Annotated in this window: 47 protein-coding genes, 4 pseudogenes and 1 riboswitch; of the genes and pseudogenes, 20 read left to right on the forward strand and 31 right to left on the reverse strand. The window is 34.0% G+C overall.

The genetic code is table 11. The annotated features are described in order from the left end of the window. Positions 1-207: 207 nt before the first annotated feature. From AC1RRU_RS09250 to cidR, 4 genes are all read right to left on the reverse strand, one after another. On the reverse strand, positions 208-1947 hold the full coding sequence (locus AC1RRU_RS09250; RefSeq protein WP_011274844.1) for a pyruvate oxidase: 1740 nt from the start codon (positions 1945-1947) through the stop codon (positions 208-210). A gap of 52 nt (positions 1948-1999) precedes the next feature. Beyond that, positions 2000-2686, reverse strand: coding sequence for an LrgB family protein (locus tag AC1RRU_RS09255; RefSeq protein WP_016931245.1), 687 nt, complete (start codon positions 2684-2686; stop codon positions 2000-2002). Position 2687: 1 nt separating this feature from the next. Beyond that, on the reverse strand, positions 2688-3074 hold the full coding sequence (locus AC1RRU_RS09260; protein ID WP_029376681.1) for a CidA/LrgA family protein: 387 nt from the start codon (positions 3072-3074) through the stop codon (positions 2688-2690). A 297-nt stretch (positions 3075-3371) separates the two neighbouring features. Then, positions 3372-4256, reverse strand: coding sequence for a cidABC operon transcriptional activator CidR (cidR, locus tag AC1RRU_RS09265; RefSeq protein WP_016931243.1), 885 nt, complete (start codon positions 4254-4256; stop codon positions 3372-3374). Between the two features lie 192 nt (positions 4257-4448). On the opposite strand from cidR, the gene AC1RRU_RS09270 reads away from it, so the two are divergent. After that, entirely contained in the window at positions 4449-4664 is a 216-nt protein-coding gene (locus AC1RRU_RS09270) for a sterile alpha motif-like domain-containing protein (RefSeq protein WP_011274838.1), read from the forward strand. Between the two features lie 309 nt (positions 4665-4973). Continuing rightward, on the forward strand, positions 4974-5408 hold the full coding sequence (locus AC1RRU_RS09275) for a CHAP domain-containing protein (RefSeq protein WP_011274837.1): 435 nt from the start codon (positions 4974-4976) through the stop codon (positions 5406-5408). 101 nt (positions 5409-5509) lie between these two features. Here the strand turns inward: AC1RRU_RS09275 and AC1RRU_RS09280 are convergent, their stop codons facing one another. Together AC1RRU_RS09280 and AC1RRU_RS09285 are read right to left on the reverse strand one after the other, a co-directional pair. Then, positions 5510-6787: a hydroxymethylglutaryl-CoA reductase, degradative gene (locus tag AC1RRU_RS09280; RefSeq protein WP_016931241.1), complete on the reverse strand. Its 1278-nt coding sequence runs from the start codon at positions 6785-6787 to the stop codon at positions 5510-5512. Positions 6788-6791: 4 nt separating this feature from the next. Further along, entirely contained in the window at positions 6792-7943 is a 1152-nt protein-coding gene (locus AC1RRU_RS09285) for a thiolase family protein (protein ID WP_011274835.1), read from the reverse strand. Positions 7944-8237: 294 nt separating this feature from the next. Here AC1RRU_RS09285 and AC1RRU_RS09290 point away from each other — a divergent pair, with 294 nt between their 5' ends. Further along, a complete protein-coding gene (locus AC1RRU_RS09290) occupies positions 8238-9404 on the forward strand; it encodes a hydroxymethylglutaryl-CoA synthase (RefSeq protein WP_011274833.1) in 1167 nt (388 codons plus the stop codon). Positions 9405-9492: 88 nt separating this feature from the next. On the opposite strand, the gene AC1RRU_RS09295 is transcribed toward AC1RRU_RS09290, so the two are convergent. Beyond that, complete coding sequence (locus tag AC1RRU_RS09295) at positions 9493-10014, reverse strand: methylated-DNA--[protein]-cysteine S-methyltransferase (RefSeq protein ID WP_016931240.1); 522 nt, start codon at positions 10012-10014, stop codon at positions 9493-9495. A gap of 90 nt (positions 10015-10104) precedes the next feature. Here AC1RRU_RS09295 and AC1RRU_RS09300 point away from each other — a divergent pair, with 90 nt between their 5' ends. Further along, on the forward strand, positions 10105-10422 hold the full coding sequence (locus tag AC1RRU_RS09300) for a YrhK family protein (protein ID WP_011274831.1): 318 nt from the start codon (positions 10105-10107) through the stop codon (positions 10420-10422). 56 nt (positions 10423-10478) lie between these two features. On the opposite strand, the gene AC1RRU_RS09305 is transcribed toward AC1RRU_RS09300, so the two are convergent. Together AC1RRU_RS09305 and AC1RRU_RS09310 are read right to left on the reverse strand one after the other, a co-directional pair. Continuing rightward, positions 10479-11429: a CorA metal ion transporter family protein gene (locus AC1RRU_RS09305; protein WP_037536135.1), complete on the reverse strand. Its 951-nt coding sequence runs from the start codon at positions 11427-11429 to the stop codon at positions 10479-10481. Positions 11430-11604: 175 nt separating this feature from the next. Next, a complete protein-coding gene (locus AC1RRU_RS09310) occupies positions 11605-12075 on the reverse strand; it encodes a hypothetical protein (protein WP_011274829.1) in 471 nt (156 codons plus the stop codon). Between the two features lie 311 nt (positions 12076-12386). Between AC1RRU_RS09310 and AC1RRU_RS09315 the strand changes: the two are divergent. Further along, a pseudogene (locus AC1RRU_RS09315) lies at positions 12387-12934 on the forward strand (TetR/AcrR family transcriptional regulator). Positions 12935-13046: 112 nt separating this feature from the next. Next, positions 13047-13493: a VOC family protein gene (locus AC1RRU_RS09320; protein WP_011274827.1), complete on the forward strand. Its 447-nt coding sequence runs from the start codon at positions 13047-13049 to the stop codon at positions 13491-13493. A 439-nt stretch (positions 13494-13932) separates the two neighbouring features. Here the strand turns inward: AC1RRU_RS09320 and pruA are convergent, their stop codons facing one another. From pruA to AC1RRU_RS09335, 3 genes are all read right to left on the reverse strand, one after another. Continuing rightward, entirely contained in the window at positions 13933-15477 is a 1545-nt protein-coding gene (pruA, locus tag AC1RRU_RS09325; RefSeq protein WP_011274825.1) for an L-glutamate gamma-semialdehyde dehydrogenase, read from the reverse strand. A 253-nt stretch (positions 15478-15730) separates the two neighbouring features. After that, positions 15731-16309, reverse strand: a complete 579-nt coding sequence (locus tag AC1RRU_RS09330; RefSeq protein ID WP_011274824.1) for a sugar O-acetyltransferase — start codon at positions 16307-16309, stop codon at positions 15731-15733. Between the two features lie 144 nt (positions 16310-16453). Beyond that, positions 16454-17323, reverse strand: a complete 870-nt coding sequence (locus AC1RRU_RS09335; RefSeq protein ID WP_016931238.1) for an SDR family oxidoreductase — start codon at positions 17321-17323, stop codon at positions 16454-16456. A gap of 233 nt (positions 17324-17556) precedes the next feature. Here AC1RRU_RS09335 and cwrA point away from each other — a divergent pair, with 233 nt between their 5' ends. The 3 genes from cwrA (at position 17557) to copZ (ending at position 20651) form a co-directional block, all read left to right on the forward strand. Beyond that, on the forward strand, positions 17557-17763 hold the full coding sequence (cwrA, locus tag AC1RRU_RS09340) for a cell wall inhibition responsive protein CwrA (protein ID WP_011274822.1): 207 nt from the start codon (positions 17557-17559) through the stop codon (positions 17761-17763). A 205-nt stretch (positions 17764-17968) separates the two neighbouring features. After that, positions 17969-20356 carry a heavy metal translocating P-type ATPase gene (locus AC1RRU_RS09345; protein WP_493196577.1) on the forward strand — a complete coding sequence of 796 codons (2388 nt, stop codon included), beginning with the start codon at positions 17969-17971 and terminating at the stop codon, positions 20354-20356. Between the two features lie 88 nt (positions 20357-20444). After that, a complete protein-coding gene (copZ, locus tag AC1RRU_RS09350; RefSeq protein WP_029376679.1) occupies positions 20445-20651 on the forward strand; it encodes a copper chaperone CopZ in 207 nt (68 codons plus the stop codon). Between the two features lie 170 nt (positions 20652-20821). Here the strand turns inward: copZ and AC1RRU_RS09355 are convergent, their stop codons facing one another. The 11 genes from AC1RRU_RS09355 to AC1RRU_RS09405 form a co-directional block, all read right to left on the reverse strand. After that, positions 20822-21820, reverse strand: a complete 999-nt coding sequence (locus AC1RRU_RS09355; RefSeq protein ID WP_011274818.1) for a D-lactate dehydrogenase — start codon at positions 21818-21820, stop codon at positions 20822-20824. 32 nt (positions 21821-21852) lie between these two features. Further along, positions 21853-23013: an aminotransferase class I/II-fold pyridoxal phosphate-dependent enzyme gene (locus AC1RRU_RS09360; RefSeq protein ID WP_011274817.1), complete on the reverse strand. Its 1161-nt coding sequence runs from the start codon at positions 23011-23013 to the stop codon at positions 21853-21855. A 79-nt stretch (positions 23014-23092) separates the two neighbouring features. After that, positions 23093-23200: riboswitch (SAM riboswitch) on the reverse strand. Positions 23201-23279: 79 nt separating this feature from the next. Then, on the reverse strand, positions 23280-24788 hold the full coding sequence (locus tag AC1RRU_RS09365) for a phytoene desaturase family protein (protein ID WP_080004924.1): 1509 nt from the start codon (positions 24786-24788) through the stop codon (positions 23280-23282). Positions 24789-24795: 7 nt separating this feature from the next. Beyond that, the gene (locus AC1RRU_RS09370; protein WP_011274815.1) at positions 24796-25653 is read right to left on the reverse strand and encodes a phytoene/squalene synthase family protein; all 858 of its coding nucleotides are present in this window, start codon (positions 25651-25653) and stop codon (positions 24796-24798) included. A gap of 20 nt (positions 25654-25673) precedes the next feature. Beyond that, complete coding sequence (locus AC1RRU_RS09375; protein WP_016931234.1) at positions 25674-26801, reverse strand: glycosyltransferase family 2 protein; 1128 nt, start codon at positions 26799-26801, stop codon at positions 25674-25676. A 13-nt stretch (positions 26802-26814) separates the two neighbouring features. Continuing rightward, the gene (locus tag AC1RRU_RS09380; protein ID WP_033080095.1) at positions 26815-28323 is read right to left on the reverse strand and encodes a phytoene desaturase family protein; all 1509 of its coding nucleotides are present in this window, start codon (positions 28321-28323) and stop codon (positions 26815-26817) included. Continuing rightward, entirely contained in the window at positions 28296-28811 is a 516-nt protein-coding gene (locus AC1RRU_RS09385; protein WP_493196578.1) for a glycosyl-4,4'-diaponeurosporenoate acyltransferase CrtO family protein, read from the reverse strand. The genes AC1RRU_RS09380 and AC1RRU_RS09385 overlap by 28 nt, the downstream gene beginning before the upstream one ends. Before the next feature lie 166 nt (positions 28812-28977). After that, positions 28978-29694, reverse strand: a complete 717-nt coding sequence (locus tag AC1RRU_RS09390) for a transglycosylase IsaA (protein ID WP_011274811.1) — start codon at positions 29692-29694, stop codon at positions 28978-28980. Between the two features lie 452 nt (positions 29695-30146). Next, the gene (locus AC1RRU_RS09395; RefSeq protein WP_011274810.1) at positions 30147-31571 is read right to left on the reverse strand and encodes a polyphosphate--AMP phosphotransferase; all 1425 of its coding nucleotides are present in this window, start codon (positions 31569-31571) and stop codon (positions 30147-30149) included. Between the two features lie 155 nt (positions 31572-31726). Then, complete coding sequence (locus AC1RRU_RS09400) at positions 31727-32785, reverse strand: PTS sugar transporter subunit IIC (RefSeq protein WP_016931231.1); 1059 nt, start codon at positions 32783-32785, stop codon at positions 31727-31729. A gap of 301 nt (positions 32786-33086) precedes the next feature. Further along, positions 33087-33626 carry a M23 family metallopeptidase gene (locus AC1RRU_RS09405; protein WP_370444500.1) on the reverse strand — a complete coding sequence of 180 codons (540 nt, stop codon included), beginning with the start codon at positions 33624-33626 and terminating at the stop codon, positions 33087-33089. Positions 33627-33938: 312 nt separating this feature from the next. On the opposite strand from AC1RRU_RS09405, the gene AC1RRU_RS09410 reads away from it, so the two are divergent. From AC1RRU_RS09410 to AC1RRU_RS09420, 3 genes are all read left to right on the forward strand, one after another. Continuing rightward, entirely contained in the window at positions 33939-34529 is a 591-nt protein-coding gene (locus AC1RRU_RS09410; RefSeq protein WP_172592544.1) for a TetR family transcriptional regulator, read from the forward strand. A gap of 207 nt (positions 34530-34736) precedes the next feature. After that, positions 34737-35681, forward strand: coding sequence for an LLM class oxidoreductase (locus tag AC1RRU_RS09415; protein WP_011274806.1), 945 nt, complete (start codon positions 34737-34739; stop codon positions 35679-35681). A gap of 12 nt (positions 35682-35693) precedes the next feature. Then, on the forward strand, positions 35694-35930 hold the full coding sequence (locus AC1RRU_RS09420) for a DUF896 domain-containing protein (protein ID WP_011274805.1): 237 nt from the start codon (positions 35694-35696) through the stop codon (positions 35928-35930). Between the two features lie 55 nt (positions 35931-35985). Here AC1RRU_RS09420 and AC1RRU_RS09425 read toward each other — a convergent pair whose 3' ends face one another. The 3 genes and pseudogenes from AC1RRU_RS09425 to AC1RRU_RS09435 form a co-directional block, all read right to left on the reverse strand. After that, on the reverse strand, positions 35986-36363 hold the full coding sequence (locus AC1RRU_RS09425) for a VOC family protein (protein WP_011274802.1): 378 nt from the start codon (positions 36361-36363) through the stop codon (positions 35986-35988). 27 nt (positions 36364-36390) lie between these two features. After that, positions 36391-37209, reverse strand: coding sequence for an NmrA/HSCARG family protein (locus AC1RRU_RS09430; protein ID WP_053035156.1), 819 nt, complete (start codon positions 37207-37209; stop codon positions 36391-36393). Positions 37210-37221: 12 nt separating this feature from the next. Next, positions 37222-37455: pseudogene (locus tag AC1RRU_RS09435) on the reverse strand (DUF2316 family protein); the annotation flags it as partial. Between AC1RRU_RS09435 and AC1RRU_RS09440 the strand changes: the two are divergent. From AC1RRU_RS09440 to AC1RRU_RS09465, 6 genes and pseudogenes are all read left to right on the forward strand, one after another. Further along, positions 37451-37669 (forward strand): annotated as a pseudogene (locus AC1RRU_RS09440) (SDR family NAD(P)-dependent oxidoreductase); the annotation flags it as partial. The pseudogenes AC1RRU_RS09435 and AC1RRU_RS09440 sit on opposite strands and share 5 nt — an antisense overlap. A gap of 36 nt (positions 37670-37705) precedes the next feature. Beyond that, positions 37706-38710 (forward strand): annotated as a pseudogene (locus AC1RRU_RS09445) (amidohydrolase family protein). A 73-nt stretch (positions 38711-38783) separates the two neighbouring features. Then, a complete protein-coding gene (locus AC1RRU_RS09450; RefSeq protein WP_053021575.1) occupies positions 38784-39620 on the forward strand; it encodes an alpha/beta fold hydrolase in 837 nt (278 codons plus the stop codon). A 20-nt stretch (positions 39621-39640) separates the two neighbouring features. Then, positions 39641-39856, forward strand: a complete 216-nt coding sequence (locus AC1RRU_RS09455; RefSeq protein ID WP_070855409.1) for a hypothetical protein — start codon at positions 39641-39643, stop codon at positions 39854-39856. Positions 39857-40024: 168 nt separating this feature from the next. Beyond that, on the forward strand, positions 40025-40387 hold the full coding sequence (locus AC1RRU_RS09460; RefSeq protein WP_230197443.1) for a hypothetical protein: 363 nt from the start codon (positions 40025-40027) through the stop codon (positions 40385-40387). Positions 40388-40390: 3 nt separating this feature from the next. Further along, entirely contained in the window at positions 40391-41338 is a 948-nt protein-coding gene (locus tag AC1RRU_RS09465) for an amidohydrolase family protein (protein WP_070855407.1), read from the forward strand. Between the two features lie 52 nt (positions 41339-41390). On the opposite strand, the gene AC1RRU_RS09470 is transcribed toward AC1RRU_RS09465, so the two are convergent. Continuing rightward, positions 41391-42245: a fructosamine kinase family protein gene (locus tag AC1RRU_RS09470; protein WP_011274797.1), complete on the reverse strand. Its 855-nt coding sequence runs from the start codon at positions 42243-42245 to the stop codon at positions 41391-41393. Between the two features lie 230 nt (positions 42246-42475). Here AC1RRU_RS09470 and AC1RRU_RS09475 point away from each other — a divergent pair, with 230 nt between their 5' ends. Both AC1RRU_RS09475 and AC1RRU_RS09480 read left to right on the forward strand, forming a co-directional pair. After that, a complete protein-coding gene (locus AC1RRU_RS09475) occupies positions 42476-43543 on the forward strand; it encodes a quinone-dependent dihydroorotate dehydrogenase (protein WP_053035159.1) in 1068 nt (355 codons plus the stop codon). 72 nt (positions 43544-43615) lie between these two features. Continuing rightward, positions 43616-43909 carry a hypothetical protein gene (locus AC1RRU_RS09480; protein ID WP_011274795.1) on the forward strand — a complete coding sequence of 98 codons (294 nt, stop codon included), beginning with the start codon at positions 43616-43618 and terminating at the stop codon, positions 43907-43909. Between the two features lie 52 nt (positions 43910-43961). Here the strand turns inward: AC1RRU_RS09480 and AC1RRU_RS09485 are convergent, their stop codons facing one another. From AC1RRU_RS09485 to AC1RRU_RS09500, 4 genes are all read right to left on the reverse strand, one after another. After that, positions 43962-44678 carry an epoxyqueuosine reductase QueH gene (locus AC1RRU_RS09485; RefSeq protein WP_011274794.1) on the reverse strand — a complete coding sequence of 239 codons (717 nt, stop codon included), beginning with the start codon at positions 44676-44678 and terminating at the stop codon, positions 43962-43964. Positions 44679-44741: 63 nt separating this feature from the next. Beyond that, entirely contained in the window at positions 44742-45245 is a 504-nt protein-coding gene (locus tag AC1RRU_RS09490; protein ID WP_011274793.1) for a hypothetical protein, read from the reverse strand. 3 nt (positions 45246-45248) lie between these two features. After that, positions 45249-45548: a hypothetical protein gene (locus AC1RRU_RS09495; RefSeq protein WP_123943405.1), complete on the reverse strand. Its 300-nt coding sequence runs from the start codon at positions 45546-45548 to the stop codon at positions 45249-45251. Beyond that, positions 45508-45762, reverse strand: a complete 255-nt coding sequence (locus AC1RRU_RS09500; RefSeq protein ID WP_011274791.1) for a hypothetical protein — start codon at positions 45760-45762, stop codon at positions 45508-45510. Before AC1RRU_RS09500 ends, AC1RRU_RS09495 begins: the two co-directional genes overlap by 41 nt. Positions 45763-46156: the final 394 nt, after the last annotated feature.

Below are 46156 nucleotides of genomic sequence, written 5' to 3' on the forward strand. Positions count from 1 at the left end.
ATATAGACTTACACATAGGCGCATTACCTTTCTTTTTTATTTTGTTTGGTAGCTAATAATTATAGAGGTAATTGCGCTATTTTTGTATTCAAACATAAAAATTGGACTGATGATTTTTAGTCATCAGTCCAATTTATTATAGAGCCAAATATTCATAAAAAAACACTGACAAAAGCATTGCTTTCGTCAGTGTGTCGAATCTATTTCTTATAAGAAACGTTTAGCAGCGACAGAAATTGGTGGAATTTCGTCGAAGTCTAATTTTTTATCTTCAGTGATTGATCTGTAAGCCCATTTACCATAGTTGATTGCTTCTTCATTAACAATTTTACCTGGTAATGGTGCGGCATTTGGATCAACATGTACATCAACGATTGTTGGTACATTTTCATTTAACGCTGCTTCTACTACTTCATCGATACGGCTAGGATCTTTTAATACATAACCTTTACCGCCTGCAGCTTCAGCGAATTTAGCATGGTCCATATCAGAGAAATCAATGGCATATTCTAATTCACCTGCAGCTTGTTGTTCATATTTAATAAATGATAATTGTTTGTTATTCATAACAAAAATTGTCATTGGTAAGTCATATTGAACAGCAGTTGCAAAGTCTTGCATTACCATTTGGAATGCACCGTCACCGCTAATTGAGATAGCTTGACGTTTAGGGAAAGCGATTTTAGAAGCAATTGCTCCTGGAAGTCCGCAACCCATTGTACCTAACCAAGAAGAAATAATAAATTTATTATTTACCGATAAGTTTAGGTAACGTGTTGACCAAACTGTAGATGTACCTACATCGATTGAGAATACAGCATCATCGTCACTATATTTACTAATTGATTTCATTAAACGTTCTGGGCGGATTGGTGTGCTTTCTTGATTCATATCTTGTTCCATCCATTTATCCCAAACAGCTTTACGTTCTAATGTTTTTTCTAAGAATGGGCGTTGTGGTACGTGTTTGATAGCATCAGTTAATTGATGGAAAGCAAGTTTCGCGTCACCAACGATACCAACATTGACACTGAAACGATGTCCAATTACATCTGGGTTTGTATCAATTTGAATTGCTTTAATATTTTTCTTAGGTAGGTAGTCAACGTAAGGATAGTTAGTACCTGCCATGATTAATAAATCGGCATCTTGAATTGTTTGGTAAGATGTTTTTGTTCCGATTTTACCTAAGTTACCGATGCTATATGGGTGATCATCAGGAATGATTGTTTTAGCTGGTAACGTATGAATTACTGGAATTTTAGCCGCTTCTACAAATTCACGTAATTCATCTTTAGCATTTTGTGCACCTACACCAATAATCATTACTGGTTTTTTACTTTTATCGATTAATTTTGCTGCTTTTTTAATGCTACGTAATGTTGGAGTTGGTGCTTTTGGTTTAGTAGTGTCTATAGCACGATGAGTTGTATCTTTAATTTTTTGAGTTAATAAGTCATTAGGACATACAACTACTGCTACACCGCGTTTTTCGTATGCTGTACGAATAGCTTCGTTAACAATTTCAAATACGTTATCACCTTTTTGAATTTGGTGATTATATACAGAAACATCTGACACCATATCAGTAATGTTTGTTTCTTGGAAAGCTTTTGTACCTAATAAAGTACTATTTGTTTGACCAGCTAAAATTAATTGAGGTACGCGATCCATTTTTGCATCATACATACCATTTAATAAGTGAACGATACCAGGACCACCGATACTTAATGCTACCCCAATTTTACCTGTCATCTTAGTGTATGAAGCTGCAGCTAAACTTGCTACTTCTTCATGACGTACATGATAGAATTTAAATGAGTCTCTAACAGTACGTAGACTATCTACTACTGCGTCAATTGAATCCCCTGGAATACCATATAAGTGATCAATATCCCATGCTTCTAACGCTTTAACTAATGCTTCGTTTGCTTTTATCTTCGCCATTATTACAATAGCTCCTTTCTCTTTTTAAACGAGTACAATATATATATTCCCTTTAGTAGAATAAAATAATCATAATTGGAATAAGTATCGAACTAATTACAGCAGTTAATATCATTCCAATTGAACTAAATGCACCAGATTCAGTATCGTGTTCTAATGCTTTTGCGGTACCAAAAGCGTGTGATGCATTCCCATATGTTAACCCTCTGGCAATAGAGGTCTTAAAGTTACCTACTTTCAATAACATTGATCCCATCATACTACCTATTAAACCTGTAGTTATAATGAATAATACTGTAATCGTATCAGTACCACCTAATTCCTGTGATACTTCGATACCTACAGCAGCTGTTATTGAACGTGGTAATATTGTTACTATCGTCTCCTCATCGTAACCCAATAAGTTTAACGAGGTAAACACTAACACAAAATTAAGTATTACGCCAACCATCACGCTTGAAAAGATAATACTTAAATTCTCAATAATTTTATGTCGATTCTTATATAGTGGGTAAGCTAAACATACAACAGTGGCATTCAATAAATGATTGATCCATTTACCACCTGTCATATAATCATGATAGTTTTGATGTGTTAACAATAATACAATAATGACACCAACCGAACCTACTAACGCTGGGTTCAAAAATGGATTATCATATTTTTGTTGTAGCTTTTTTGCAGAAAAATACATAACGACGGTCAACAATATCATTAAGATAGCTTGAATGAATGTCATACTATTGATGACCTCTCTTAACGTTAGGTTGTTTAACCATCTTTTCAGCGATGTAACCAGAAGCTAGTGCAACGCAACTTGTACCTACAATAATTAATAAGAAGAAAATGATATAACTCTTTGTAATATCAGAAACAACATCCATTATTCCTACTACAGAAGGTATAAAGAAAAACACCATTGTAGCTAATAGAAATTCTGCGCCGTCAGATATCCAATTCATACGTATCACTTTCAGTTCAAGTAAAATGTACAACATTATCATGCCTACGATACTTCCAGCTAGTGGTATATGCAATAATGTTTGCAATAAACTACCTAAGTAACTAATGACTATGATAATGGCAATTTGTATGATAACTTTTGAAATAAATAATACTTTTTTCAAGAAGACTGACCTCCCACTAAAATATGTCGAAATTGTTACAGTGAAATTTAAACCTACATTCATCATTCTAATTCAACCTAAGAAAATAGAAAAATATCCATTTTAAATACCACCTATAGTTTATTTCTATGTAATCGCTTTAATAACTATACGTATTGGTGTGATTGAATTTCGATGACAATATTATTGCGTTCGGAACGAACCCAACATATGCAAATAAAATAGAGAAGCGTTTCGTTTAAACGCTTCTCTATTTTTATTTATCTATTTATTGTGCTTGTTGTTATGAAGTATTATTTAGTCATATTTTAATCTTTTGCTCATAAATTCTATCCATTTAGAGGTAGCGTGACTTAATAGTTTATCCTTTTTCCAAATTGCACCTAGTTCCCAACTCATTCCAGTATCCTCAATCTTAATACTTCTGATATTGTCTTTGAGCATGTTAGCGATGTGCTCTGGTAAGATACTTACACCTAAACGTGCCAGCAACAGATACTCAATAAAGTTCCATTGCGAGACATTTGAAACCGTATTTGGGAGAAAACCTGCATTTTTAGCTGCGGCAATAATTTTATCATTAAGGTAAAAGTCTTCGTTAAACAATATAAAATCTTCATTCTTAAGTTCTGCCATTGTAACAGAATCACGTGATGCAAGGTCATGTTCTTTACTTACAACTAATCTCAAATCTTCGCTATATAATGGTAAATAGTCAAAGACGTTCTCATCTATTGGAATGGTAGTAATTCCAATATCAATTTGATCATTAATAAGTCGCGTCTCTATAGATTTACCGCCACTTTCATTTAAATTATACGTAACGTTTGGATAGAGCTTGTGAAACTCCCCTAGTATGTAGATAAATTGTTGCATGTCCATTACTGCAGACATACCTATATTGATATGACCTGTTTCTAATCCTAATAGCCCATTAATTTCGAAAGGAATATTATCATATAACGTTATAATTTCTTCGCACTTTTTATAGAATATTTTACCCGCATCAGTGAGTACGAGGTAACGCTTTTGACGATCAAATAATGTCATTTTCAATTCATTTTCTATATCTTTAATTGCTTTACTAATCGTCGGCTGCGCTATGTATAGAGATTTCGAAGCATTTGTCATACCACCTTGATTAACTACTTCCATAAAATATTTCATATGTTTGATGTCCAAATGCTCACCCTCTTTGTTCATTATTGTAATTTCATTATACACGAAATATTTTTGAGAAAATAAAAATATGTAAAGTTAAACTAAATATTTCCGAGAACAAGTCTAATTCAAATTCAATGTAAGACCCTATATGTTTCATTATAAAAAAATGTTATAATCACATAGGCTCAAATTGATTGAAGAGGTGAGGCATTGAGCTTTTACGAATTTATGCAAAATTTTGTTGGTGATGACACACCATTAGGTGAATTGGTAAATTGGATTAATCAAGATAGCAATTTCCCTAGAGACGTGAAGAGCCAAGTAGAAGTATTGTCATATTTTCGAAATAATCCATGTCCAGAAAACATACCCGTGACTATCGTTAAAAGAGCATTGGCTGTTTTTAACCAATTCACAAATGTATAATTTCTAATTTGTTATTATACATCATGGACGTATCATCTCACCAAGCGCCTTTATGGCGCTTTTATTATAGGGTAAACTTAAAAAATTTCACATTTAAAATTAAATGATGCTACGAACTTTAAGACAATACCATGCTACTATCTTAAATTGTGCAAAATTACTTTAATGTAAAATAAGTTACAAATTACGCAGTTATATTTCATATATATTACAGTTACTTGTATAATTCGTTTCTTATATTGTATTACACCTTTTTAACAAATATGATTAATACAGTTTTTAATTCTTTTATATTTTGAGGAGAACAAAATGAAATTTAAAAAATTATTTTCACGTCTTTTACTCGCTACTGGAATCATGTTCGCAGGAACTTTTACATATCAAAACATTGAACACACGCACGTATCTAAAGCCGCTTCATATAATTACTATACGAAAGGTCAATGTACTTGGTGGGCATATCAACGCCGTGCTCAACTTGGCAAACCTGTTTCAAATCGTTGGGGAAATGCAAAAAACTGGTATTACAACGCAAAACGCTCTGGTTACAGAACTGGTCACACGCCTAAACGCTACGCAGTAATGCAATCTACTGCAGGATATTATGGTCACGTTGCTGTAGTTGAACGTGTATATAGTAATGGTAGTATTAAAGTTTCTGAATATAATTACAATAGACCTAGTGCATACGGAACTCGCTACTTAAGTAAATGGTCTGCACGTAATTATAATTACATCTACTAAAATAAATAATGACATATAAATGATAAATAAAAGCCACTACTTATGAATCGAGGTCTTGATTTAAGAACCTTACTCGTAATTAGTGGCTTTTCTAAATATTGTTATTGTTGTCGTAAATCTTTTAAAATTTGTTGAGCTGTAGCAGTATTAGCTTTAGGCGCAGCTTTCAATGCTTCGGCAACACGAGCAATCTCATCACCTTGAGCACCTACTACGATAGCTAATGATTTGTATTGTAAACTCATGTGACCTTTTTGAATACCTTCAGAAACTAAGGCTCTACATGCTGAAAAGTTCTGTGCCAATCCAACAGCAGCAACAACCTGACCTAATTCTTGTGCTGATTGAACATTCAATAATTCAAGTGATGCTTTCGCAATTGGCAATACTTTCGTACCGCCACCGACGATCGCTAATGTCATCGGTACTTCTATTGTTCCGACTAAGCGACCACGTTCTTTATCAAACTTCCAAGTCGCAATACCTCTATATTGTTCATCACGACTGGCATATGCATGTGCACTTGCTTCTGCTCCGCGCGTATCATTACCAGTTGCTAAGACTACGGCGTGAATGCCATTCATAACACCTTTATTGTGTGTTGCAGCACGATGTATATCGACTTGTGCTAGTACAGAAGCACGCTCCATGCGTTGTGCTACTTCTTCACCAGAACGATCACCTTTATTTAAATCTTTGATATCAATTTCACCTTGAACTCGTACTACTGAGGCTGTGGCATGGTTAGACAAAATGCTCATAAGCACATCGCGATTTGGAAACTCATTCTTCATATGTGCAGTTATAGCTTCCAAGATTGTATTAAGCATATTGGCACCCATTGCATCTTTAGTATCTACAAATACTTTTAAAGACAATAGTTGATTCTCTGGGAACGTATCAATTTCAATACGTCTGTAACCACCACCACGTTCTATAATTGATGGGTAAGCTTCAGCTGCAATCTGTTTAATTTGTGGCTCTAAATCATATATGGCTTGTGCTAAGGCATCTGTATCACTAACATCATCAAATACAATTTGGCCAATCATTAATCGTTCACTCTTAACTGTTTTAAAGCCACCTGTATTGTTGACTAACTTAGCGCCATAGCTTGCAGCAGCTACTACTGAAGGTTCTTCAACCATCATCGGTACAACATATTCTTTATCATCGACAATGATTTTAGGTAATAAACCTACAGGCAATGTACCTTGACCAATTACATTCTCAATTAAACTATTCGCAACTTCTTCATTAATTAATGGATTTTTTAGTAAAACATCATAGCTTTCATCAGTTAACCATCCATAATCAACAAGTTGTTTTAATTTATCTTCACGAGATAAATGTCGAAATGTCTTATCTAAACTCTTCATACCATTATTCCCCTTTATCAATCATTAGAGCGATACCTAGTCCTCCACCAATACATGCTGTAGCAATACCCGTACGTTTATTTTCTTGTTCAAGTGCGTTCACTAAAGTAGTGACTAATCTAGCACCACTGGCACCAATTGGGTGTCCTAGTGCAATAGCACCGCCATAGATATTTAATTTTTCATCTGGAATATGCAAATTGTCTTTGACTGGTATACTTTGTGCAGCAAATGCTTCAGTCATTTCTACAATATCAACGTCATCGATTTTGCTATCCGTTTTATCAAGTAGCTTCTCAACAGCATAGAATGGCGCATAGCCCATATATTGTGGGTCACAACCTACTTCTGCATAATCTCCAACAATTCCTAAAATATCGTAACCATGCGCTTTAGCATATGATTCTTCCATTAAAATGAGTGCAGATGAACCATCATTAATACTTGAAGCATTACCACCAGTTACTGTCCCATCTTCTTTGAAAATTGTCTTTAATGTCGCAAGCTTCTCAACACTACTATTTGGGCGAACACCTTCATCAGAAGTCATTTGTTCCCCTTCTGCGTCAGTCATACCGATGATTTCATTATTAAATTTACCATCTTGCGTCGCTTTAGCTGCTTTAGCTTGTGAATGATTTGCGAACTCATCTTGCATTTCACGCGTGATGTCATATTTTTCAGCTATGTTCTCAGCTGTTACACCCATTGGTACATAATGAAAGGCATCTGTTAAACCATCATGCATAAAGCTTTCCACTGGTTCTTGACCTTCTTTTAAGATTAATTGTGGGGCATTTGTCATACTTTCAACTCCACCCACTGCTACTACATCCGCTTCACCTAATTGAATTAACTGTTTCCCTAATATAATTGCTTTAAGACCTGATCCACATACCTCATTAATTGTCATAGCTGGTGTTGTATCAGGTACACCCGCTTTAATCGCAATTTGACGTGCTGGGTTTTGTCCTACACCACTTTGTAGCACATTACCGAAAATAACTTGTTGTATTATATTAGGATCAATATTTGCTGAATCGATTGCACCTTTCAAAGCTGTCGTTCCCAATTCAACTGCAGAATAATTTCTTAATTTACCTTTATATCTACCGATTGGCGTTCTTTTAGCACTAACTATAGCAATTTTTTTCATTCTTTATCTCCTTATATGTAGTTTATATATAAATTGTAATTTAGTTATTTAATTTGGTAAAATAACTATTAATATGATTATTAATAATAGCCGATAGAAGTTATCTCACACTCAATGTTCTACCATGCAGTTTCACGTATTTTATTTTATTACTGTATTAAACGACATGCGTTATTGCATTTAACTTTTCGTATGAAAACGCTTTCTATTAGTGAGCATTTTAAATGAAATTGTCTCAAAAAGCTACTATTAATATGAATTATAAAATTAGAATAACGAAAGGATGTAGTGCCCGTGAGTATAGGAATCGATAAAATTAACTTTTACGTACCTAAATACTATGTAGACATGGCTAAGCTTGCTGAAGCTCGCCAAGTTGATCCAAATAAATTTTTAATTGGGATTGGTCAAACCCAAATGGCAGTCAGTCCAGTATCACAAGATATTGTATCTATGGGGGCTAATGCTGCTAAAGATATTATAACAGATGATGATAAAAAACATATTGGAATGGTCATTGTAGCAACTGAATCTGCAATCGATAATGCCAAAGCTGCTGCAGTACAAATTCACAATTTACTAGGTATTCAGCCATTCGCACGCTGCTTCGAAATGAAAGAAGCTTGCTATGCTGCAACACCTGCAATCCAATTAGCTAAAGACTACATTGAGAAACGACCTAATGAAAAGGTACTTGTTATCGCAAGTGATACAGCTCGTTACGGTATTCAATCTGGTGGTGAACCGACACAAGGTGCTGGTGCCGTAGCTATGTTGATTTCAAATAATCCAAGTATCTTAGAATTGAATGATGATGCCGTTGCATATACTGAAGATGTGTATGACTTCTGGAGACCAACTGGACATAAATATCCATTAGTTGCCGGTGCGTTATCTAAAGATGCATATATCAAATCATTCCAAGAAAGTTGGAACGAATATGCTCGACGTGAAGATAAAACATTATCTGACTTTGAGTCATTATGTTTCCACGTACCTTTCACTAAAATGGGTAAAAAAGCTTTAGACTCAATTATCAATGATGCCGATGAAACGACGCAAGAACGTTTAACATCTGGATATGAAGATGCAGTATATTACAATCGCTATGTAGGTAATATTTATACTGGCTCTTTATATCTAAGTTTGATTTCATTATTAGAGAATAGATCACTTAAAGGTGGTCAAACTATTGGATTATTTAGCTATGGATCTGGTTCTGTAGGAGAATTCTTTAGTGCTACGCTAGTCGAAGGCTATGAAAAACAATTAGATATTGAAGGACATAAAGCCTTATTGAATGAACGTCAAGAAGTTTCAGTTGAAGACTATGAAAGTTTCTTCAAGCGATTCGATGATTTAGAATTCGATCACGCTACTGAACAAACTGATGACGATAAGTCTATTTACTACTTAGAAAATATTCAGGACGATATACGTCAATATCATATTCCTAAATAACGTTGATATTAATTAAGAGGCATTCAAAATAAGGGCAATTTAGGCTCTTATCTCGAACGCCTCTTTATTTACGTGTAAAGTAAAAGTGTTATGGTTTAGTTGAATTTTTAGGTCTATACAAATTATTCATATCTACTTGCTCAAGCTCGAGTAGTTTAATTTTATGATTAATCGTGCCACCATATCCTGTTAAACTTCCATCTTTTCCAACCACGCGATGGCATGGAATAATAATAGAAATCGGATTACTACCGACTGCACCACCTATTGCTTGTGCAGACATATTCGGCTTATTGCGTTCTTCACCTACAAGATTCGCTAGATCACCATATGTTTTTAATTGTCCATATTCTATTTCTTGTAGCTTTCGCCACACACTTTTTTGAAAATCAGTGCCTTCCGGTTTAAGTGAAAAATCAATTTGCGGACGATTTCCTGAGAAATATTCATTTAACCACTCAACCACTTTTTTAAAAATATCTAAATCAGGATTAGTTGGATGAGTAACAGTTGTGTCGTTATATTTATAAAGTACGTGTGTAAGTGACTCACCATCACTGATGAGTTCTAAATTTTGTACGAGAGATTTGTAAAGCATTGAATAAGACATCATACCCCTCCTTTCTGACCATTATGAAGAAGTTTCATGTCAAAGTACAACGGGAAGTATGTTATTACTTAAAATAATGGAGGTGTTAAAATGGCTGGTTTAAATAAAGATGATGTTGATTTACATTTTAATACCAATCAATTTAATGAAGATGATCATGCGAAGCAAATCTCATTCTTCTACAAAGCCCTATATCAAATCAACGATATCGTACTGGGCATTATATTTTTAATTGGTAGTTTTCTATTTTTTAGTGACCAAACCATGATTGCCGGCACAATACTATTTGTGATTGGAAGTATTCAAATGACAGCACGACCTGTAATCTCTTTTGTCCATGACATGAAACTGTCTAAATATTACAAACGCAAATATAAACAGCTCCTAGATGAAAAGAAGCAACATTAATAGATATAAGCGTGTGAATCTACCATTTGTAGAATCATACGCTTATTTAGTTTGCGTTAGAACCAGTTCTTCTTTTTGAAAAGAGTAATGAGTGAAACAACAACCACTAATGAAATAGCAATAAAGACGAAATAACTATAATGCCAATCAAGTTCTGGCATATAAGAGAAGTTCATGCCATACCATCCCGTTAAAAATGATAGCGGAAAGAATATAGACGAAATAATGGTTAAGACATTCATCACACCATTAATTCTATTAGAGCGATAAGACTCGTTATTATCTTTAATATCATCTGTGATATGCTCACAGGCCATTAACGTATCTGTTTGTCTTAATAATCTACTATGAATATGTTTAATCAATAATTGATATTCATGTGATACGTCTAATGGTGATTCATCTATTATTTCATTTAGGAGTTGCTCCATAGGAATGAGCACACGCTTCAGTTTAATAATTTCAGAACGAATATTATATACATCATCCATTAATTTACGGTTATTGACTTTATCTACATTTTGATTCTCAAAAGAAAAAACTATGTCTTCAACATGATCCACATATTTAAAATATTGATGTGTAATTTTATCAACCATGATAGTTGTTAGTTCAATCGTAGTTATAGCTTTAGGTGACTTATTGAATGACGTAATGATATCTGATAATACTTCCATTGGATATTTATGAACCGTGATTATCCAATTACCCTTAACAGTAATACTCAGGGGTTCTGCTGAGAAATTATTATGACTAATGGCATGCAATATTAAATATAAATGCTTTTTCTGTGGATGATTACTAACTTTAGGTCTCGTAACTGTAAATACAGATTCCTCTATGTGGTGCCTAGCAATATTGAATCGTTGAGTGAGTAATGCTTGATCGTTTTTCGTCGGATTCTCAAAATCAATCCACACAAGTTTGGCATCCTCAGGAATAGCTGAAAATGTACATGCAGTATGGAAGTGGTTTGATTGGTCTTGAAAATGGACACGAATTGCCATAGTATCTCCTACTTTAGATAAGTTTTACTCATCAATACCACTTTTCAGAAAATGAAAACAAAAGGTTAGGACTATCATGGATTGTAGGACAGAATTAATTCTTAATTCATAGTCCCGGACCCACTGTTGTCCTAACCTCTTATAACAATTCATTTATACTAATCAATTGATGTTATTAGTTTTGGTTAAAATTATATAATTCATAACCTTTATCTTTAGCATACTCAATTGCTAAGATTTCTAAAACATTAATGAACGCTGGTTCATCTTTAACATTGACATATTGGAATTTCAAATTATAATCTTCAGCTGTAATTGATTTAATATCCTCTTCATTGACACCTTTTTTCTGTGCTAAACCTTTTTTAAATTTAGTAGTGCCGACGCCTGATTTTAAATTATATTGACCTAATTTATTGAATAAGTCTTTTGTAATAAGTTGGTAACCAGTAGAATAGCCTCCTGTTTGACCAACGAAGATAGGCGTCTTTTTATCGAAGATAACATATACGCCAAATTTATCTTGAACTTTTTCACGATCTTCTTTGCTAAATGTTAATGCATTATCTTTATCATATTTAAATAATTTTTTTAGTTGCTTCTTATTATCTTCTTTAATTTGATCTAATTGTTTAGTGCCTTTCATAATTAAAATCCTCCCATATAGATTATTTCTATAAATTAAACTTAGAAAATAGAATAAATTTATGAAAAATACAATTTTATTTTTAATAGTTAAACAATGTTTCTATTTGGATATCATATACCCTTTCATAACGCTTTAAAACGCTATGCCAAAATCATTACACAATACATTTCATATTTTTAATCAGTTTATTTTTTATACGTAATTTACATTTTTAATGTAAATGCATGTTTATTTATATAATCTATAATTAAATATTATGTTTCACCAAATTTATTAGATTCTTCTATCTATGTTAGGGGAGAACAATTTTGAATGATAAAGACTTACGGGTAATTAAAACTAAAAAGCATTAACTGATAGCTTATATTCATTGCTCGAACAAGAGATGTTTACACCATTAACGGTTAATAAAATTTGTAAGCATGCTAGTGTTCATCGCACTACTTTTTATAAACATTTTTACGATAAATACGAATTGCTTAAATACCTATTAAAATTAACACACGATGACTATTTTGCGACTGATATTAAAGAACGTTTGAATAATCCTTTTCAAACTTTAGCTAATTCTTTCAATAAAGAAGAGGTATCTCGAATTGAACTTAAGCAATATAACGATAAAGAGTTTGAAGATGTTCGCAATAAATATTTAATTGAAATAATGCAAAAGGATTTCAAAACCAACATGCATCGTATTACTGTTGATAATGTAGTACCGAAAAGCCTAGTATTCTATGTGTTTGGTTCGGTACTAAATGCATTTATCGATTGGAAAAAGAATGAAAATGTCGAGATTAAACCTAAGCAAATGGACCAAATCTTTCATAAACTTATCAATATCAAAGCACATGATTAATTAGAATAATCATTCTATTTTGTTCAAAGTTTCACGACCGTATATTAATCGCTATTTACATCTATTCATTATATAATGGACTGGGTTACAAACTAACTAAAGGGGTTTTATCATGACTGAATTATTTCCATATTTAGCATTTGAAAAAGCAAAAGATGCAATAGCATATTACGAAGAAGTATTTGGCGCTACAAACGTCAAAAGATTAGAAGTGAGCGAAGAACAAGCGGAACAATTTGGCATGACAAAAGAACAGGCTGCAGAAGCTACAATGCACGCTGAATTTGAAGTGTTAGGTGTTAAAATTTTATGCTCTGATTCATTCGGACGTGTAGAGAACATCAACAATGGTATTTCATTACTTATTGATTTCGATGTCAACAATCAAGACGATTCAGATAGAGTTCAACAGTTTTACGATGAAATTAAAGATCATGACTCATTAGACATTGAAATGCCACTCAAAGAACAATTCTGGGGTGGAAAAATGGGCGCCTTTACAGATAAATATGGCGTACGTTGGATGTTACATGGCCAAGACTATACAAAACTTAATTAAAAATCACATTGTTTTTATTAAACTATTAATAAAAGGTTTTATGACACAATATTCTTAGATAAGTGAGAAGCAGATTCTATTGAAATTATATAGAATTTGCTTCTTTTATTTAACATTTAAGTCATACACATTTAAGAAAGTAGCGTTGATATAGATAATAAATAGAGCTGGGGAATGGGCCTCAGCAAAGAAATTTTCAACTAGCAAATCTACAAACAAAACAAACTGTGGAAATGGAACTTACGTGCTTGAGCACTTAAGTAAGTTGTTCTAATGATTAAAGTCAAAGAACTACATTACAGCTTCCTAGGCAAGTACCACCAATTTAATGAAATAAAAATAAGTCAGTAAATGAATGGACTATACTCATTTACTGACTAATTATTTAGAAATGTTATTCTAAATTTTATTAAACTTGTTATATATTGATCTTAATTCATTAGAACATTTCTGAAACGACTTTTTGTTCTAAGAAGTTTAATAAGTAGTCTGGACTACCTGTTTTGGCATCTGTACCAGACATTTTGAAGCCACCAAATGGATGGTAACCTACTACTGCTGCAGTACATCCACGGTTAAGATATAAGTTACCTACATCGAATTCATTCACTGCTTTAATCCAGTTTTCACGATTATTTGTGATAACCGCACCTGTTAAGCCATAGTCTGTATCATTCGCAATTTCAATCGCTTCTTCAAAATTATCAAATTTAGTAAAGCCAACCACTGGACCAAAGATTTCTTCTTGCATGACTTGATCAGATGATTTTAATCCTGAAATAATTGTTGGTTTAATGAAGTAACCCGTTGAATCATCAGCTTCGCCACCGATTTCAATTTTACCTTCTTTTCCACCAATTTCGATATATTTTTTAATTTTGTCGAATTGTTTTTTATTAATAACAGGGCCCATGAATGTATTATCTACAGTGTTACCAACTGTTAATTCTTTAGTTAATGCTACCGCTTTTTCTAATACTTCATCATACACTGAACTGTGTACGATGGCACGTGAACATGCAGAACATTTTTGGCCTGAGAAACCAAATGCTGACGTTATAATTGATTCTGCAGCTAAATCAGTATCAATATTTTCATCAACGACAATCGCATCTTTACCGCCCATTTCTGCAATAACACGTTTTAAGAATGTTTGTCCTTCTTGAACAACTGCGCTACGTTCGTAAATACGAGTTCCTGTTGCACGTGAACCTGTAAATGTAACAAAGTGTGTATGAACAGAATCAACTAAATAGTCACCGATTTCTTTCGGATCACCAGGTACAAAGTTAACAACACCTTTAGGAAGACCCGCTTCTTCTAAGATTTCGATTAATTTATACGCTGTTAATACTGTATCTTCAGCAGGTTTCAATAGAACTGTGTTACCAGCAACAACTGGTGCTAATGTTGTACCAGCCATAATTGCAAATGGGAAGTTCCAAGGTGGAATTGTAACACCAGTACCAATTGATTTATAGAAGTACTTGTTATGTTCTCCTTCACGATCTAATACCGGTTTACCATCTGCTAATTCCATCATTGAACGTGCATAGTATTCGATAAAGTCGATACCTTCTGCTGCATCGCCAACAGCCTCATCCCAAGGTTTACCTGCTTCATATACCATGACTGCAGAGATTTCCTCTTTACGACGGCGAATAATTGCTGCAACGCGTAATAATAACTCTGCACGATCTTTATGTGACCATTGACGCCATGCTTTATAAGCTTTGTTTGAAGATTCAAACGCTTTATCTACATCTTCCTTAGTAGCTTTAGATACTTTAGCAATTAATTCCGATGTATTAGCTGGATTAATTGAATCAAATGTATCATCTTTAGTAATGTGCTCACCGTCAATCACAATTGGAAGTGTTTGACCAAGTTCATTTTTAACTTGCTCTAACGTTTTTTGAAATCTTTCTACATTTTCTTGTACTGAAAAATCAATCCCAGGTTCATTTTTGAAAGGTACTACCATTCTTAATTACCCCCTATGTATTTGTAAGAATTATAAAAATCAGTAAAACATTGACTTACTTAAAATGATAATTTGTATCATTAATTTCATTCTACTATGCTTCGGGTTATTTTTGCAATCGCTTACATACATATTATCTGAAAAGTTTTAATTATTAGTCATTCGTATACTTTAACTATTGTACCTTTAATCCAATTAGCCGACATCAAGTTAAGGAAGTACTCAAAAGTTGTTTTATAGATAAATAGTCCTATTAATTTTTAGGTGCGTCATTTTCATTTATCTCTCTTATTACTTTAGCAGGCACACCCGCAACTAGGCTATTCGGTGGTACATCTTTAGTTACTACACTTCCTGCTGCTATAACTGAACCATCTCCAATCGTTACACCAGGTGTGACAACGACATTGCCACCAAACCAAATATTATTTCCAATAGTAATCGGCTGTGCCAACTCTAAACCTGCATTACGTTCTTTAGGCGTTAATGGATGATGGGCAGTATAGAAGCCACAAGACGGACCTATAAATACATCATTACCAATCGTGATGCCACCTCCATCCATGAAGTAACAATTACTATTAACAAACACATTTTTGCCTAATTTAACATTCCAACCATAATCTGTATCGAACGGACTATTAATTGCGACATTCTCTAATGTATAACCAAATAATTCAGTTAATATAGCCTGTCTTCTACTGTCATCACTCGGTCGCGTTTGGTTAAAGTCAAAACATAAATCTTTTGCACGTACTCGTTCAGTTTCCAAATCTTTATCAAAATTGGCATCATACCACTGGTGTGCTAACATCTTTTCTTTTTCTGTCATTGTACTTACCCACCTTTATTTAATATTTATATTATAGTTTAAACAAATTAAGTGGTTTTCGCACGGAAACACTTTCTTTTTCAACATAAAATAAGCCATAAAGGCACTAGACACCTTTATGGCTCAATACATTAAAATTTTCATTTAAGTTGTAATATAGTCTCCACCATTAACATGGATGATTTGACCAGTGATGTAAGAACTATCCGCATTTGTAGCAAGAAATACATAAGCTGGCGCAAGTTCTGCTGGTTGTCCACGTCTACCCATTGGTGTGTTGCCACCTTGATTTTCTACTTTGTCTTCATCAAAAGTAGCCGGAATGAGTGGTGTATAAATTGGACCAGGTGCCACACCGTTAACTCGAATATTTTTCTCCATTAGTGTGGTTGCTAGTGAACGTGTAAACGAAACAATCGCACCTTTAGTTGAAGCGTAATCAATTAAATGACCAGAACCACGATATGCCGTCACACTTGTCGTATTAATAATTGTATCGTTGTCACTTAGATATGGAACGGCAGCTTGTGATAAGAAGAACATGCCAAATATATTTGTTTCGAATGTATCTTTAAATTGTTCAGGCGTAATATCCATGAAACTATCTTGAGGATATTGGACCGCACCATTATTGACTAGAATATTTAGACCACCAAATTCTTGAACAACTTGTTGCACTAAATCTTTAGATTGTTGTGCATCTTTTAAATCATGGGCATATGCTTTAGCCTTTACGCCAATCTCTTTAAGACGATTAACAGTTTCCTTTGCATCTTCATGCTCATCATAATAACCAATAGCTACATTAGCGCCCTCTTTTGCAAATAAGATCGCAACAGAGCGACCAATCCCTGAGTCACCACCAGTAATTAATGCAACTTTACCTTGCAATTTACCAGCTGCTTTATATTCATCTAGTTCTGAAATGGGTCTAGGATCCATGTCTCTCTCTGTTCCTGGTTGACGATTTTGAGTATAACCTTTAATTTGTTTATGGAATTCTAATAGATTCATTCATTTTCACTCCTTATCCATTTACTTAACCGTTCCCAATAAAGACTCTTTTGAAACAATAGATCAATGTGTATAGAACCGTTCAATTTATTACAACTTTAGAACTATAAAAAGCCAGTTCCCTAGTCTCATGCAATTTTATTAGAAAGCCTATATAATTAAATTAAACTTCTATTAAAGAAACCAACTAAAGCCACTAACGAGATATTACAGAAAAAGGAGTGCGACATTCTATGAGAGGTTTATTGAAAGGTATCATTGCATTGCTTATCATTCTTGGCGTTGTAAAGACATTCCAAGATCATGATGTAATGAACGAAGCAAATTATTATTATAATCAAGCGAAAAACGGTGAACTTGTTCAAAATATATCCAATTTTGATTTTAATAATTATAAAGACTTAAATTTAGAAAATTTTAAGCCATCTGATTTTTTCTAAGTAAGCTATATAATCATTACAATAGTAGTTAGTAGTCTAGGACATAAATAATATAATGATGCTATTTTGCAAATTCGAAGTAGTAGGACAATGAATTCGAAAAAAATTCTGTCCTACTTTTTTTATGCGAAAAATTAAGACAGAAACATTGACTCGAATACCCTAAGGGGGTATATTATGTATGAATTGTAATGGAGGTGTCTTAATGAGCAATAAACAAAATGCCACATTGAACATTACTGGTATGACTTGTGCAGCTTGCTCGAATCGTATTGAAAAGCGCTTAAATAAAATGGATAACGTAAAAGCACAAGTTAATTTGACAACGGAAAAAGCAACGATTGAATATGATACTAATGACTATGCAATAAATGACTTTGTTACAACGGTTCAAAAGCTTGGGTATGATGTTGTCATTGACAAAGCTGAGTTAGACATTACTGGTATGACCTGCGCAGCATGTTCAAATCGTATAGAGAAAGTATTAAATAAAGCACCAGGTGTTAAAGATGCGACAGTTAATTTAACAACTGAACAAGCAATGGTAACGTATTATCCTGGACAAACGGATTTAGATACCTTAATTGGACGAATTAGAAACTTAGGTTACGACGCACAGCCTAAACAATCCGAAGAAGATCAAGCAACACGTAAACAACAAGAACTTAAGCATAAGCGAAATAAATTAATAATCTCTACTATTCTGTCATTACCTCTATTAATGACAATGCTCGTCCATCTCTTTAATATGCATTTACCAGATATCTTAATGAATCCTTGGTTCCAATTTATCCTTGCGACACCAATCCAATTTATCATTGGTTGGCAATTTTATGTTGGCGCTTATAAGAACTTGCGCAACGGTGGCTTTAATATGGATGTGCTCGTTGCATTAGGTACTAGTGCTGCATACTTTTACAGTATTTATGAAATGATCAAATGGTTTTCTGGTGCCACAAACATGCCTCACCTTTACTTTGAGACAAGCGCTGTACTTATCACATTAATTCTTTTCGGAAAATATTTAGAAGCACGTGCTAAATCACAAACGACGAATGCATTAAGTGAATTACTTAACTTACAAGCAAAAGAGGCACGCCTAATTGATGATAATGGTATGGAGAAAATGGTACCGCTCAATCAAGTTAATGTAGATGATATCTTGTTAATTAAACCCGGTGAAAAGATACCTGTCGATGGTAAAATTATTAAGGGTGAAACTGCTATTGATGAATCAATGCTAACAGGTGAATCCATGCCAGTTGATAAACACGTTGATGATGTAGTAATAGGCTCAACTATGAATACGAATGGTGTTATTACAATTATGGCAACTAAAGTTGGCAAAGATACTGCCCTATCCAATATTATTAAAGTGGTTGAGGAAGCTCAAAGTTCTAAAGCACCTATCCAACGTTTAGCTGATATTATATCAGGTTATTTCGTTCCAATTGTTATTGCGATTGCTTTACTGACATTCTTAATTTGGATTACACTTGTACATCCTGGTCAATTTGAAGATGCACTTGTTGCTGCGATATCAGTTCTAGTGATTGCTTGTCCATGTGCACTTGGTTTAGCTACACCAACTTCAATAATGGTTGGAACTGGTCGCGCTGCTGAAAATGGTATTTTGTTTAAAGGTGGCGAATATGTCGAACGTACAAATCAAGTTGATACAGTTGTGTTTGACAAGACAGGAACACTTACACACGGCAAACCAGAAGTAACTTATTTTGAAGGTGACAAAGATACCTTAACTTTAGTTGCTTCAGCTGAAAATAACTCTGAACACCCACTTGCTACTGCAATTGTTAACTACGCCAAACAACACAAAGTTAACTTGGTAAATGTCACAAATTATCAAACATTACCAGGTCACGGAATACAAGCCATTATAGATGATTCTATGTTATTTGTAGGTAATCAAAAGTTAATGTTAGATCATCAAATCAATATACAAAGCATTAAACAGAAGATGAAACAGATGGAAGCCGAGGGACACACTGTTATGCTAATAGCTTATGATGGCGAACTAAGAGGTATGATTGCTGTAGCTGACACTGTTAAAGCATCTGCTAAAGAAGCTATCCAACAATTATCATCTATGAATATCAGAACGGTCATGCTAACTGGTGATAATGAACGAACTGCAAAAGCTATTGCTAAAGAAGTCGGCATTGATCAAGTCATTGCCGGCGTCCTACCTGAAGATAAAGCACATCATATAACTCAATTACAAGAACAGAAACATAATGTCGCTATGGTCGGTGACGGTATCAATGATGCGCCTGCCCTCGTCAAAGCAGATATTGGCATTGCAATGGGAACGGGCACTGAAGTAGCAATAGAAGCTGCAGATATCACCATTCTTGGCGGAGATATCCAATTAGTTCCTAAGGCCATTCATGCAAGTCATAAAACAATTCGCAATATTAAACAGAACTTATTCTGGGCATTTGGATACAACATTGCAGGCATCCCTATTGCGGCAATGGGATTACTTGCCCCTTGGATAGCTGGTGCTGCGATGGCCTTAAGTTCAGTTAGTGTAGTAAGTAATGCCTTAAGACTAAAACGAATGAAATTATAATTATGAAGCATTTCTATTTTATTTCTTTGTTTATTAAAAAGGAGTAAAATATGGGTATATATTACTAAGAACATCGGAGGTGACAGGTATGATTAATAAAGTTATTAATGTTGAAGGTATGAGTTGTGATCATTGTAGAAATGCTGTTGAATCAGCACTAGCGAAATTAAACGGTGTGACTTCAGCAGAAGTAGACTTAGATAAAAATCAAGTTCGCGTCGATTACGACGAAAATAGAGTATCAGTTGAACAAATGAAAGAAGCTATTGAAGACCAAGGCTACGATGTAAAATAAGATCTGAATAAGAAACCTGCTTTTGTTAGGCAGTCAATAAGGCCCGTACAAAAGCCATTAGGATGTAGGCGAACTAGAAAAGTGAGCAATCGTGCTGGCAAAATATGAGGAGTTGAGTATGGGACATTGAATTTTTAAATAATTCTGTCCCATGCCCAACTCTTATTTTTTTAATTCACTCTTAATTTTGTCGTACCTGTATTCATGACATCAATGACTGCATCGAGTGCATCAACAATTAAGTTCTTAACTGCCGCATCAGTATAAAACGCGATATGTGGTGTTAACCAGATATCTTCTCTAGCAATTAGTTCATCTAATAAGTCATCATTAATTGCTTTATTACGATAATCTCCTGGGAACAACCCTCGTTCATGCTCATAGGTGTCTAACGCTGCGCCTTTAATGTGTCCACTATCAATCGCATCTAGTAATGCTCTCGTATCTACTATCGATCCCCTAGCAGCGTTTACAAATACGGCACCTTTTTTAAATTTTGAAAATAAATCTCTATTGAAGAGATGTGGATTATATTTCGTTGCTGGAATATGAACTGTAACAATATCTGCATCACGTAAAGCTTCTTCCAACGTATCCTTATACTCAACATATTGCGCAACCTTTTCATTAGGAAATGGATCATATGCAACAACATGACTTCTATATCCTTTTGCAAAAATACTTGCCGCTATCGAACCAATACGTCCTGTTCCTATAACAGCTACGGTTAAATCGCTTATTGAACGCGACAATATTGATGGTTCCCATCTAAAATCATAGTCTTTAAGTTTACGTTGAATGTCGTTCTGATTTCTTACAATATTAATGGCTTGTGTCACTGCAAACTCTGCAATTGAACTAGGTGAATATGACGGTACATTAGATATGATAATGCCATATTGTGTAGCTAAATTTAAGTCGTATGTATCAAATCCAGCACTACGTTGTGCAATATGTTTAATGCCAAATTGTTGCAATTTGGCAAATACATCTTCCGATATTGGATGTTGTTGAGACAAAGATAAACCATCAAATCCTTGAACATCATCGACATTATCTTCTGTTAATATTTCTTTATTTAACTCTACTTCGACATTATTTTGTTCCGCCCATTCTTCAATATAAGGAATATCTTCATCTCGTACACTCATTATTTTAATTTTAGTCATAAAATTTCATCCTTTCTATTTGTGACTTCTTGTTACTCGTTATATAAATAAGATAAAGAAGCTAATCGTTTAGCCGCTTCAGTTAATAATTGGTCATCTAATGCTAGGGAAATACGGACGTAATGACGACCATTTTCACCAAATGGAATGCCAGGCGCCACTAAGATCGATTGTTCTTTCAACAAATACTGTTCAAATGATTCACTATCATACCCTGGTGGTGTTTGAAGCCATGAGTAAATACCACCTTTAGAATGTACAAATGGTAAATTGGCATCTTTTAATTGTTTCTCAAACGTGTCACGACGACGTTTGAATGTTTCATTTTGTTGATCTAGAAAGTCATCATAGTGATTAAGTGCGTATGTTGCTGCATCTTGAAGGGCACCAAACATACCAGCATTAGTATGTGTTTGATATTTCTTCAGCGCTTGTATCATGTCTTTGTTACCTACTGCGAATCCTACTCTAAATCCTGACATATTATAACCTTTAGATAATGAAAAAATTTCAATTGCTACTTCCTTTGCATCTTTAGAAGCAAGTATACTTGGGTTCTTTGCATCAAATCCAAAAGCACTATACGCGAAATCATGAACGATCTTTGTATGCGTACCTTTAAATCTTTGAATTGCTTCATCAAACACTGCTTTAGTAGCCGTTGATCCAGTAGGATTATTTGGGTAAGTCAAATAAACGAGTGACGTACGTGCTAATGTTTGTGCATCTACTTTGCTCCAATCTGGCAAATAATGTGGTGGCTCCAAATTAAGTGGTACTGGATTGGCATCAGCAAGCATGACACCAGCAAGATAATCCGTATAACCTGGGTCTGGAAGTAGCACGTTTTCTCCAGGATTAACAATACATGTAGGCAAAGCCACTAAACCATTTTTAGTACCATAAAGTATGCACACTTCATCATCTTTATGCAGTTCAACACCATATTGTCGTTGATAGAAATTAACAATTGCTTCTTTAAAGGATTCCTTACCATGAAATGCACCATATTTTTGATTTTCAGGAATTCGAACAGCATCAGCAAAGTGATCAACAATGCCTTTAGGCGTTTCGCCATCCGGGATACCAACTGCCATATTAATTAACGGTAGTGGTCCATGCTCAACCTTACGCCCCATCGTTTTACCAAAATAACTATCAGGAATATTGGCTAGTTTATTAGAAATTGTCATTATTTACCCCCTTTTCAAATTAAAAAAGCTATATATCACTCTCAATTGATAGTGACATATAGCTTAGTTATGACTATGACACTTATCTTTGAGGCATACCTCTTTGGAGTTAGCACAGTACTTTTGTCTTTTAAGTCTGTTGCTGAAGTTTCATTGGGCCAAATCCCTTCACTTCTCTGGATAAGTCTATTGAATTAATATTTATTGTATCAGTTCAATAAGTATTGTCAATATTTATAATTTTCAGATTTATAGCAAGTTTTACTTTATTTTCCGTGTTCTATGTCTTCTAACATTGCTTCGGCAGTAATTTTAGCACTCGTCAACACAATTGGCACACCTGCACCAGGGTGCGTACTTGCCCCTGCAAAGTATAAGTCTTTATAATCTCTTGATACATTTGGTGGTCTATAATAATTACTTTGTGTAAGTGTTGGCATAAGTCCAAATGCTGAGCCGAATTTGGCATTATAACGACTCTCAAAATCAAGCGGTGTAAATACTGTTTCAGATACAACATCCTGACGTATATCTTTAAGTGCCTCAATCGTTTCTAATTTGTTATAAATGACATCTTTCGCTTTTTCAACCATATTAGGATCGTTCCAGTCAATTTCACCTGTCTTCAACTCAGGGACTGGCATTAAGACATACATCCCTGTCTGATCTTTAGGCGCTAATGCTTCGTCTTCTACAGATGGGAAGTAAAGATATAATGATGGGTCATCAGGCATCTTACCACTAAAAATGTCATCAATATTGCCTCTAAAATCTCTAGCAAATACAACATTATGTACATGTAATTTATCACGTAATTGACGATTAATACCTGCATAAATTAAAAATGCTGAACATGAATAGTCCATGTTATCTACCTTTTCAGGAGAATAGTTCTTTAAAGGTGAGTGCACAGGCATTAAGTTTTGTGCCACATATGGAAAGTCAGCAGTACATAGCACTTTGTCAAAACGTCGAATATCACCATTAACACGTAGACCATCTGCACGTTTGAATTTAGGGTCAATAATGATTTCTTGTACATCTGCATTAAGTTCTACTTTAACACCATGGTCTTGACCAAGTTGTAGTAAACCTTGTGCTAAGCCATACATACCGCCTTTTATATAATGAACACCATGTACCATTTCAATCATTGGAATAATAGAATAAATTGAAGGCCCTTGTTTAGGATCAATACCTATGTATAACGTTTGAAATGCGAGTAACTTACGTATTTTTTCATTGGATACATAATTATCTATTAATTGATTCGCATTATTAAATGTCTTTAATTTTAATCCACGATATAGCGTCAATGGGTTATAAAATTCACTTGGTTTACGGAATGTTCGTTCAAGGAAGTATTTGCGAGCCACTTCATATCGTTTATACACATCCGTTAAAAATTGCATAAAACCTTGAGTAGAACCTGGTTCTGTCGCTTCTAACGTTTGACTAAGTTGTGCTAAATCAGTTGATACACTCACTTTATCTTTATCAGAAAAATAAATATCAAAAATATGTGTAAGTGGCTTCATATCTACGTAATCTTCAAAGCGTTTGCCACTTTCTTCAAATACGGCTTTATAAACATCCGGTACCATCACTATGGTTGGTCCCATATCAAAAGTAAAGCCATCTTTCTTAAATTGGCTCATACGGCCACCAACTTGTTCATTCTTCTCAAATATTGTAACTTGATGACCTTTAGCGGCTAGTCGTGCTGCAGCTGCTAAGCCGGTAACGCCAGCGCCTACTACTGCTATATTGCATATATCTGACCTAATCTTTATATTTTTTCTTTAAATTGCGGTAGATTTTATGTTTTTTCCATTTAGAAACGTACGCACGGTCTTTCAATGAGTAATCTGCTTTACGTACTTCGGTTAATATACCTCGATATACTTGGGCTGCTAACTCAATAATCATTCGAGATTCTTCATTGTATACATCAAGATGATTTAAAACCATGTCATAGTTATTATCGGCTAATGTAGCGTAGAATTCCCAAATTTTAATGTAATTGTCAGAGAGTTGATCACGTTCTATTTCATCAGCAATTGAAACATTAAATTCATTTAAACGCGCTTTACTAAAGTAAATACGCCCGTTGCGATAATCTTCACCAACATCACGTAGTATGTTCGTTAATTGAAGCGCTTCACCTAATTGCTTTCCATACTCATATGCTTCATCTGACGGTGGCGTTGCTAGTATTGGGATCAGTAATACGCCTACAGTTCCCGCAACACCATAACAATAATCTAGTAGACCACGATCTGTTTCAAACATTTCGAAATGCTGGTCTGCTTCAACCGTATCAATTAAGTCATAGAGGGCTTGGAAATTCATTTGGAAATGTGTAGCTGCATCAGCAAATGCCGTCATAATGCGGTCATCACTTTCAAATGTCGTTGTTGTTTGATGTTCAATAGCTTTAACATCACGGTTAATCTTATGTAGATATTCCACGTCTTGGTGTACATCGATACTATCATCAACGATTCTACAAACTGCATAAATCGCCCAGATTGCTCGTCGTTGTTGTTCTGGTAACATATCAAACGCATATGAGAAACTCTTGGAGTAATCTTTCATAATTTGATGACAATATTGATAATTTTCTTCTAATGTGCTCATGGAGAACCCCCTGCTAAATATTATTTAATACTAAATTGTCGTCCCTTCCATTTTACCTGTTTCGTGTAATGAATGTGACGATATGAATTTATATAAACTAAAATAAACACTAAAAACAATATTGGGTTGATAGCTAAAAATAAAATTGAAAAACGTCCTACTCGACGATGTAAACGAATAAATTGTAATGTATATAAACTATATGATAACGCCATTCGCTTAAATGACAAAGTTTTCATAAATAAACTAAGTGCTAATCCGCTAAATGAGGTGATACATCCCACCATCCATAAGATAATTAACATCATGATATGAGGTTGTGTTGACGAAGCACCTACCGCTAAGTGTTTCGTCCATCCCTCTATCATTGTTTTAAATCCTGCTTCATACATTCTAAAGCTAACAAATCCCTGACCTTCAAACCGCGTCACTGGCAATTGGCAACGTTGAAACGCTTTTCCTAAAGAAAATCCTTCAATAATATGAGATGCAGCATTTTTATGCCCTTGTGTCAGGATATAATCGGATTTGTTCATGACTGTAACAGGTCCAAATGCTAATGACTCCCCTTTAGATTTGGATAAAGTCGAAAAACTATTTGTACCTACAACTGTCATAAGATTAAACATAGCCGATAAGTGTTCATAAGGTTTATAAACAACATGATACGGTTGAATACTCATTAATCCACGATATTGTTGTCGTGCATATGACTGAATAATTGCCTCTAGGGCGTGTTCATTATTCAATTCTACGTCTGCATCCATAAATATAAGAATATCTGATACTGTATAAGAAGCACCTAGATAACATGCATATGACTTACCAATCCAGGTATTACCATTGTTGTCATACGTCACATTATACACTTTCGCGCCCATCTCTCGTGCTATCTCAGCTGTTCTATCATTTGAATCATCATCCATGACTATACATTCAACTCGCATTGATTGTTGAGACAAACTTTTTAACAGTTTAGGCAATCTCTTTTCCTCGTTGCGCGCTGGTATAATCACACTAATTGATTGTGTTGTCTCACCCTCGCGTTTCTTATCAAACGAGAGTAAATAACGACGATTATACATTAAATAACCACTTATTAATGATAGACCTGTACTAGCATGGAGAAGTGACTCTAATTTAGTCATAATTGTATTACCTCTATTCTCTTGAATCAGTGGTAACCTTACATTCAAGTGCATTAATTTTATCTGCTACTTGTTGTCCACTTAACGTCACCATCGGCATACCGCCACCAGGATTAACAGATCCTCCAACAAAGAATAAATTATCAAAGTATTCACTTTGTTTAGGAAACTTGAACCCTTTATTTTTCTTCTTATCTGCCACTACACCATAAATGGCACCTTTATTTGAACCATAAGTGCGTTCAATATCGTGTGGCGTCCAAATATCTTCATATATGATATGTTGACGTAAGTCTGTAAGCCCCATTTTTTCTAATTTATCTAAGACACGCTCCCGGAAATCACTATATTGTTCTTCAGTAAACGGTTGGTTTTGAATATACGGAATATGTGGCAATACTTTTAAGTTCTCATGTCCTTCTGGTGCTTGAGTTGGGTCGGATTTATTTGAATTAACTAGATAAATTGTTGGATCTTGTGGCAATACTTTATCATGAAACACTTCTCGATAATTACGCTTAGAATCATTAGAGAAAAGGAAATTATGATGTGCCAGTTGAGCATATTCTTTGTCTACTCCTAAATGCATTACATAGCCAGATGCTGCAGGTCCATAAACTTTCTCTAATTGCGCTATTTTTTTATTTGAAAAGTGCAGTAAGTCACGATACGTAGGTATCACTTCTCTATTAGAAACAATGTAATCTGCACTCACATGTGAACCATCATCTAATCTAACACCAGTTATGTGATTAAAATACGTATCAATACTACATACATCCATACCAGTATGTATAGCTACGCCTTCTTCAATCGCTAATTGTTCCAATGCCTGAGCAAGTTTATGAATACCACCTTTAACGTACCATAATCCTTGTTCGTATTGCATATGAATTAATAGTGTAAGCACTGCTGGAGCATCATAAGAAGAAGACCCAACATATTTTATAAAGTAGCCAAGCATATCTCTTAATTTTTGTTTCTCAATATAACGATTAATAGCTTGTTGCATTGTTGAGAAGTAATCCACACCTTTAAGTGAACGCAATAGTCCCTGATATTTAATTATCTCTGACACTTTATCAAGTCCTAGTGCAAAGTAGCCCTTTTCCGTAAATCGATGGATTTTTTCTGCATAATTTAAAAATTGATGAAGTTGCTGAATATCGTCATTAGTAAGATAGGTATTGGCATTTAACATTTGAGACAGGTCTTCATATAAATCTATCACTTCACCATTAGTGAAGAAACTACGCCATTGCAAAGGTAATCGTTCAATAGTAACATAGTCTTTCATTTGCTTATCACTATAGTTAAACAAGTTTTCAAATATGTATGGCATCGTTAAAATAGATGGACCTAAATCAAAACCGAATCCCTCTGTTTCTAAACGATTTACTTTCCCACCAATGTGGTTATTCTTATCATAAAGCGAGACATCAAAGCCACTTTGAGCAAGACGAATAGCAGCTGATATCCCACCTAGTCCTCCACCTATAATGATGATTTTCTTTTGCGACATGTACGTTCATCTCTTTTCATTCGTAGTTGATAGTAATGTTCTAACCTAGGACGGTTATAACGCTGTGTGAGTATGATCGGTAATTTAGCCGAAATCACATAACAAACATTAATGAATAGTATATATTTAGGCGCTTTGATAAAAATAACAATTGGTATCATTGATAACCAATGAACAAGTTCTGCACGGCGCATTTCTAAAATCATAAAATGTATATCTTCTAATTTAAATGAAGCCAGTCGCCTTTTATTATAGATACGATAATTGAATTGAGCTGCTTCTGGAATGTAATGTTTCCATTTATTAATACGAAATAGTTTATTCCATAAAGTGCCTCTCTTTTCCCACGACCATATTTTAAAAAACGTTTCATATTTCACAAATACTGATGTCGGGCATCGTAACATCATATTAGATACTGATAATTGTATAGTTGTCCAGAACGCACTATGTATTAATCCTAATTTCATTACTTTCCATAACGACATTAATATTCAATACTTTCGATTTGTTTATTGTCTTAGTATCCTCCCTATAATCGCGGTTGGTAAACGTTACGCTACAGTGTCTATTAAAACACAAAAAAGAGGCCGACCTTAAAGTCGACCTCTTCCCTCGATAACTCGATGTACTATCCAGTTACCTTAGTAAATCCTACCACCAACCGTGGTTATCACGGAATGCAATTGCTGCATCTAATGAACCGTAACGGCTGTTAGCGTAGTTAATCATACCTTTAGTTTGTGATGCTACTGAACCAGTACCCCATGATTCCTTAGTTTGACCTAAACCTCTGTAACCAGCTGGGTTAACTGCGTTAGGATTACCACCTGATTCAGGCATTACGATTGCGTTCCAAGCAGCTTCAGTACCACCATTAGCTAAGAATTGTTCTTTAACTGAACCACCAGTTGAAGCTGATGAAGATGATGAAGTTGAAGCTGAGTATGAAGTAGTTTTTGGTGCAGATACTGCTTCAACGTTAGTGTTGCTTGATTGTTGGTTTGAGCTTACTGATTGAGTTGAAGCTTCGTTGCTGTATGAAGCTGAGTAGTCAGTTGATTGAGCAGCTGGAGCAGCTTGTGTAGTTGCTACTGTGTCAGCTCCACCAACGTAAGTGTAGTTCCAAGACCAAGATTGACCATCTGAAGTGAAGTTGTATTTGAAACCATCTTTAACGAATGTGATGTTGTATGCACCAGCTTGTACTGGGTGAGCATTTAATTCAGATGGGTTATTTTGAGCTAAGTTAGCTAATTGTGCATAGTTTGTAGTTGATTCAGATGCATGTGCACTGTTATCTGTAGTTAATGCATAACCTGTTACTCCTAAAGCTACTGCTAATGACGACGCGATTACTGTTTTTTTCATAATAAAAAATTCCTCCAAAAAAATTAGTTTATATTTTTGTTCTGTTAAATTCTTAAGTTATTGTGTTTTGTTCTGTGTTTAACTTTTGACAATAAGTACTATATCATAAAAAAACGCCAATAGTATTACGCTTATCTTACAAAAAATTACAATGAACGATTTATTTTGTAACATTGAAATATTTATATTTCATTCTGTAATATTATTTTTTGAACAAATCGTTTAAAATTTCATCATGAAATAAGGTTTTACAATACTCTTTTAAGAAATTTACAACAATTTTACATATTCTGTAATATTACAAATTGCCATTTTGTTACAATACCGTAATATTTCTAACAACTTAGAATATATTCAATTTATTTATATAACATAGAAAAACCAAGAAACGTTTCTATAATCAATCGTTTCTTGGTTCCATGATTCATCCAATTCAGTAATTAATTTATCACTTAATAATCCTTGACACCCCATAATACTTTTTCGCATTTACGAATAATATATTTCATTATTTCTATTCTTGATGTTTTCTTATGATCTGCTGGTACGACTAGCCATGGTGCATGTGTTGTATTTGTTTTTTTAACCATGTCGTGGCTGGCTTCAACGTATAAATCCCACTTGTCTCGATTACGCCAATCTTCATCAGTGATTTTCCATTGTTTATCTACATTATTTTGACGATCTTTAAAACGTTTAAGCTGTTCGTCTTTATCCAATGTCAGGAAGAATTTCAAGATAATAGCACCTTCATCCGTCCACATCTTTTCAAATGCGTTGATCTCATCATAAGCACGTTGCCATTCATTTACTGTTGCAAACCCTTCAATTCGCTCAACTAATACACGCCCATACCAACTTCTATCAAATAATTCGATATGACCGCTTCTTGGCATATCTTTTGCAAAGCGCCATAAATAATGATGTTTCAGTTCAACATCTGTCGGTGCACTGATACCATTAACTTCATAACCAGTTGGATCAAGCTTTTCCCTAATTCGTTTAATGTTACCACCTTTACCTGCTGCATCCATTCCTTCAAATACAAGAATTAACGGAATCTTTCTATCATATAATGCAAATTGTATTTCACGCATCCGTTTCTGCAATTCCGTAATTAATGTTTTATATTCTTCTTTAGAAACCTTTTCCACATCTTTATCAAACATTTCAGTAGAAAAACTTTCTGAGAATTTACCATCATACGCTTTATCCTTCGCATGGTGTTTTGCTATGGCTTGTTCTAAACGTTCAATTATGTGTTCATACATCTTTTCAATCGCGATTTGGCGTTCTGTATAGTCAATAATCTTCCATTGTTTATCCTGTTTAATAAATTGATGCATATCTTCTAAATACGTTTCTGTTGATAATACACTTCCATACTCTTGAACTTTCCAACGCATCAGTGGATTTTCTTTTGTTTGTTTAATATGTTCTTGTCTTTTATCTTCATTGATCTCAATAAAGAATTTGATAATTTCATAATCATCCTCGATTAACATATCTTCAAAAGATGCAATTTGTTCTTTTAAAACCTCGTAATTTTTATATCTTTCATGTTTAATTTCATTTTCCCGATAATCTAAATAATGAGAGTACCAGCTTCTAAAATAGACATTGATATCACCTTTTTTAGGTAATGTATTCCAATATTTTTGTAAAAACTGATAACGCAAATCATCCTTTCGTGGTGATTGTGTCGCAATAAAATGTGTATATTTGGCATCAAAATTGAGTAATAATTCATTTGAAAGTCGTGTTTTTCCAGAAGCAGGGACACCTTCAAATAGAATCATAACTGGAATACCTAATTCGTGTGTCTGTCTTGTAAGCTCAGCTGTCTTTAGTGCTAATTTTTCGATTTTATTAGCCATTAACCATTCACCCTTTATGTAACGTATTATTTCATTTTTATTGTAACACTATTTATTTCATATTTTATCTTAATCTCTATATGTATTCTCATTTTCAAAAAAGAATTGATAAAATGCGATAATCAACACTTTATCAATTCCTATTTAACAAATGGTTAACCCATAAATTTATATATGTCGTTTGTATAAAGACGTAATACTTTTCGGAAAATAATATCTAAAATAAATGCAGTTACTAATGGTACAACAAAGAACCCTAAAATAATGAGTAAGATACTTAATATTGCAGAATCTACATGTAAGAATTTAAAAGCACTAATTGGTCCAATCATTCCAATGAAACCAAATCCTGCAGACTCTTTAGTTCCCGCAATACCAATCAAGCTACCAGCAATTCCTGAAATACCAGCAGTTATAAGAATTGGTAACATTATTATTGGATATTTCACCATGTTAGGCATCATCATTTTCACACCGCCGAAAAATATAGAAATTGGTACTGCAACTCGGTTCACTTTGCTTGTCCCAATAAGTAATACTGCTTCAGTAGCTGAAATACCAATAGATGCTGAACCTGCTGCAAGACCTGTAATTCCAATAGCAATAGCTATCGCAACTGTTGATAATGGTGAAATAATAATAAAACTAAAGACCATAGAAATAAGCATACACATCAATACAGGTTGTAATTCTGTGAAGCTATTAACCATATTACCAATGCCAGTTGTAATCATATGTACATATGGCAATATAAGTACACCAATTGTAGCGGACAAACCACCTACGATAGTTGGATACACAATCAGTGCCATGCTACCAACACGTTTTTCAATTAATAAAATAAATAATACAGCAATCGTTGCAGTAATCATCGTATTAATCAAGTCTCCGATGCCGGCAATTACCCAGGCACCGTTCTTAAATTGTGCAGCCCCGCTTCCTACATAAGATGCACAAGCAACAACTGCAATCGCTAATGGTGTCATATCAAATTTCAAAGCAATGAGTGCTCCGATTAATGCGGGTACTGTAAATTGCATTGCTTGTACGACATGTAACAAAGTTCCAAAGAATGGATGATGATGCATGAATGCTTTAAAGATTTCTCCCAAAATGGCATTTGGTACTAAACCAACAACGATACCTATGGCTACACCCGATAGCACTCTAAATGTAAAATCTTTAACGCCTATTTCTCTAAGTGTTGATGTCATATAAAAAACCTCCTATTGTTTATTCTGCACACTTAATATGTGGCTCAATTTACTTTATAGCTAGTTCGCATGATGTTTTAATACTGCTCATGCCAATCACTCATATAAGTAATGATAGATTTTACTATATCACAAATTCTAAATTTTCAGAATATTAAATTTAGTTTTTTCCTTAAAAATTTAAATTTAGTTACGATCATTGCTTTTAACCATTTGTACCATTCTTTTTTTAGTTATAAAATAAAAAAACTGAAACACAATTGTGCTTCAGATTAGTAATGATATCTATTAGTTTAACTAATTATATATTGAATAAACTCTTTTCCTTTTCTGGTAACTGATTTATAAATGGTTGTGGATCTTCAGCATAATCATTGCCTATACCACCTTTCATTCTTTGAAAATGTAAATGTGAGCCTGTTGTCTGTTCACCTGTATTACCAGATAATGCGATAACATCTCCAGCTTTAACTTTTTGACCTTGGGTTACTTTAAAATCGTTTAAGTGCATATACCATTGATGATATTGTCCATTTGATTCTGATATTTGTATCACTTTTCCACCTAATTCATCTTCAAATAATCTTGTGACAACCCCATCTGTCGCTGCTAGAACTTCGGTATTTTCAGGTAAATCATAATCGTTACCATAATGTTTGTCATTGCCTTCAAATTCTAGGCCATGATTATAAGTGCCATAACCATGCGTCAATCGTCCATCACGCTTCCAATCACCAAATTGATTATCATCATTTAAAGTCATTTGAGATGGTTGAATATCAATTTCACGAATTAAATAAGTTACGGATACACCGATACCTACACATATCAGTATAGTCATAACTATTTTGATAAATTGTTTCAAACATCGCTCTCCTTTTTAATTCATTATTATTCTGTATATTACCAAATATCAAGACAAGAAAGTGTATACTTTGCTTATAGTCAGACTAATTGACTAGATAATGAACAAAATTGACTATTATAATAGTAGAAACTCGTCTCATAATTAATTTTAACCATCATTAATTTAAAAATTTTATTAGGAAATTGAAGTTTGACTACTCTATTGTCTAGGTTGATGGTTACATATCATTGTAAGCGTGAACTTTGACAACCCTCTCTTTTCGACAGATAATTTAATATAAGTGATATGTCATCAAGGGAGGTGTCTGTATTGTCTACGACTAAAGTTGATCCTCGAATTATTAGAACAAAGAAACTACTGGTAGAAGCGTTTCAAGAGGTTTCTCGAGAGAAAAGAATGTCTCAAATTACTGTAAAAGACATTACTGAACGTGCCACAGTGAATCGTGCTACATTTTATGCACATTTTACTGATAAATATGATATTCTCGATTACACTTTATCTGAAACGATTCTGAAAGATTTAAATGACACTTTATCAATTTCTGACGTTATAAATGAGATCGTTATTTCCAATCTATTTGTTTCAATTGCACATTATATGGTTGAAGTTCAAGAATCATGTAAGCTAAACAGTGAAACATTTTGTAATCAAGCACATAAACGCATTAATAATGAGCTAGAAGATATCTTTACAATTATGTTGCGAAATAGCTATCCGGATCATGATATTGAGATACTTGTTAATAGTGCAAGTTTCCTTGCTGCTGGTATTTGTGGACTTGCCCGACATTGGCTCGATACAAGTTCACTTTCTGCTGAATCTTTTATAGATAAAAATTTACCTTTTTTAATTCATCATATAACACACTTATAATTCAACTTCTGAGGCATTGCCTTGGAAGTTTTTTTATGGAAAATCCAAACAAAACAACACATCGTTACCATTGTTGTCTAAACAACAAGTTTCATAAGCATGTATGTTGCATATTATTCAAATAGGGCGTATATTACATTTATACAACAAGTGTTAGTTAAATAATACGTGTTGTTTTACTATCAAATTATGTTAGGAGGGAAAGACATGTCAGATATAGAGAAACATGAGGGATTTAAACGAACGTTCAAAAATAATAAATTGACGCTGGGTTTATCCGTACCATTTGATAATAAACAACAAAATAATATAGATTTTGATGCGCAAGTGAGACTCGCTCAAAAAGCGGAGTCCTTGGGGTTTACAAGTTTATCTGTGAGAGATAATCCACTGTACAGTCCTCATTTAGGCAAAGTTACAACGAATTATGATCCTTTCGTCTTTTTAACCTATCTGAGTGCCTTTACCTCTAAGATTGCACTAGGTACGGGTAGTACCGTAGCAACCTTACGACATCCCATTCACCTTGCTAAATCAGCAGCCTCACTTGATCTTATTTCCAATCAACGTTTATTACTCGGTATGGCTACCGGTGATCGTTCTTTCGAATTCCCTGCATTTAAAGTAGATGAAAGTGAATTAACAGAATGTTATCAAACAACCATTCAATCATTAAGAGCACTTTGGCAATCACATTCTCCCAACATTTCAAATTCAATTTTTGAGTTATATGAGGATTCAGGGTTACAAGCATTGCCAAAACATCATACGATTCCTATGTTTGGTACAGGCTACTCAAGACAGTCTATGTCCTGGTTACAACAACATATGGATGGTTGGTTATTTTACGCCCAACCTTTTCAAGGTCAAAAGAAATTAGTTGAAGCTTGGCACAGTGGTACCGACCGTTTCAAACCGTTTATGAATATCTTAATGATTAATTTATCCCGAAATCCAAATGAAACCGTTAAACCGATCAAAGGTGGTTTCCGTACTGGACGTAAAAATTTATTGCAAATATTAAAAGCTTATGAATCAATTAATACAAATCATATTATCTTAAGATTTACAAATGATGATCGTGATATCGAAGAACTCATAGAAGAAGTTGGAACGTATATTGTACCCCACTTTCCAGCACATACAAATTAGGAGGAATAAATAATGAGAGAATTACTAGATAGAATTAATCAATTAGCAAATAAAGAAAAAGTTGAAAGTTTGAGCGTTGAAGAAAAACAAGAACAACATCAATTAAGACAAGAATATTTAGGTATGATTAGAGGTCAAGTACTTCATACTTTCTCAACAATGAAAGTTTTAGACCCACTTGGTCAAGACGTTACACCTGATAAAGTGTATGACTTAAGAGAAGAATACGGCAATATTCAAGAAAATTAGTTGTATACAAAGTAAGGCCCTCGAAATTGATTTTTCGAGGGCTTTTGATTTTTAGCTAACAAACTAAGAAATTATACTTATGTCCATCTGGGTCTGCAAAAGTTGCACCATAGTATCCTTGATAAGTTCCTGGTTCATCAATCACTTTACCGCCTGATGATTCCACTTTTCGCATTAATTCATCTACTTCATCATTCGTTTTTACACCTAAAGATATAATGACTTCATTAGGTTGTTTTGAAACTGATTCATGCGTCACTTTTTCAAAATGGTTATTTTCAATTAAAATCACAATCGTTTGTCCGATTTTAATACCAACCATTTTGTCTAGCATATCTGGATTTTTATTAATTTCAAAGCCTAAATCTCTGTAAAATTGCTCGCTACGTTCTAAATCTTCGACATGTAAATTAAACCACATTGATTGAATCATAGTCTTCCCCCTCATTTTCTAAAAAATTTAAAAATTCACTTCACTAATCCATTGCTCAAGCGTTAGACGACCGGGATTGATCTCATCCATTTGATTAAAATCAATTATATAACCTTTTTCTTCAAGCCATCCACGTTCTGCTGTACCACTTGAGAACGAACCTTTAATTTCTGTAGGTTTACCAGTTACCATTGCAAATGTTTTAACAACTTTTTTTAATGTAAGTTCATCAGAAGCGATTTCAATAGCTTGATGGTTATATTTTTCTGGATTGCCAAATACATTGGATGCAATTCTAGCGATATCTATTGAAGAAATCATTGCGAATTTAACATCTTGATTAATAAATTCAGGAATCATTATTTCTCCATTCTCAACTTTAGTAATTCTTAAGAAGTTATCCATAAAGAATGACGGTTTAATAATTGTATAATTTAATGAACTGTCTTTAAGTTCATTCTCAATATCAGCTAAGGCTTCGAAATGGGGACCTGTACGATCACGGTTGACGCCACCTGCAGTACTATAAACAACATAGTCGATATTTTGTTCTTCTGCCGTTTTAATAATCATCTTCCCTTGGCGTAATTCTTCTTCAATATCATCTACAATAATTGGTTGAACACTATAAACACCATATTGTTCTTTCATAGCATTTGTTAAACTATCTTGGTCACTTAAATCGCCCTCAAATATTTCTAAATTGTCATTATCTATTGAAGCTAATTTTTCATTACTTTTATTACGTGTAAAAGCACGAACTTTCCAACCATCTAACAATAATCGTTTTACTACAGCATTGCCTTGTTTACCTGTAGCACCTATAACTAATATACTTTTACCCATTATTTATCTCTCCTATTGTAAAAACCAATAATCTTCTTTTTCACCTTTTAAATACGTATAATCTTTTGGTTGATCACCATTCTGTCTAATATTGTCATTTATTAAATCACGAACATCCCATACTAAGTGTATAAATGTTTGTAATTTATTACCAAAGAATCCATTAGGGGCATCCATGTTTAATACCCTTTCCACTTCTTCTACTGAAATATTCATTTCATGAGCAATATTTTCAATACTTGCGGTAACGATGCTGACAGTACAATATGCTAAAGGACTACCTCATATTCAAATCAATGCTGCAGACCCAGGTTCAAAAAACACTGATCTAGTTGGTGATTTCAGTAATAACTCTAAGCCAGCCTCAGAAGGTATTATCCCTATCATTAAACTTGCAACGATTGATAAAAATGGTCCTACAGGTACATTCATTGATGGGAATGGCACAATGCCTTGGTAACTTTGAACGATTAATTAAATTTAGGAGGCTTTTCTAATGAAAAGTATTAACTTTGAAGAACATTATGTTGTAGAAGAGATTCAAAAAGAAACAATGAAATATATGTCATCAGATCCTAATGGTGTACCAATGAAAACAATGCTTGAAGGTCTTGAACAAAAATCAGGTTTCACAGATGCTGATGAAATCTCATATCATGATAAACGTATTGATTTTATGGATAAACATGATGTCGAAATGCAAGTACTATCATATGGTAATGGTGCGCCTTCAAACTTAGAAGGACAACGTGCAATTGATTTATGTAAAAAGGCAAACGATACATTAGCAGAATATGTTGAAAAATATCCAGATCGCTTTGTTGGATTTGCGACTTTACCAATTAATGAACCAGAAGCAGCAGTTGAAGAATTTAAACGTTGTATCAATGACTTAAAATTCAAAGGCGCTTTAATTATGGGTCACCCTAAAAATGGTTTCCTTGATCAGGAGGAATACGAACCATTATTTGCGGCTGCAGAAGAATTAAACGCACCGATTTATTTACATCCATCTCCAATTCAAAGTGATGTATATCAAGCTTACTATAAAGGTAACTATCCTGATGTAACAGCAGCTACATTCGCTTGTTTCGGTTATGGTTGGCATGTAGATGTAGGTATTCACGCAATTCATTTAGTACTTTCAGGTGTATTTGATCGTCATCCAAACTTAAATATTATTATTGGACATTGAGGTGAATTTGTACCTTTCTTCTTAGAACGTATGGATTCAATTTTATTTGCAGATCACCTACAACATCCAATTAGTCACTATTTCAAAAATAATTTCTACATCACACCGAGTGGCATGTTAACGAAACCACAATTTGATTTAGTTAAAGCAGAAGTCGGTGTTGATAGAATCTTATATTCAGCCGACTACCCTTATGTAGAACCTGAGCAACTTGGAACTTTCTTAAGCAATCTAGGTTTAACAGAAGAAGAACAAGAGAAAATCAGTTATACCAATGGTGCTAAATTATTGGGTTTAGATAAATAATTGTATAGCTACAATTAAAGAATAAATCGTACCAATTCAATCGCATAATCAAACTTTATCGGAGGTTTTATAAATGAAAACATTAGAATTACAAGGCGCTAAATTACGTTATCACAAAGTGGGCAATGGTCCTGTTATCATCTTCATCCCTGGTGCAAACGGAACTGGAGATATCTTTATGCCACTTGCACAACAATTAAAAGATAAATTCACTGTTGTCGCTGTAGATCGACGTGGATATGGACAAAGTGAATTAACTGAACCACTACCTGAGGAAGCAATCAATCCAGATAGTCGTTACCGAGTTAAACGTGATGCGCAAGATATCGCTGAATTGGCAAAATCATTAAGTGATGAGCCAGTATATGTATTAGGTTCAAGCTCCGGTTCAATCGTAGCAATGCATGTTTTAAAAGAACATCCTGAAGTTGTTAAAAAAATTGCATTCCACGAACCACCAATTAACACATTCTTACCAGATGCGAAATATTGGCAAGATAAAAACGCTGAAATCATTGATATTGCGATTAATGAAGGTATGCCTCAAGCAATGAAATTGTTTGGTGAAACGTTACAAATTAGTAAATTAGACCAACAATACATGTCAAAACCAGCAGAAGCTGAAAATGATGCTGACAGTAAAAAACGTTTCGATGAAATGTTGGGTTGGTTCAAATATGAAATTCGTCAATATACAGAATCTGATATTTCAATTGATGGTTTCAAAAAACATAAAGACATCATTACTTTATTAAATGGGACAGCTTCAAAAGGTTCATTCCCACAAGAAGTTAACTTCTTCATTTCTGAAGAAACTGGCACCAAAATTATCGACATTCCAGGTGGTCACTTAGGATACGTTCAAGACTCTGAAGGATTCGCTAAAGTATTACTTGAAATGTGGGCTTAAATTAAAGGAGTGTCATTATAGTGCTTTTCACTAGAAATAAACCATATACTAATAAAACGTTACTAGCTAAAGAAGATATTCTTGAGCTCATTCAATTCGAACGTTTCTGTCGTGATAATGCCCTATGGGAAAGCACGGAAACATGTTTCGCAGATAATTCTTATATCAATATTTCATGGTTTAAAGGTAATGGTAGTGAATTTGTCGCTTCATCCATGATCCTAGGACATAAATAGTGTAATATTATTATTTTGCAAATTCGCAGTAGCTGACTGAACTGAGAAGACGCTTAAATCAAGCTTCTCTCAGTTCTAGTCAGCCTTGCGGGGGTGGGAAGACGAATTTAAAAGAATTCTGTCCCACTCCCTCAAATTTGGATTAATGACACGCGTGCTGTAGCGATTATGCAAGCGACCATTCAAACACGCCTTCCAATTCAAAATGTTGAAATGGAATTACAATCAGATGCCAAATTAGTATATTGTCTCGAACAAGATGATCAAGGCGTTTGGTATATTACGCGTCTTGAATGTATATATGAGAAAGATAGCTTAACACCTGTTAAACCTACGACGATTAATTTGCCAAAGGATGACTTTACAGATTATCGTTCAAGCTATGCTTGCTTATCTTATGCATTAAATGCCATTGGCTATGATGTGAACAGTGAGTTACAAGGTATTGATAGACCAAATGAAGTTAATGCTTATTATGATGAAATTGATGATTGGCTAACTTTTAAAGAAGAAGAGAAAGAGGCGTATTAAAATATGAAGAAAATTGATTTACATGCACATTATATATCACCTGGATTCTCGAAATTTCTAGATGATTATTTCGATGGCAAAGGTGATGGTGTGGCGACACCGAAATTCTCACCTGAAGGTTATTTAGAATTAATGGCACGTATGGAAATTGAATATGGTGTGCTATCTATTTCGAGCCCACATATCAGTGTGGCGCCAGATGAAGAAATGATTTATTTAGCTAAAGAAGTCAATGCCTATGCAACTGAATTTACACACAAATATCCAGAGCAATTAGGTTTCTTTGCGACACTACCATTACCATTGGTTAAAGAGAGCATTGAGACGATTGATACTGCATTAGATCAGCAAGGTGCTTTAGGTTTCACTTTACCTACGAATGCACGTGGTATTTATGTTGGCGATGACCGCCTAGATAAAGTCTTAGCTAAATTAGATGAGCGTCATGCCGTTGTTGCACTTCATCCGAATGAACCTAAGCCTAATATTGAAGCAATGAGCGACGTTGTTCCTGCACCATTAATGGAATTCATCTTTGATACAACACGTACGGTCATTTACATGAGTCAAAACAATGTGTTTAGCAAATATACAAATATTAAGTGGATTATTCCACATTGTGGTGCATTACTTCCTGTCATTGCTCAACGTGTTGCAATGGGTAATAAAATGTTTGGAAGTGAGCGTAAACCTGACGACTTAGAACAAGTTATGAAAGAGTTATACTTTGATTTAGCTGGTAAAGTTCTACCTTATCAGCTTCCAAATATTGCTCAATGTGTAGACATGGATAAAATTGTATATGGTTCAGATGCACCTTATACAACAGATCAAGTTGTAACGATGTTAGCTGATGAATTAGAATCAACTGAATTAATCTCACGACATGAACTTGAAAAAATGTTATATGATAACGGCAAACAATTATTAAAATCAATTAATGAAAAATAATAAACATGGGTGGCACCGGTATCACTGTACCTGTACCACCCATAGTTATTAATTACGCCAATATTTCATCCATTGATCGATTCACACTACTTGCGTACATTCCACCAAATTTAAGTAAATGAACCATAAATAAATATAATCTATAAAATTCTAAACGTTTACGTGACCCTTTTCCTAAAGGATAATGTTTCTCATATTCGTCATAAAATTCTCGGGTAAATCCACCAAATACAGTAGTGATTCCTAAATCAAACTCCCTATCGCCATAAAACGGTGCAGGATCGAATAAAGCGGGACTACCATCTGTTAAGAACATATAATTGCCACCCCATAAGTCCCCATGCAACAATGACGGATTACTATTGTGATTTTCTAGTTCATTTACCATCACTGTACGGACTTGTTCATAGACTTTATTATCTTCGTCATTCCATAATCCTTTCCTCATGAGTTCATCTCTCAGATGATCCATACGACGTTCGACAAAGATTTCAATCCACGAATCAGACCAAGTATTATCAAATGAAATATCTCCACCTTCATGAGGTAAATCAAATCCAAATTTGCCGTCAGATTGTTGCTGGCTATGCATTTTGGCTACTAATTGACCTAGTTCTCGTTGACTACCGGTCGTTCCCTCATCTAAGTAACTCAATATTAAGAAAGCATCACCATTAATTTCACCGCTATCAATCACATGTGGTGCTGTAACACCTGCTTCCTCAAAAGCGTTAAGTCCAGCAATTTCAGCAGCATAGAATGATTTATCACGATTGCGTTGAACTAACAAGAAATAAACGTCATCTTCTGTAGTTACTTTGAATGCTTCGTTCACATCTCCACCACTCACCGTCTTAATATCTCGTATATGATTTAATGGTAATTGTTCTTGCCAATCTTTTTTCATGATGTTTCCTCCTTCGAATACATCTTCTCACTTTATTATTATATTTCCTGAAAAAGGACTATTTAATCGTTAGCATATATATCCACATTTAAGTTGAGGCAAATTTTTAAACAGTTTCTAAATTAACTATGCAATTATTGTTGAACATGCTAGTCTTAGAGAGGAATGTTTTTTCAATGATATTAAATGAGGATAGTAAGCCTCAAATACAATGAAATAGGAGCATTAAAATGTATAAATTAATTAAACCACTATTATTTAAATTCGACCCTGAAAAAGCGCACGACATGACCATCGATGCTTTAAAACTTGGCCAAAAACGCCCTTTTTTACTACCTATTATGCACAAAATCTTCAACTATGAAGATCCTTCTTTAACACAAACAATTAAAGGTATCACATTTAACAACCCAATTGGTTTAGCTGCTGGCTTTGACAAATCTTGCGAAGTACCTAAAGCACTTGAAAATGTTGGCTTCGGTGCACTTGAATTAGGTGGTATTACACCAAAACCTCAAGATGGCAATCCGAAACCACGTATGTATCGTCTAGTTGAAGATAATGCATTAATCAATCGTATGGGCTTTAATAATATTGGAATGAATAGAGCGTTATGGAATTTACGTCGCCACTCATACAATATCCCTGTTGGTTTAAATGTTGGTGTAAATAAAACGACACCTTATAATGAGCGTTATCAAGATTACATTAAAGTAATTGATACGTTTAAAGCTGATGTCTCATTTTTTACAGTTAACATAAGTTCACCAAATACTGAGAATTTACAAAGTTTCCATGATAAAGATGAATTTTCAATGTTATGCAAAGCTTTGAAAGACTTTAAAGCCAATACAGAAGTAAATGTCCCTATTTTCTTAAAATTAACTTCTGATTTAGAACTAGATGGTTTTAAAAATATTTTACCTGCAATCACTGAAACCTTTGATGGTATGATTCTAGCGAATACAACTCGTAAGCGTGATGGTCTCACTTCTTCGAATAAAGTAGAAGATGGCGGATTAAGTGGGCAACCCCTTTTCAAAAGGAATTTAGAGTTAGTGAAATGGGCATACCAACAAACAAATGGAAAATTCTTAATTATCGGCACAGGCGGTATATTTAGTGCTAAAGATGCCATTCAAATGATGCGAAATGGTGCATCTCTTGTTCAAATCTATTCTTCATTAGTTATTGAAGGTCCAGGTTTGACGAAGAAGATAAACAAAGACATCGCTGCTTACTTAAAGCAACATAATTATAATAACGTGAGTGATATTATTGGATTAGACGCGAAATAATATAGCTTTACTTAATTATAAAAAGTACTATACTTAAGCCAAAGATAACAAGTTTACCGGAGGGGTATACGTATGACTGCAGAAGATAAAAATACAAAACAAAATGCAGACCAACCGTCTAAAAGTAAAGAACAGCCATCAAATCAAAATGATAAATTGACAAAAGATGACGATAATAGCATTGGCTATAATGGCGAAAAGAAGACCGCACTTGATCTTGAAATTGAACGCGAGTTGCTTGAAATGATGGAAAATGAAGATCCAGAACCTGAGAAGCAGAAAAAAGGTTTAAAAATTGCAGGTATCCTATCTGCATTTGTGATTGCCATTCTAGCCATTATACGTTTTATTAATCGAACAATATAAAATACGACTCCTAATTTGAAAGGATTAAACTTCAAATTAGGAGTCATTTTCTTTAAAATTGCTGTAAAAAGTCTTTAGCTTCTTGATTGATTTGTTTAAAATCGATGCCTTGAGCCATCGCTGCGAAGACACATCCACAATAGCATTGTCGAAATATATGATAGTCATTACACATCTCTATTGAACGTTCATAGCCCTTATTTTTCTTGAAGTCACTCGGCAAGTAGCTCACGTCATATAAATGTTGTACTTCCATACCCAGTTCATTTATAAGTTGCGCATTCTTTTTAGGTGATAGTGTGAGTGCACTTCCAAAGTAGTCATACCCGTATTTCACAGCAGCTTCAGCAACTAGCTCCAAACGCATTTCGAAACATGCTGTACAACGTAACCCTCCTTCTGGTTCTTCAGTGAGGCCACGTGATTTTGCCATTTTCATAAATTCATGCGGTTTATATTCCGCTTCAATATATTTAACATTCTTTCCGGTTCTCTCATTAAAATCATTAACAAATTGTTCCTGAACTTTTGCACGTCTTAAATATTCATTTTTAGGATGTATATTGGGATTCGCAAAATAAATTGCCACATCAGCATACTCCGTTAAATATTCTAACGTATAAGTGCTACATGGCGCACAACAACTATGTAGTAAGATTTTAGGTCTTAAACCTTCCCTTTCCCATTGATTAATTAATTTTTTCAATACCCTATCGTAGTTGATTTTTTGATTCTTCATTTTAGCAATAATTGGATCAGCTTTTAACATAAAAAATGACTCCTTAAGCATTATATGAATTTATTATATAATAATTAAGGAGTTGAATAATAGTTAATATTCTTTTTTGAGCATAATCATATAGTAAATAAACATGATACCGCCGAATAGCACACCAGAAAATGCACATTTGATTAATTGTTCTTTGAAGTCGAATCCGTCATTAAAAATATAAGGGAAGATAACCCCCGTAATAATAAACATCACCGTTGCAAAATAAACGACGAAAAACGAGCATTTTATTGCATGCTTTTTCACCCATTGTTTGTATTCTTCAGCTGAATGAGCTTTTAACTCATCTAAACGGTTTCTTCTATTAATCCAAAGAGATACAAACGTTAAAATAACACTCAACGCTAATAAGCATATTGTTCCAAAATTCACTGTTTCTCTCTTCATATCAATAACCAAACTTATTGTACCTAAGATAACTATTGTAATATATGTCAATAAAAACATAACCGCTAACTTATGTTCAAGCACACCTTGCTCACGCTCATCACGACCTGTGGGATTTTGAGTGAACCAATTAAATAATATTTGACTAAATTTATCCATTTCTTAATCCCCCTCACCATATTCTTTAACAATTTTACCTTTACCAACGAAATAACTTACTACGCCGAAAATTAAAGCAGAAATAAAATTAAATGTTATGAAAAATCCTAATTCAATCTTTTGATTTGAAAAATATAGTCGCGTTAAATTAAGTAGGCTCATGATTACACCGAACATAATACCACCGAAAATACTGCCTAACTTATGCTTCTTTAATAGTCTTTGATATGCTTCTTTAGAATAAACTCGATTTTCATCTAAATTATTTTTTTCGGATGCCCCTCGATAAGAAAATACTAGCAATAAAGAATAAAACAAATATACCGATGGTCGGTACATTAACACGTTGAACAACATAATCATTAATTAAACTTATAAAAGCTAAGATTAGTAAGCCTAAATAAGTGATAATAAATGTTGTAGTGACGTGTCCGTATAATTCTTCTTTTTCACGTTCATCAAGTTCAGTCGTTGTACCGATGATTCGATTAATCATCTTATCTCTAAAATTAGTCATCCTCAACCACCTCAAGATTATTGATAACTCTTTATGTAAAATATAAACGACATTAAGATGAATATCAAATATAGCCGACACACACATTAATTAATTTGCTTAACATCAAGTGTTATGCTAAAATATCTTTAATGAAAAACACCTAGCACGTTTGTGACTTGGTACTAGGTGTAAAAATAAAGGACATATTACTGACTTATAGGTAAGCCAATATGTATCTCCAATTTCTATTATTGGGCTAACGTTTTCTTAAGGCTCTATGTCAAATCGGACTGATGAGTCCTAATATTGAGATTAAGCAACCTTAGGTTGTTTAATCTCTTTTTTTGTTGTTGAGGCAAATAGTCGCGAAGTTATAATAATTCTATTACGTAAATTATCATAATTTCTATAA

The sequence above is a fragment of the Staphylococcus sp. GW821-FHT11H10 genome, from assembly GCF_058807855.1.

What these genes read in the sequence shown, in the direction of transcription:
- AC1RRU_RS09345 (WP_493196577.1), top strand. Translation starts at nt 17,969, where the DNA reads ATGAGCAATAAACAAAATGCCACATTGAACATTACTGGTATGACTTGT.
- AC1RRU_RS09425 (WP_011274802.1), bottom strand. Translation starts at nt 36,363, where the DNA reads ATGATTCAATCAATGTGGTTTAATTTACATGTCGAAGATTTAGAACGT.
- AC1RRU_RS09430 (WP_053035156.1), bottom strand. Translation starts at nt 37,209, where the DNA reads ATGGGTAAAAGTATATTAGTTATAGGTGCTACAGGTAAACAAGGCAAT.
- AC1RRU_RS09500 (WP_011274791.1), bottom strand. Translation starts at nt 45,762, where the DNA reads ATGACTAATTTTAGAGATAAGATGATTAATCGAATCATCGGTACAACG.
- AC1RRU_RS09480 (WP_011274795.1), top strand. Translation starts at nt 43,616, where the DNA reads ATGACTGCAGAAGATAAAAATACAAAACAAAATGCAGACCAACCGTCT.
- AC1RRU_RS09415 (WP_011274806.1), top strand. Translation starts at nt 34,737, where the DNA reads ATGTCAGATATAGAGAAACATGAGGGATTTAAACGAACGTTCAAAAAT.
- pruA (WP_011274825.1), bottom strand. Translation starts at nt 15,477, where the DNA reads ATGGTAGTACCTTTCAAAAATGAACCTGGGATTGATTTTTCAGTACAA.
- AC1RRU_RS09395 (WP_011274810.1), bottom strand. Translation starts at nt 31,571, where the DNA reads ATGGCTAATAAAATCGAAAAATTAGCACTAAAGACAGCTGAGCTTACA.
- AC1RRU_RS09470 (WP_011274797.1), bottom strand. Translation starts at nt 42,245, where the DNA reads ATGAAAAAAGATTGGCAAGAACAATTACCATTAAATCATATACGAGAT.
- AC1RRU_RS09410 (WP_172592544.1), top strand. Translation starts at nt 33,939, where the DNA reads ATGTCATCAAGGGAGGTGTCTGTATTGTCTACGACTAAAGTTGATCCT.
- AC1RRU_RS09385 (WP_493196578.1), bottom strand. Translation starts at nt 28,811, where the DNA reads ATGTCGTTATGGAAAGTAATGAAATTAGGATTAATACATAGTGCGTTC.
- AC1RRU_RS09400 (WP_016931231.1), bottom strand. Translation starts at nt 32,785, where the DNA reads ATGACATCAACACTTAGAGAAATAGGCGTTAAAGATTTTACATTTAGA.
- AC1RRU_RS09460 (WP_230197443.1), top strand. Translation starts at nt 40,025, where the DNA reads ATGCAAGCGACCATTCAAACACGCCTTCCAATTCAAAATGTTGAAATG.
- AC1RRU_RS09375 (WP_016931234.1), bottom strand. Translation starts at nt 26,801, where the DNA reads ATGACTAAATTAGAGTCACTTCTCCATGCTAGTACAGGTCTATCATTA.
- AC1RRU_RS09390 (WP_011274811.1), bottom strand. Translation starts at nt 29,694, where the DNA reads ATGAAAAAAACAGTAATCGCGTCGTCATTAGCAGTAGCTTTAGGAGTA.
- cwrA (WP_011274822.1), top strand. Translation starts at nt 17,557, where the DNA reads ATGAGAGGTTTATTGAAAGGTATCATTGCATTGCTTATCATTCTTGGC.
- AC1RRU_RS09275 (WP_011274837.1), top strand. Translation starts at nt 4,974, where the DNA reads ATGAAATTTAAAAAATTATTTTCACGTCTTTTACTCGCTACTGGAATC.
- AC1RRU_RS09250 (WP_011274844.1), bottom strand. Translation starts at nt 1,947, where the DNA reads ATGGCGAAGATAAAAGCAAACGAAGCATTAGTTAAAGCGTTAGAAGCA.
- AC1RRU_RS09295 (WP_016931240.1), bottom strand. Translation starts at nt 10,014, where the DNA reads ATGTCTTATTCAATGCTTTACAAATCTCTCGTACAAAATTTAGAACTC.
- AC1RRU_RS09310 (WP_011274829.1), bottom strand. Translation starts at nt 12,075, where the DNA reads ATGAAAGGCACTAAACAATTAGATCAAATTAAAGAAGATAATAAGAAG.
- AC1RRU_RS09360 (WP_011274817.1), bottom strand. Translation starts at nt 23,013, where the DNA reads ATGACAATTTCTAATAAACTAGCCAATATTCCTGATAGTTATTTTGGT.
- AC1RRU_RS09355 (WP_011274818.1), bottom strand. Translation starts at nt 21,820, where the DNA reads ATGACTAAAATTAAAATAATGAGTGTACGAGATGAAGATATTCCTTAT.
- AC1RRU_RS09305 (WP_037536135.1), bottom strand. Translation starts at nt 11,429, where the DNA reads ATGGCAATTCGTGTCCATTTTCAAGACCAATCAAACCACTTCCATACT.
- AC1RRU_RS09420 (WP_011274805.1), top strand. Translation starts at nt 35,694, where the DNA reads ATGAGAGAATTACTAGATAGAATTAATCAATTAGCAAATAAAGAAAAA.
- AC1RRU_RS09450 (WP_053021575.1), top strand. Translation starts at nt 38,784, where the DNA reads ATGAAAACATTAGAATTACAAGGCGCTAAATTACGTTATCACAAAGTG.
- AC1RRU_RS09490 (WP_011274793.1), bottom strand. Translation starts at nt 45,245, where the DNA reads ATGGATAAATTTAGTCAAATATTATTTAATTGGTTCACTCAAAATCCC.
- AC1RRU_RS09335 (WP_016931238.1), bottom strand. Translation starts at nt 17,323, where the DNA reads ATGAATCTATTAGAATTCCATAAACAAATTAAAGGTTATACTCAAAAT.
- AC1RRU_RS09330 (WP_011274824.1), bottom strand. Translation starts at nt 16,309, where the DNA reads ATGACAGAAAAAGAAAAGATGTTAGCACACCAGTGGTATGATGCCAAT.
- AC1RRU_RS09370 (WP_011274815.1), bottom strand. Translation starts at nt 25,653, where the DNA reads ATGAGCACATTAGAAGAAAATTATCAATATTGTCATCAAATTATGAAA.
- AC1RRU_RS09380 (WP_033080095.1), bottom strand. Translation starts at nt 28,323, where the DNA reads ATGTCGCAAAAGAAAATCATCATTATAGGTGGAGGACTAGGTGGGATA.
- copZ (WP_029376679.1), top strand. Translation starts at nt 20,445, where the DNA reads ATGATTAATAAAGTTATTAATGTTGAAGGTATGAGTTGTGATCATTGT.
- AC1RRU_RS09300 (WP_011274831.1), top strand. Translation starts at nt 10,105, where the DNA reads ATGGCTGGTTTAAATAAAGATGATGTTGATTTACATTTTAATACCAAT.
- AC1RRU_RS09485 (WP_011274794.1), bottom strand. Translation starts at nt 44,678, where the DNA reads ATGTTAAAAGCTGATCCAATTATTGCTAAAATGAAGAATCAAAAAATC.
- AC1RRU_RS09465 (WP_070855407.1), top strand. Translation starts at nt 40,391, where the DNA reads ATGAAGAAAATTGATTTACATGCACATTATATATCACCTGGATTCTCG.
- AC1RRU_RS09405 (WP_370444500.1), bottom strand. Translation starts at nt 33,626, where the DNA reads ATGACTATACTGATATGTGTAGGTATCGGTGTATCCGTAACTTATTTA.
- AC1RRU_RS09280 (WP_016931241.1), bottom strand. Translation starts at nt 6,787, where the DNA reads ATGAAGAGTTTAGATAAGACATTTCGACATTTATCTCGTGAAGATAAA.
- AC1RRU_RS09320 (WP_011274827.1), top strand. Translation starts at nt 13,047, where the DNA reads ATGACTGAATTATTTCCATATTTAGCATTTGAAAAAGCAAAAGATGCA.
- AC1RRU_RS09255 (WP_016931245.1), bottom strand. Translation starts at nt 2,686, where the DNA reads ATGACATTCATTCAAGCTATCTTAATGATATTGTTGACCGTCGTTATG.
- AC1RRU_RS09475 (WP_053035159.1), top strand. Translation starts at nt 42,476, where the DNA reads ATGTATAAATTAATTAAACCACTATTATTTAAATTCGACCCTGAAAAA.
- AC1RRU_RS09285 (WP_011274835.1), bottom strand. Translation starts at nt 7,943, where the DNA reads ATGAAAAAAATTGCTATAGTTAGTGCTAAAAGAACGCCAATCGGTAGA.